We start from the raw sequence: 50,330 nt of genomic DNA, 5'->3' as shown, positions 1-50,330 counted from the left end.
GGGAATAGCCGAATATTCTGACTCGTTGTCGATGGCGAATACGTCGGCAGTGTGTGCCGGTCGGCGGCGTGCCGATACGGCGGTGTGCCGACCGTGGAAGGGTGACTCGTGCTGGTGATCAAGGCCGACCTCGTCGAGGCGATGGTGGCGCACGCCCGGGCCGACCATCCGGACGAGGCGTGCGGAATCATCGCGGGCCCGGACGGTTCGGATCGCCCGCGGCGTTTCGTCGCCATGATCAACGCCGAGCGTTCGCCGACCTTCTACCGGTTCGACTCCGGCGAGCAGTTGAAGGTCTGGCGCGCGATGGACGACGCCGACGAGACGCCGGTGGTGATCTACCACTCGCATACCGCCACCGAGGCGTATCCGAGCCGCACCGATATCTCCTATGCCTCCGAGCCCTACGCGCATTACGTGCTGATCTCCACCCGCGATCCGGAACAGCACGAGCTGCGCAGCTACCGGATCGTCGACGGGGAGGTCACCGAGGAACCGGTGCGGATCGTCGACGCCTACGACCCCGAATAGCAGTCGACCCCGAAAAGCAGTGCTCGACCGGTGCAGTTCGGCCGGTGTGTTCAACCCAGTGGCCAGTACGGTCGAAATCGAGGAGTACCCATGTCGGTAACCGTGTCCATCCCGACCATCATGCGCGGCCTCACCGGAGGCGAGAAGCGCGTGCAGGCCGACGGCTCGACACTGTCGGCGCTGATCGAGAACCTGGACGCCAACCATCCCGGACTGGCCGAGCGCCTGCTCAAGGACGGCAAGCTGAACCGTTTCGTCAACATCTACGTCGATGACGAGGATGTGCGTTTCACCGGCGGTCTCGCGGCCGAGGTGCCCGAGGGCGCTTCGGTGACCATCCTGCCCGCCGTCGCCGGAGGCTGATCACCGCCGTGGCGCGCTACGAATCGCTGATCGCGACCCTCGGCGACACCCCGCTGGTCGGGTTGCGCACGCTCTCGCCCCGATGGGACGGCGAGGATCACGTGCGGCTGTGGGCCAAACTCGAGGACCGCAATCCCACCGGCTCGATCAAGGACCGGCCCGCACTGCGGATGATCGAACAGGCCGAGACCGACGGCCTGCTCACGCCCGGCTGCACGATCCTGGAGCCGACCAGCGGAAACACCGGTATCTCGCTGGCGATGGCGGCCAAGCTCAAGGGTTACGCACTGGTTTGCGTCATGCCGGAGAACACCTCGGTCGAGCGCAGGCAGTTGCTCACCATGTTCGGCGCGCGGATCATCGATTCCCCGGCGGCGGGCGGATCGAACCAGGCTGTAGCGCTGGCCAAGGAGATCGCGGCCGAAAACCCGGACTGGGTGATGCTGTACCAATACGGCAATCCCGCCAACGCGCTCGCGCACTACGAGACGACGGGCCCGGAGATTCTCGCCGACCTACCCGAGATCACCCATTTCGTCGCGGGCCTCGGCACCACGGGAACGCTGATGGGAACCGGCCGATTCCTGCGCGAGAAGGTGCCGGAGATCGAGATCGTCGCCGCCGAACCCCGCTACGGGGAATTGGTCTACGGGCTGCGCAATATCGACGAGGGTTTCATCCCGGAGCTGTACGACGAGTCGGTGCTGACCACGCGGTTCTCCGTCGGCCCCTTCGACGCTGTCAAACGGACCCGCGAATTGGTGCTGGAAGAGGGGATATTCGCCGGAATCTCCACCGGTGCGATCCTGCACGCCGCGCTCGGCGTGGCCCGTAAGGCGGTCAAGGCGGGTACGCGGGCCGATATCGCCTTCGTGGTCGCGGACGGCGGCTGGAAATATCTGTCGACCGGCGCCTACGACGGCACCTTGGAAGAGGCCGAGGAACGTCTCGACGGTCAGCTCTGGGCCTGACCGTTCGTTCCGACACGCCCGCGCGGTCGCCGCGCGGGCGTGTTGTCGCACTACCCGGCGGGATTCGTCCCGGTCGGTACCCTCGAAGGACAGCGCAGATCCGCGCTCACGAGGAGGTATGCCATGACCGGGGGTGCGGGGCAGGGGTCGTCCTTCGACTCCGATCGGATCGCGGCACTGCGTGCCCGGTTCTCGACACCGGGCGGTACACCGCCGGTACCGGCGACGAGCCCGGCGCGGCCGCGTGGTTTCGCCGCCACGGGACAGCCGTGGTTCCGTGCCGCGGCGTTGATCTGCGGATTCGTCGTTCTGCTCTATGTCATCGAGGGCGTCGACCAGATCGGCGGCGGTGATCTGGACGCGGCCGGTATCGAGCCGCGCGAGGTCGACGGGCTGTCCGGGATCGTCTGGGCCCCGGTGCTGCACGGCGGCTGGGATCACCTGATGAGCAACACCCTGCCGCTGCTGATCATGGGTTTCCTCGTCCTGCTCTCCGGTGTCCTGCGCGGGCTCGCCGCCACCGGGATCATCTGGCTCGTCGCGGGCGTCGGCACCTGGCTGACCGGCGCGGACAACAGCGTGCACATCGGTGCGTCGTCGCTGGTCTTCGGCTGGTTGACCTATCTGATCTGTCGCGGGTGGTTCGCGGGCAACGTCCGCCACATCATGATCGGCATCGGGGTTCTCTTCGTCTACGGATCGCTATTGTGGGGCGTGCTGCCCGGGCCACCTGGAATATCTTGGCAGGGGCATCTTTTCGGGGCGATGGGTGGAGTGTTTGCGGGCTGGGTACTCTCTGGTGATGCACGCCGAAAACGTCGCGGGGATCAGTCCGGAGTCATTGCGTCGCCACGGTGAGAGTGCGGCCCGCTCAGGAATTTGGGGGATCCTTTCGTGACCGAGAATTCGTCGTGGCAGCATGAGGGAATGCGCCTTACCGTCCTCGGGTGCTCGGGCAGCGTGTCCGGCCCGGACTCCCCAGCGTCGGGGTACCTGTTGAGCGGTCCGGGCATGTCACCGGTCGTCATCGATTTCGGCCCCGGTGTTCTCGGCGCGCTCCAGCGTCACGCCGACCCGGGCGAGATCGATATCTTCCTCACCCACCTGCACGCCGATCACTGTCTGGACCTACCCGGGCTGTTGGTGTGGCGGCGCTACCATCCGACTCCGCCGGTGGGGCGGGCCATCGTGCGCGGTCCTTCGGACGCGGCGGTGCGCATCGGCAACGCGTCGGCCGAGGTCGGCGGCGAATGCGACGACTGGTCGGATGTGATCGACCATCGGGTGTGGCGCGAGGGGGAGACGATCGAATTCGGGCCGGGCCACACGGTCACGGCCCGAAGGATGTACCACCCGCCGGAATCCTACGGATTACGTTTCGTCACCGCCACGGGGCGCGTATTCGTCTACACCGGCGATACCGCGATGTGCGATGCGGTACGTGAATTGGCGCAGGGAGCCGACATTCTGATGTCGGAGGCGTCCTGGACCCACGATCCGGCCAATCGCCCGCCCGGAATTCACCTTTCGGGTACCGAGGCGGGGCGGCTCGCGGCCGAGGCGGGCGTCAAGGAATTGCTGCTGACCCATATTCCGCCGTGGACTTCGCGCGAGGACGTGATCGCCGAGGCGAAGGCGGTGTTCTCCGGTCCCGTGCACGCGGTCGCACCGGGCGAAACGTTCGATATCTGACCGGCTGCGCTCCGGTGAAATATCCGGGGGTGGCGGCGTGCCGCAGGCGCGAAAGATATCAACCAGTACGCTTACCCCCGTGTCGAGACGAGCCGATGGCAGGGCGGACGATGAGCTCCGCGAGGTACGGATCACCCGTGGATTCACCAGGCATCCAGCCGGTTCGGTGCTGGTGGAATTCGGGCAGACGCGGGTGATGTGCACCGCGAGCGTCAACGACGGCGTGCCACCGTGGCGACGCGATTCCGGACTCGGCTGGCTCACCGCCGAATACGCGATGCTGCCCGCCGCCACCCACACCCGCTCCGGCCGGGAATCGGTGAAGGGCAAGGTCGGTGGTCGCACCCAGGAGATCAGCAGACTGATCGGGCGTTCGCTGCGGGCCTGCATCGATCTGGCGGCCATCGGTGAGAACACCATCGCCATCGACTGCGACGTACTCCAGGCCGACGGCGGTACCCGCACGGCGGCCATCACCGGCGCGTATGTCGCGCTGGTCGACGCGGTCACCTATCTCGCGGCCGCGGGCCGCCTCGCCGATCCGCAGCCGATCTCGTGCGCCATCGCCGCGGTCAGCGTCGGCGTCGTCGACGGCCGGGTGCGTTTGGACCTACCGTACGAAGAGGATTCGCGCGCCGAGGTCGATATGAATGTGGTCGCCACCGATACTGGCACCCTCGTCGAGGTGCAGGGCACCGGCGAAGGCGCCACCTTCCCGCGTTCCACGCTCGACAAACTGCTCGATTCGGCACTCGCGGGCTGCGATCGACTGTTCGCCGTGCAGAAGGAAGCTCTGGCCCTGCCGTACCCCGGCGTCCTCCCCGAACCCGCCGAGACCTCGAAGAAGAAGTGAATGACCCGCGTTCTGCTCGCCAGTCGTAATGCGAAGAAGCTGAAGGAATTGCGTCGCATCCTCGAGGTCGCCGGTGTCGCCGGGATCGACATCGTCGGACTCGACGATGTGCCGCCCTACGACGAGGCTCCCGAAACCGGGGCGACCTTCGAGGAGAACGCGGTGGCCAAGGCCCGCGACGGCGCCGCCGCCACCGGATTGGCCTGTGTGGCCGACGATTCCGGTATCGAGGTGGACGCGCTCAACGGGATGCCGGGCGTGCTGTCGGCACGCTGGTCGGGTGGCCACGGCGCGGACGGGGCCAACAATGCCCTGCTGCTGGCCCAACTCGGCGATGTCCCCGACGAGCGACGCGGTGCGCGGTTCGTCTCCACCTGCGCGCTGGTCGTGCCTGGTGGCAGGGAGACCGTGGTGCGCGGCGAATGGCCGGGGTCGATCAATCGCGCTCCGGTCGGCGACGGCGGATTCGGTTACGACCCGCTGTTCGTGCCCGACGGCGCAACGGTGACCGCCGCGCAGTTGACGCCCGCCGAGAAGGACGCGATCTCCCATCGCGGCCGTGCCCTGAAACTGTTGCTGCCCGCGCTCGCGGCCTTGGCCGAGGACGCTCAGAGGGCGTAGTCGCGCTTGACCTTCTTCGCGTTGAAATGTTCGACGTAGAACGAGAGCAGCGGGATGGTGCCCGCGATGAGGGTGCCGACGGTGCGGCCGATCGGCCAGCGGACCTTGACGGCGAGGTCGGCGGTGAGCAACAGGTAGACGAAGTACACCCAGCCGTGGACCACGGCGATCCAGCTGGGGGTGTGCACGTCGAAGCCGTATTTGGCGATCATCTCGCCGGTCAGCAGCAGCAGCCAGAGGCCGGTCACCCAGGCGAGCACGCGATAGCGCAGCAGCGCGCTCGCGATCTTGGCGGTTTTCGCGCCGGTGGCGGGGGACTCGACGGCCTTGTCGAGGGTCGGGTTCGAGGCGGTGGCCTCGCCGGCCTCGCCTGCCTCGGTGGCGTTCTCGCTGGCGCTCAACCGGCGCTCCTCTCGGTGTCGCGAGCGTCGAGGCCGGCCTTACGGACCTGGACGTCGATATCGTCGGCGTGTAATTCGGCCAGGTAGCGGTTGTATTCCGCCAGTACCGGGTCGTCGGAGCGGGCGGCGGTCGGCCGGTCGGGCAGGATGCCCGCGGGAATTTCGCGCGGGGCCGCTTGTCTCGTCCGTGTCCGGGTGGGCGCGGCGTCGGCCGGTTCGTCGGCCTCGCGTTCCAGTCGGACGAATCGGAAATAGGCGAAAACCGCGAATCCGGCGAAAAGCGGCCATTGCAGCGCGTACCCGAGATTCTGTCCGGTCCCGCTGGCCGATTCGAACCGTTCCCACTGCCACCAGCCCAGCGCGAGGCAGGCGAGCGCGGCCACGATCACCAGGGTGATGAGGGCCGGGCGATTGTGTGCCGAGCGGCGGGGAGGAGCGGACACGGCTACCACGGTACCCGTCTACTACGCGGGCCGTAGGACCAGGTGGTGCGGTCGACGGCCGTCCCGCGGGCGCGCGGGACGGCGTCAGGGGTCCGCCTCAGAACTTGTAGGTGACCCCGGTCATGCGTTCGGATTCCTCCCACAGCCGCGTCCACAGCTCCCGGTTCTTGGAGAGCTTGGTCGACGGCGATGCCTCCACCGGTCCCTGGCTCTGCATCAGCCGTGTCGGACCCCAATAGGTTTCGGGGTCCGCGTCGGGGACGGTCGCGGCGAACAGGGTCGAATGCGCCGCCTTCGCCGGAGCGTGGCCGATCAGCCGGATGAATGGTTTGCTGATCCGATCGACCACGGTTTCGGTGCGGGTGAACAGGTCGGTCGCCGAGACGCCGGGATGCACACCGTAGGAGCGTTTGGCGGAACCGGCTTCGCCCAGCCTGCGCTGTAGTTCCCTGGCGAACATGAGGTTCGACAATTTCGCCTGCGCGTAGGCGAGATTGCGGTTGTAGCGACGGTTCTCGTAATTCAGGTCGTCGATCCACAATTTCGGGGTCTGCTTGTGGGCGATACTCGCCAGCGTGACGACCCGATCGCCGATGCGGTCGAGCAGCAGCCCGGTCAGCGCGAAATGGCCCAGGTGGTTGACGCCGAATTGGGTTTCGAAACCGTCCTTCGTGCGGGTGAACGGGACGTTCATCAGGCCCGCGTTGTTGATCAACACATCGAAGTCGGCGGTGTTCTCGGCGAATTCACGCACCGAACCCAGATCGGCCAGGTCGAGTGCGGCCGTGCGCACATCGCCCGGTATCGCGTCGGCGACCCGCTGGGCCTTGGCCGCGTTGCGGCAGGCCATGATGACGGTCGCCCCCTTGGCCGCCAGCACCTTGGTGGTTTCGGTGCCGAGGCCGCCGTTCGCACCGGTGATCACGAAGGTGCGCCCGGTCTGATCCGGGATCTCAGTAGGTTTCCACGCCATGGCCGCAACCTTACTCTGGAGTAAGTTCTGGGGGAAGTGGCGAAATGCCGACCGGCACGCACGATACGCCGCGAGAAGGTCGTTTCCCACCGAAACGACCTTCCCGCGCCGTCGGAATGTCAGCGGCCCGCGCCGATCGGCGCTCCGAACGCCGCCGCCAGCGTCACGCCCGCGACCTCTTCCCAGACCCGCCAGGTGTCGGCGTCCAACATCATCGACCCGACGTCAGTGGTCGAACAGCCCTGCGCCACCGGCACACCCGCGAAGCGGTCCCGCAACCACAGCAGCGCGCTCGGCGCGCCGATGGGATCGAGGGTGAGATGTTCGCTGAAGTGGTCCCGGATGTACCGCACCCGCGCGGTCGGGTCCGCGCAGTAGGTGTCGACGAGGGTGTTCACCGGGCCGACCGGGATCAGCCAATCCATATTCGCCTGGAACATGAACATCGGCATATCCGGAACCTGCTGTCCCATACGAGTTTTCGCCAGGGTCTCGACCACGCCGGGATCGCTGAAAGGATCGGCGTCGAGCATGCCGAGATTGTCGCCGAACGGGAAGAGCGCCGATTGGTAACTCGCGCACAGTTGGTCCTTGGCCGCCAGCATGAAACGGCCGAGCGGGGTCGAATGACGCTCCAGGAATTCGCGCAGCGCCGGGTATTCACGCGAGACGCCGACCACGCCCGCCATGATCAACCCGGAGGAGAGATTCCGGTTGGCCAATTTCAACGCCGCCGACAGATCCGCCGGAATGCCACCCTCCGCCGCGCCGACGATATTCAATTCCGGCGCGTAACTCCGTTTCAGTTCGGCGGTGTGGCCGGTGGCGATGGCGCCGCCGGAATAGCCCATCAGTCCGACCCTGGTGCTGTCACCCGGCAGCCCCATCGGCGCGAAATCCTGTGCGGCGCGAATGCCGTCCAGGGTGATCCGCCCGGCCAGCGGACCGGCGGCGTAGGCGGAGTCGGGGCCCTGATGGTCGGGGACGACGACCGCCCAGCCCTGGGCGAGCGCCGCCTGGACTTCGAGGAATTGCGCGGCCACCAGTATCGATCCGGTGAGAGGAGCCGGGATGGATCCCATCTGTAGCTGGTAGGAGGGCATGCAGTAGTTGCCGGTGGAGTCCTCGGCGATCTGATACGACAGCAGCGGCCGGTCGGGCATGTCGCCGCGCGGCTTGATCACCGTCGCGACGGCGGCGATCGGTTCGCCCCTGGTATCGGTCGACCGGTAGGAGAGCTGCCAGGCGTCGATATTGACCGGCAGTAGCGACAGGTTGGCCAGATTCACCTGGCGTGCCGCGATCAGCTGCCCCGGCTCCAGATCGGCGAATCTGTCGGCGGCGGGGCGGTAGAAGGCGGGATCGAAACCCGGCGGCATCGGTGGGATGGGGAAGGCGGGCGCGGGCGCGATCGCCGGGGCGTCCGGCGCTGGATCCGCCGCCGCCGAGGTGGTGAGGACGAACGGCAGACAGGCCGCGACGGCGACCGAGAGGGCCAGCAGCTTCGATGCGTGCTTTGCCAAGGGTGAACCTCTTCGTTCCGCGGGCCGAGTAACTGAGCCCGATTGGTTTCAGAATGAAGGCGAGTATGCACCGAACATGACCTCGATCACAACCACCGGCACTGCGCCGATCCCCGTCGTTCCCGATGAGAGGTGCGCGCGCCGCTGGGGATACCGTGGATGGGTGACGATCGTGGGCAGGCAGTACGGCGGACGCGCCGTCGCCGAACGGAAGGCCGAACGTCGGCTCCGCTTTCTGGAGGCGGCCACCCGGCTGTTCGCCGAGCGCGGGTACACCGACTGTTCGCTCGCCGACGTGTGCGCCGCGGCCGGATTGTCGAAGCGGCAGTTCTACGAAGAGTTCGAAACCAGGGAAGACGTGCTCGTCGCGGCCTACGACCGCATCCAGGACCAGGCCGCCGCCGCGGTCGTCGCCGGCCTGTCGGAACTCGATCCGCGCATGGACCCGCACGTCGCGATGCACGCGATCATCTCCGCCTACGTCGGTTCGATCGGCGCCGACCCGTATCGGGCCAAGGTCGCCTTCATCGAGGTCGTCGGGGTGAGCGAGCGGATGGAACAGCATCGCCGCGAACGCAGACACGCCTGGTCCGCGGTCATCGAATCGACGGTGGTGCCGATCGTCGTCCCCGGTGGACGCGTTCGCGGCGCGCCGGGTCTGGCCTCGACGGCGTTGATCGGCGCGATCAACGGACTGACGCAGGAATGGTTGCTCGCCCGGCCCCGGCCGCCGGTCGACGCGCTGGTCGAATTGCTGGTCCCGGTCGCCGTCGCCCTGGTCGAGAGCCCGGACCAGATCTAGGGCGCGCACGCCCGGAGCCGCCGGTCTGCCCTCGAGTGGCCGACCCTCGCGTGCGGTCGGTCGAACCGCTCGGATCGAACCGGGAACCGCTGGTTCGCTACCGTGTCGCTGGGCGGGATACCGGGCGGCATCCGACCATACTGGCCCAATGACCGGTGCAGTTGCTGTCGCCGAAAAACCCGCTCCGACGCCGTTGACGGGCGCGCGGAGAAATATCGTCTTCGCGACGATCGTGCTCGGCATGTTGATGGCCGCGCTGGATCAGACCATCGTCTCCACCGCGCTGCCGACGATCGTCGCCGATCTCGGCGGGGCCGGGCATATGGCCTGGGTGGTCACGTCCTACCTGCTGGCCGAGGCCGTGGCGACGGTGCTCGCGGGCAAACTCGGCGATCTCTTCGGCCGCAAACTGATCTTCCAGCTCAGCGCCGTGATCTTCATCGCGGGTTCGATGGTCGCCGGGCTGTCCAACGGCATGTTGCTGCTGATCGTCGCGCGCGCCGTGCAGGGCATCGGGGCGGGTGGTCTCATGGTGACGGCGATGGCGCTGATCGCCGACATCATCCCGCTGCGCGAACGCGGTAAATATCAGGGTGCGCTCGGCGCGGTCTTCGGCGTCACCACGGTCATCGGACCGACCTTGGGCGGACTGTTCACCGACAACGCGAGCTGGCGCTGGTGCTTCTACGTCAACGTGCCGGTGGCGGTGCTCATGATCGTGATGGCGGCGCGGACCATCCCGCGCGTGCGGGCGATGACCAAGCCGATCATCGACTACGCGGGTATCGGCCTGGTCGCACTCGGTGTCTCGGCCCTGATCCTCGGACTGGAATGGGGTGGGCAGGAGTATCCGTGGGCCTCCTGGCAGATTCTCGGTCTTTTCGTCGTCGCCGTCGTATTCCTCGCCGCCTTCGTCGCGGTGGAATTGCGGGCTGTCGAACCGATGCTGCCCATGAAATTGTTTCGCAGCAATGTGTTCACGGTCTGTTCGATCCTGAGTTTCATCGTGGGATTCGCGATGCTCGGCTCGATGACCTACCTGCCCGCGTATCTGCAATACGTGGACGGTGTCTCGGCCACCATGTCCGGACTGCGGACGCTGCCACTGGTGGCCGGGCTGCTGGTCACCTCCATCGTGTCCGGACAGGTGGTCGGCGTGACCGGGCGCTACAAGATCTTCCCGATCGTCGGCACGGCGGTCATGGCGCTCGGGTTGTATCTGATGTCGACGATGGGGCGTGGCACCAGCGTGTGGCTGGAATCGCTCTACATGCTCATCCTCGGTCTCGGGATCGGCCTGGCGATGCAGGTGCTGACCATCGTCGTGCAGAACACCGTGCCCTACGCCGACCTCGGTACGGCGACCTCGGGTGTCACCTTCTTCCGAACCCTCGGAAGTGCTTTCGGCACGGCGATTTTCGGAACTCTGTACACGAGCGAGCTGACGCCGGGTCTGTCCGACGCGCTGACCGAGGTCGGGGTGGTGCCGCCCGAGGTCGCCACGAATCCGGAGGCCCTGCGCAATCTGCCCGCCGAACAGGCCGCCCCGATCATCGACGCGTACGCCGACGCCGTCGACTTCGTCTTCCTGTGGGTCGTTCCGGTCGCGCTGCTCGGTTTCGTGATCGCGTGGTTCCTGAAGGAGGTGCCACTGCGCGACAGCGCGCGGGTCGGCGCGGGCGATGTGGGCGAGGGTTTCTCGGTGCCCAATACCTCCGACCGGGTCGCGCTGCTGGAACGTTCGGTGTCCTCGACCATGCGCCGAGCGCGCCGGTCCGGTCCCGTCATGCCGCGTATGCTGGCCGACGCGGGCAGCGGATTGAGCCGCGGCGAAGCCTGGGCGGTGGGGCAGGTGTTCCTGCACAACAAGATTCGGGGAACCGCGCGCCTGGAGACGATCGCGCTCGCCCACCGGGTACCCGACGAGGTGATCGAGCCGATCTTCCTGAAGGTGATCGGCGGCGGTCTCGTCGACGCCGAGGACGGATATCTGCGGCTGACCCCGGCGGGTCAGGCCGAGGTCGACCGGGTGGAGGCCGCGTGGCGGAGCTGGCTGAGCACCAGACTCGACACCTGGGACGATCGTGACCCCGTCGACCGGGCGCTGCTCGATCAGGCATTGCGCAATATCGCGACCAAACTCCTGAAAGAACAACTGCACGAGGAGGATACGACCAGGGTCGGCACGTAGCCGCGTTCGCTCCACTTGTGCCCATATACTCGTAGACGTATATTCGTAGACGAGTAAGGAGGGTTCGTGGCGAAGAAACGCAAGGTCGGCAATCTGCTGGCGCTCGCGGTGCTCTCGGTGAGCGTCGAAGGGCCGATGCATCGCTACGAAATCGCCTCCAAGCTGCGAGAACGCGGTAAAGACCGCGATATGGACATCAAATGGGGCTCGCTGTACACCGTCGTGCAGAACATGGAGAAGGCGGGCTTCCTCGAGGTCGTCGGCAGTGAGCGCGACGGTGCGCGGCCCGAGCGCGTGATCTATCGGATCACCGACGCCGGTCGCGCCGAAATGTCGGACTGGGCGAGGGAACTGATCTCCTCCCCGCAACCCGAACCGTCCCGCTTCACGGCCGGATTATCGGTCGTCGGCACGCTGCCGCCCGACGAGGTCGTCGATCTGCTCGGTGTCCGGATCGCCGCGCTCGAGCAGGCGATCGCGGCGGGCCGGGCCGAATTGGCGGCATTGCGCGCGGCCGCGCTACCCCGGCTTTTCGTCATCGAATCCGAATACGGCATCACGATGCTGGAGGCGGAGGCGGAGTGGGCGCGTTCCTGGCGCGCCGAACTCGTCGAAGGAACCTTCCCCGATATCGGATTCTGGCGGCACATGCACGCCGAGGGCATCGACCCCGGCGAGGTCATCGACGCGGTGGAGAGGGGGATGACACCGGAGTAGACCTCGGAGCACCGAACAGAAACCGCCCGGCGACGTCCGGGCGAAGACCGAGGCCCGGCGGGGTGCGGCAACACCGCCGCCGAGCCTGATCGAACCGTCTCGAACCGTGCCCGCGCGAAGCGCACCCGGCCACGAGGCTGGCAACCACAGGATAACCGGGTGGTGCGCGCGACGGTTCGGGGAATTCACCGAATTCAGGAGACACCCATGTCCACCACCCGTACCGCACTGGTGATCGGCGGCGGCATCGCCGGACCGGTCGCCGCGACCGCCCTGTCCAAAGCCGGTATCGAACCCCGCGTCTACGAGGCCTACCCCGGCCCGTCCGACGGCATCGGCAGCGGGCTCGCCCTGGCCCCGAACGGCCTGGCCGCGCTCGACGTCATCGACGCGGGCGATCCGGTGCGCGCCATCGCCACCCCGGTGTCGCGCATGCGCCTGTCCATGAGCGGCAAGATCCTGGTCCTGCCCGGCCTGTCCGATGTGCCGCCGTTGCAGGTGGTCGATCGCGCCGAACTGCACCGCACCCTGCACGACCACGCGCGCGCCGCGGGCGTCGCCTTCGAATACGGCAAACGACTGGTCGACGTCGACGAGGGCGCGCACGGCGTCACCGCGCGCTTCGCCGACGGCACCACCGCCACCGCCGACGTGCTGATCGGTGCGGACGGCATCCGGTCGACGGTGCGCCGACTGATCGATCCGCAGGCAAAGGGACCGGATTACACCGGCATGCTCGGCTTCGGGGCGCTGACCGAATGCGATCTCGACGTCGAGCCCGACACCATGACCTTCGCCTACGGCAAACGGGCCTACTACCTCTATTGGCGTCACGACGACCGCCGGATCGCCTGGGGGGTGAACCTGCCGCACAAGCAATATCTCTCGCTCACCGAGGCCCGTGCGATCCCGGCCGAGCACTGGCTGCGGATCATCCGCGAGACCTACGGCGAGGACACGCCCGGCGGCGAACTCGCGCGACGCACCACGGCCGAGCAGTTGGAGACGGTCGGCGCGCTGCACATCATGCCCCCGGTACGGCACTGGTACCGGGGCCGGATGGCGCTGGTCGGCGATTCGGTGCACGCGCCGTCCAACAGTTCGGGGCAGGGCGCGTCACTGGCGGTGGAGAGTGCGGTGCAGGTGGCGCGCTGCCTGCGTGACCTGCCCGAACCCGGCGCGGCCTTCGCCGCGTATGAGGCGCTGCGGCGCGCACGGGTCGAAGGTGTGGCCAAGCGGGCGGCGCGGATCAACCACAGCAAGACCCCGGGGCCGGTCACCCGCACGATGATGACCCTGCTGATGCCGTTGATGACCAGGACGGTGATGGATCCGGAGAAGACGATGGGGCACGAACAGCGCTATCGCATCGACTGGGACGCACCGGTCCGGCCGGAGCCGACACCGGTGTAGCAGGGGGTGCTTCGGGGGGTGGCGCGCGCCACCCCCCGAAGTCGTGTCAGGAGAAACCCCAGGTCGGCGCGGTTCGGAGGTGACCCCAAGGTGGGGATTCGGTAACCCTCGGAGGGGCGGGGGACAGCACTGGGGTTCCTGTCGACGGAGGTCTTTCCGGAGGAGATTAGAGGCATACCGAGAACGACACGAGAAACTCTCCTAAGGGGACACGATATGTACGCCACAGCAGCCACCGAGACCCGCACCAACGCCTTCGCGCTGGTCGAGACCATCGACCCGGCCGCCGTAGCGGTGTCCTCCGCCGATTGCGACCTCACCTACGGCGAGCTCGACGCCTGGTCGAACCGCCTGGCCCGCGTGCTCGTGGAACTGGGCGCGCGTCCCGGCACCCGGATCGCGGTGGCGGTCGACCCCGCCATCGAGGCGGCCGTCACCCGTATGGCCGTCGCCAAGACCGGCGCGACCGCGGTGGACGGGGATCTGGTCCCCTTCGGCATCGACATCGGCGTCACCACCAAGGCCCGCCGCGCCGCGCTGTCGGATTCGGTCGACTGGCTCGTGCTCGACGACCGCTCGACCCTGGTTCGCTACATGACCGGCTCGGACGCCCCCCTCACCGATGCCGACCGCATGCCGGTTCTCCAGGCGTCCTGACCCAGGAACCACCCGCTGACCGACCGGGAATCGACCGACGAAAAATCGTCTGTCGATTCCCGGCTTTCGGCCGATTATCCGGGTGCGAACGCGCCAGGACCGAGATCCCGCCACGGCAGGCCGATTATCGGATACCGCAGCGCCGCCGGGGATAGAATTCCGAGGGGACCCAATACATGCGCACGCTGGTCGAATCACCTGACCGACGGCTCGTTCCATTCCGATCGAGCAGGTTTCCCGCGGCCGACAGCGCGTATGCCCCGGCTCGGTGCTGCGCGCGTATCGCTCTGTCCACAATGACCCTCGCCTGAGTACGCAGGAATCACCCATGCCACAGCGCTCTCTTTCGCCGGTTACGTCGGACGACACGTTGCCCGCCGAAGCCTTCCCCCTGTCCGCCGCGCAGCGCGGAATCTGGTTCGCCCAGCATTTCGCCGGCCGGACCCCGATCTCCATCGCGCAATACACCGAATTCGACGGACCGATCGATCTCGAAATGCTCGCCGCGGCCTCGCGCCTGGCGGGCCGGGAATTCGGCACCGGCTATCTGCGGCTGATCGACGTGGACGGTTTCCCGTACCAGATCATCGACCCGACCCTCGACGACGATCTGGTCGTGGTGGATTTCCGTGGCGAATCCGATCCGATGGCCGCCGCGCAGGCCTGGATGCGCGCGGAATACAGCGCACCGCTGGATCTGATGCGCGACCGCCTCGCCACCATGACGATGCTGCGGGTCGGCGAACAGCACTGGCTCTGGTACCAGCGCATCCACCACATCGTGCTCGACGGTTTCGGCGCGATGACCCTGCTCCAGCGGGTCGCCGAACTGTACGAGGCGATGGCCGACGGACGCGAGCAGCCGCGGGGCAAGGCGGAGGATCTGCGCAAGATCATCGACGCCGACCTCGCCTACCGTGCCTCCGACCGGTTCCGGGCCGACGGTCAGCACTGGCGCGAGCACCTGGCGGGTATGGCCGAACCGGTGAGTCTCGCGGGCCGGGCTGCCGATGTGGACGCCCACCCGAGCCTGATGACCGGCGAACTGCCCGCGGCGACGGCCGCGCTGATGGACGCCGTGGCGAAATCGGAGAATTCCAGCGTCGCGCCGGTGGTCGTCGCCGCCTTCGGCGCCTACCTGGGTGCGATGACCGGCGCGCCGGAAGTGATGCTCAGTCTGCCGGTCTCCGGCCGGACCACCGCCTCGCTGCGTCGCTCGGGCGGCATGGTCGCCAATGTGGTGCCGCTGCGGCTGCGCCTGGACACCACCGTCACCACCGGTGCGCTGATCCGCGCCGCGCAGTCGGAGTTGACTTCGGCGCTGCGCAGGCAGCGCTATCGCCAGGAGGACATCGTCCGCGATCTCGGCTGGGCGGTGGACGAGGCCGCGTCCTTCGGGCCGACGGTCAACCTGATGATGATGGACACCAGGATCGCGCTCGGTCCGGTCACCGGGCGTATGCACGTGCTCACCTCGGGGCTCATCGAGGATCTGTTCCTCAACCTGTATCCGGGCGTCGGCGGCGAGAGCACCCATATCGACTTCCAGGCCAATCCGAATCTCTACACCGACGACGAACTGACCGCTCAGCACCGTCGCTTCCTCGCCTTCCTGCACCGTTTCCTGGTCGCCGGACCGGACGCGCCGGTGGCGACCGTTCCGGTGCTGTCGGACGAGGAATCCGCCCAACTGGTTCCCGCCCGTGGCATCGAGGATGTCCCCGCGCGCACCCTGCCGGAAATCCTCGCCGACGGCGCGGCGCTCGCGCCCGACGCGGTCGCGATCCGCGCCGGGGACCGGATGCTGACCTACCGCGAAGCGGGCGAGTACACCGACCGGTTGGCCCGGCTGCTGATCGCCTCCGGCGCGGGACCCGAACGCGCCGTGGCGATTTCGATCCCGCGTTCGACGGAGTCGGTGCTGGCCATGTGGGCGGTCGCCAAGACCGGCGCGGCCTTCGTGCCGATCGATCCCGGATACCCCGCCGACCGCATCGAGTACATGGTCGACGACAGCGGTGTGGTGGCCGGGCTGACCGTGGCCGCGGCCAGGGACGCGCTCCCGGACAAGGTGACCTGGCTGGTCCTCGACGACGATGCGACCGACAGCGCTGTCGACGAACAGGATTCGGGCGCGATCACCGACGCCGACCGGACGGCGGCCCTGCGTCTCGACCAGACCGCCTACCTCATCTACACCTCGGGATCGACCGGTCTGCCCAAGGGCGTCATGGTCTCCCATCGCGGGCTGGCGAATCTCGTCGCGAACTCCGGAGCCGGATTCGAGGTCATCGCCGATTCGGTGGTGGCCCACGCGGTCTCGCCCAGCTTCGACATCTCGGTCGAAGAGTTGCTGGTCGCGCTCGCGACCGGCGCGACCGTCGCGGTCGTTCCACCCGCGGCCTACGCGGGTGAGGAACTGGCGCGGGTCTTGCGCGACTACGGTGCCACCCACCTCAATGTGACTCCCGCCGTGGTGAATTCGCTCGATCCAGCCACCCTTCCCGAGCTGCGCACCGTCATCGTCGGTGGTGACGCCTGCCCGCCGGAACTGGTCGCGAAATGGTCGGGACGGAGGCTGCTGAACGGGTACGGGCCCACCGAGACCACCATCACGGTGACGCTGAGCGAGCCGCTGACACCCGAATCCCCGATCACCATCGGCGGTATCACCCGCGGCGTGCGCGCGGTGGTGCTCGATCCGTGGTTGCGCCCGGTCGCTCCGGGCGCGGCGGGTGAGCTGTACCTCGGCGGACCCGCCGTCGCTCGCGGCTATCACCGTCGAAACGGGCTGACCGCGAGCCGGTTCGTCGCCGATCCCTATGTGCCGGGTGAACGGCTGTACCGCACGGGCGACCTGGTGCGCTGGTGCCACCGCGACGGCAGGCTGGAACTGGAGTACGCGGGGCGTGGCGATTTCCAGGTGAAGGTGCGCGGATATCGCATCGAACTCGGCGAGATCGACGCCGCGTTGCAGAAGCAGCCGGGTGTGGACTTCGCCCTGACCCTGGGTGCGACCACCCCCGCGGGCGTCACCGCGCTGGTGGCCTACGTACTCCCGGTGCCCGGTGCGCAATTGCTGCCGGAGGCACTCAAAGCCGCTGTCGGACAAGATCTTCCGGGGTACATGGTGCCCTCGGTGGTGATGGTGCTCGATCATCTGCCGCTCACCCCGGTCGGCAAGGTCGATCGACGGGCGCTGCCCGCACCGGATTTCGGCGCGCGCGACGTCGAACACCGCGCGCCGTCGACACCGCGCGAGGAGATCCTCGCCGCGATCTTCGCCGAGGTGCTCGGACTGGATTCGGTCGGCGTCGACGAGAATTTCTTCGCACTCGGCGGCGACAGCATCATCTCCATCCAGCTGGTGTCGCGGGCGCGGGCCGCGGGAATGCAGTTCAGCGCCCGTGACGTCTTCGAACGCAAGACCGTCGCCGCGCTGGCCGCCGCCGCCACCGACGTGGCCGACAGCGCCGTCGTCGAATTGCCCGGTGGCGGTGTGGGACCGGTCGCGCTCACCCCGATCGTGCACGCCATGCTCGAACACGGCGACACCTGGCAGCGCTACAGCCAGGCCGTGCTGATCGGATTGCCCGCGGATATCGACCCGGCCCCGCTGTCCGGTGCCGTGCGTACCCTGATCGACCACCACGACCTGCTGCGCAGTACCCTGCGCCGATCCGGCGACGACTGGGAATGGGTGGTCGCCGAACCCGGTTCGGTCGACGCCGCCGACCTGATCGAGGTGGTCACCGCCGAGGGCGACCTCGAGGAGTTCACCGAACGCGCCTTGCAGCGCGCCGCCGATCGGCTCGATCCGGCGGCGGGCGTCGTCGCACGGTTCGTGCTGATCCAGCCGTCCGGCGAACGAGCGGAGGACGTCACCTCGCCGAATCCGGATGGGCGCGAGCCGGAATCCGGTTCGGGCGTGGCCGAGGGGTCGCTGCTCTGGTTGGTGCTGCACCACCTCGTCACCGACGGTGTGTCGTGGCGCGTGCTGCTCCCGGATCTGGCGACCGCCTGGTTCGGCGGCACCCTCGACCCGGTCGGGACCTCCTTCCGCCGTTGGGCGCACGCCATCGCGGAACAGACGGACTCGCGGCGCACGGAACTGCCGCTGTGGCAGCGGATCCTGCGGACCGACGACCCCGCGATCGGCCGCCGCGCCGCAGATCCCACCGTCGACGTGGTTTCCACCATGGCGCAACTGACCACCACCGTCGACGCCGAGATCGCGGACGCGGTGCTCGATATCGCCCCCGCGCGATTCCACTGCGGCGCGGACGACGTGCTGCTGGCCGCGCTGACCATGGCCGTCGGCCGCTGGCGTGACCGCACCGGCGCGCTGTTCACGCTGGAAGGACACGGCCGTGAGGAATCCGTGCTGCCGGGCGCGGATGTCGCGCGCACGGTGGGCTGGTTCACCAGCGTCTACCCGGTGGCCGTCGACCTGACCGGCATCGACCTGGACGACGCGTTCGCGGGCGGTCCGGCGGCGGGCTCCGCGATCAAGGCGGCCAAGGAACAGTTGCGCGCTGTCCCCGATCGCGGTGTCGGCTACGGCATGCTGCGCTACCTGGACCGGGAGGGGTCGGCGGCGCTGGCCGACGCGCCCGTTCCGCAGATCAGCTTCAACTACCTCGGGCGAAGCGCGGGCGGAACCGACGAGGCCTGGATGCCACGGCGTTTCGCCTCGACCCAGGACGATCGCGCGCCGCTGCCCGCGGTCGTCGACATCAACGCGATCATGGGCGCCTCCGCCCTCGAGGTCACCTGGGCCTACGCCTCGGGTGTGCTGGACGCGGACCAGGTCGCCGAACTGGCCGGGCTGTGGACCGAGGCATTGGGCGCGCTGGCCGCGCACGCGAGCGCGCCGGACGCGGGTGGCTACACCCCGTCGGATTTCGCGCTGACCACCGTGACCCAGCCTCAGATCGACGGCTGGGCGCGCACCTACCCGAATCTGGCCGAGGTGTGGCCGCTGTCGCCGCTGCAATACGGTCTGCTGTTCCACGCCTGGTACGACACCGACACCGCCGACGGCTACACCGTGCAGACCCGGCTCACCCTCGCGGGCCGTGTCGACGCGGCCCGGTTGCGCACGGCGGCACAGACTCTGGTCGACCGCCACGAGAATCTGCGCGCCGTATTCGTCGAGACCGAGGACGGACCGCGTCAGCTCGTGCTGTCCAGCGCCGAGGTGCGCTGGCAGGAAATCGATCTCACCCGCCTCGCCGATCCGGCCGAGCGGCAGCGTGAACTCGAGCGCCTGATCGCGGTCGACGCGCACAGCCGTTTCGATCTCACCCGCGCGCCGCTGCTGCGGTTCCTGCTCCTGCGCACGGGCCCCGAGACCTACACGCTGCTGATGACCAATCACCACCTGGTACTCGACGGCTGGTCGACGCCGCTGCTGGTGCGCGAACTGCTCACCGTCTACATCGCGACGGGCGCGGGCGCCGCGATCGCCGACGTGCTTCCGCCCGCACCGTCCTACCGGGAATTCCTGTCCTGGCTGGCCGAACAGGACGACGACGCCGCGGCCGGGAACGCGCTCGGCGGTTCGGACGCCGCTGTCGCCGTGTGGCGTGCGGCGCTGGCCGGAATCGACGCGCCCACCAGGGCCATCGCGACCCTGGCCGATATCCACTCGACCGAATCCGGCATGGTCTCGGTCGACCTGCCCGCCGAGTTGATCGCGCGGTTGGAAGCCACCACCCGGGCCGCGGGCGCGACGGTCAACACCGCGGTGCAGGCCGCGTGGGCACTGCTGCTCGCCATGCTCACCGGACGCGGCGATGTGGTGTTCGGCGGCACCGTCTCCGGTCGGCCGCCGCAACTGGCCGGTGTCGAGGATATGGTCGGCCTGTTCATCAACACCCTGCCGGTGCGGGTGCGCCTGGACCCGTCGGAGTCGGTGCGCGATCTGCTGGCGCGGGTGCAGACCGAGCAGGCGCGGCTGCTCGATCACCAGCACGTCGGGCTCGCGGCCATCCACCAGGCCGTCGGTCTCGCCGAATTGTTCGACACACTCACGGTTTTCGAGTCCTATCCGATCGACCGCGAGGCACTGTCGCGGTCGATGGATATCGCCGGTATGCGCATCCTCGACGTCGAGGGCACCGACGCCACCCCGTATCCGTTGAACCTCATGGTGATTCCGCTGCACGGCATGCCGGGCAGCAACGACACCCTGCGCATCACCGTGAAATTCCTGGCCGACCATCTGACGGAATCCTCGGCGCGGCGACTGCTCGACCGATTCGTGCTGCTGCTCACCCAGATCGCGGACAGGCCGGAATCGCTCGTCGCGCGACTGCACCACTGCGACCCCGACGAACGTGCCGCGCTGCTGCCGGTGCGCGGGCCCGAATCGGTACCCCAGCGCACCCTGCCCGAGGTGCTGGCCGCCGGGGCACGGATCGATCCGGACGCCGTCGCGATCGACGCGGGCGGTGACCGGATGACCTACGGCGAACTCGACGCGTGGTCGAACCGGTTCGCGCGGGTACTGCTGCGCCGGGGTATCGGCGCCGAGGTCTTCGTCGTCCTCGCGCTGACCCGTTCGGTGGAGTCGGTGGTCGCGGTGTGGGCGCTGGCCAAGACCGGCGCCGCCTTCGCGCCGCTGGACCCGAACTACCCGGTGGAGCGGATCGAGCACATCCTCACCGATTCCAAGGCCCCGATCGGCGTCACCGTCCGGGCCACCGGCGAGACGCTGCCGAGCACCATCGACTGGTTGCTGCTGGACGATCTCAACACCATCCGGCGCGTGATGACCGTGTCCGACGCCCCCATCACCGACGAGGAACGCGGCGGCGCGATCCGGATGGATCAGACCGCGTACCTGATCTACACCTCCGGCTCCACCGGTAAACCCAAAGCCGTGCTGCTCAGCCACCGCGGTATCGCGAATCTGGTGACGGCACAGCGGGAAACGCTGGATCTGGACCCCACGGCCAGCGCGTTGCAGGTCGCCTCGCCGAGTTTCGACGCGTCGGTCTTCGAACTGCTGACCGCGCACGCCGTCGGCGGGCGGCTGGTGCTGTCCCCGGCGGAGGTGTACGGCGGCTCCGAACTCGAACAGCTGTTGCGCGCCCAGCGCGTCACCCACGCGGTGATCACGCCGTCGGTGCTGGCCACCATGGATCCGACGGGGCTGCCGGATCTGCGGGTGCTCTCGGTCGCGGGCGAGGCGGCCGGTGCGGAACTGACCGCGCAGTGGTCGGTCGGGCGGCGGATGGCGAACCTGTACGGACCCACCGAATTCAGTATCTGGGCGAGCGGTCCCGGTGAGTTGAAAGCGGGCGAGCCCGTCACCATGGGCGGGCCGATCCGCGGCGCCGAACTGATGGTGCTCGACGGCTGGTTGCGTCCGGTGCCGGTCGGCGTCGAAGGCGAGCTGTACCTGGCGGGTCCGGCCATCGCCCGCGGGTACTTCAACCGTTTCGCGATGACCGCGGGCCGGTTCGTCGCCAACCCCCACGGCGCGGCCGGGGAACGGATGTATCGCACCGGCGATATGGTGCGCTGGGTCGACTGGAACGGCACCCTGGAACTGGAATACCTGGGGCGCAGCGATTTCCAGGTCAAGATCCGCGGTCTGCGTATCGAACTCGGCGAGATCGACGCCGTGCTGTCCGCCGACGACGAGGTCGAATACGCCGCGACCATCGGCACCCCCGGCCCGGCCGGGGAGACCGTCCTGGTCTCCTACGTGGTGCCGACCCAGGCCTGGCGCGCGTCCGTCGGCGCGGGCGTCGAATTCGACACCGAGCGGCTGCGGGCCCGGATAGCGGGCGCGCTGCCCGGATACATGGTGCCCGGATACCTCATCGTGCTCGACGACGTTCCGCTCACCCCGGTCGGCAAATTGGACCGCAAGGCCCTGCCTATGCCGGACTTCGAAAGTTTCCAGCGCCGCTACCTGGCACCGCGTACCCCGGTCGAACACGCCGTCGCCGAGGTATTCGCCGAGGTGCTCGACGCCGAACGGGTCAGCGTCGACCATTCCTTCTTCGAACTGGGCGGCAATTCGCTCAGCGCCACCCGGGTGATCGCCAGGATCAACGCGGCGCTCGGCTCGACGATCGCCCTGCGCGACCTGTTCGACGCGCCGACCGTCGCCCAGTTGGCGGCCCGGGTGGTCCCGGCGGGCGCGGGCGCGCGGGCCCGCTTCGGCCTCGCGCCCCGGATCCGGCCCGACCGCATCCCGCTCTCGCCCGCGCAGCAGCGGATGTGGGTGCTCAACCAGCTCGACCCCGGTTCGCCCGCCTACAACATCGCGGTCGCGCTGCGCCTGACCGGTGACCTCGACGTCGAGGCCATGAGACTGGCGCTGTCCGACGTGGTCGCCAGGCACGAGAGTCTGCGGACCATGTACCCCGCCGACGCCGACGGGCCGCGCCAGGTCGTGGTCGGCGTCGAGGTGGCGGCACCGGCTCTGCGCTCGGTGGACGCCGACGGCGCGGCCGCCCTGCGTGAGCGGATCGCGGAACTGGCCGGCGTCGGATTCGACCTCGCCACCCAGCCGCCGTTGCGGGTCGGACTGTTCCGTGTCCACGAGACCGGGGGCGACGTGTCGGGAGCCCCTGTGCACGTGGTGGTCCTGGTCGTTCACCACATCAGCGCGGACGGCACGTCGATGGCCCCGCTCGCCACCGACCTCATGACCGCCTACGCGGCCCGCGCCATGGGCGTCGAAGCCGAAATGACGGCGCTGCCGGTGCAGTACGCCGATTTCGCGCTCTGGCACCGCGAACTGCTCGGCGCGGAATCCGATCCGGAATCGCTGGCCGCGCGTCAGATCGAGCACTGGACCGAATCTCTCACGGGCGCACCGGATCTGCTGGAACTGCCCGGTGACCGCCCGCGTCCGGCGGTGCAGTCCATGCGCAGCGCGGACGTGGCGTTCACGGTGGATCCGGCGCTGCACCGAGGCATGGCCGAACTCGCCACTGCCGCCGATGTCAGCCTGTTCATGGTGATCCACGCCGCGCTCGCCGTGCTGCTCGCCCGCCTCGGCGGCACCGACGACGTGGTCGTCGGCACGGCGGTGGCCGGACGCGGCGAGGCGGCGCTCGACGGTCTGGTCGGCATGTTCGTCAACACCCTGGCCCTGCGGACGCCGGTCGATCCGAATGCCGGATTCCGCGAATTCCTCCGGGGCGTGCGGACGTCGGATCTGGATGGCTTCGCCAACGCCGACGTGCCGTTCGAACGACTGGTGCAGGTGCTGAACCCGGCCAGGTCCACGGCACACCACCCGATCTTCCAGGTGTCGCTGTCGTTGCAGAATTTCGTGGAACCGGTGCTGGAACTGCCCGGTCTGCGCATCGAGGTCGAGGATCTCGACCGCGACGCCGCGCAATTCGATCTGGCGCTGGACCTGCGCGAGCGTTTCGCGGGCACGGAGGTCGCCGGTATCGACGGCGTACTCACCTATGCCACCGATCTGTTCGACCCGGCCACCGTCGCGGCCTTCGCGCAGCGGTGGCAGCGGGTGCTCGCCGCAGTGGTCGCGGACCCGGATCTGACGATCGCCGATATCGACATCCTCGCCGCGGGCGAACGCGCCGCGCTGGTCCCGGTACGCGGCCCGCGCACCGTCGGCACCGTGCCGCTGCCCTGGCTGCTGGCGGAGTCGGCGGCCGCCTATCCCGATCGCGCGGCCCTGGTGGTCGACGGTGTCACCACCACATACCGCGAGCTCGACGCACGGTCGAACCGGTTGGCCCGGCTGCTCATCGAGGCGGGCGCGGGACCGGAGACCGTGATCGCCCTCGGACTCACCCGAGGCGCGGAACTGCTGACCGGCGTGTGGGCGGCGGCCAAGGCGGGCGCGGCATTCCTGCCCGTCGATCCGAAACATCCGCTCGACCGGATCGAGCACATGCTCGCCGATTCCGGTGCGGCACTGGGACTCACGGTCGGCGCGCACCGGCCGGGACTGCCGGATTCGGCGCGCTGGCTGGTACTCGACGACCCCGACTTCGTCGCGACCTGGTCCCGCGCCGACGCTCACACGGTGCGTTCGCGCGATCTGCGCGCCCCGATCCGCCCCGACCACGCCGCGTGGATGATCTACACCTCGGGGTCGACCGGAACACCGAAGGGCGTCACGGTCTCCCATCGCGGTCTCGCCGATCTCGTCGCGGCCCAACAGGAATCGCTGCGGGTGGACGAGAATTCCCGTGTCCTCCAGGTCGCCTCGCCGAGTTTCGACGCTTCGATCTTCGAGGCGATCATGGCCTTCGGATCGGGCGGCGCGGCGGTCGTCGCACCGCCGGAGGTCTACGGCGGTGACGCGCTCGCGGAGCTGATCGAGGCGCAGCGGGTCACCCATATGGTCATCACCCCCTCGGCGCTGGCGACGGTGGATCCGGAGCGGGTGTCGAGTGTGCGGGTGCTCGCGGTGGCCGGTGAGGCGGTCGGCGCGGAACTCGTGGAGCGCTGGGCGGTCGGGCGCACCATGGTCAACCTGTACGGTCCCACCGAATTCACCATCTGGGCAACGGGTTCGGCTCCGCTGAAGGTCGGCGAACCGGTGACCATCGGCGGCCCGATCCGCGGGGCGGCGGTGCTCGTCCTCGACGAGCGACTGCGGCCGGTCCCGGTCGGGGTGGCGGGGGAGCTGTATCTCACCGGCCCCGCACTGGCCCGCGGATATCACGCGCGGCCCGATCTCGACGCCGCCAGATTCGTCGCAGATCCGCACGGCGCGCCGGGGGAGCGGATGTACCGTACCGGCGACCTGGTGCGCTGGATTCGCGCGACGGGCACGGCGGCGGGTATGCGGCTCGAATACATCGGGCGCACCGATTTCCAGGTGAAGGTGCGCGGTCAGCGCATCGAACTCGGCGAGATCGACGCGGTGCTCGGTCGCGCCGACGGTGTGGAATTCGCGGTGACGCTCGGTGTCCGAGGTCCGGCCGGATCCACCGCGCTCGCGGCCTACGTCGTGCACGAGCCGGGAGTGGAACTCGATATCGCGGCGTTGCGCGCCTACGCCGCCGACACGCTGCCCGGGTACATGGTGCCGTCCTCGATCGTGGTCATGGACGCGATCCCGCTCAACGCGGTCGGCAAACTGGATCGAAAGGCCCTGCCGGAACCGGTGTTCGCCGCCGAGGAGACCGAATACGTCGCGCCGGGAACCCCCACCGAGGAGATCCTGGCCGAGGTGTTCGCCGCGTTGCTCGGCCGCGACAAGGTCGGCGTGCACGATTCGTTCTTCGCGCTCGGCGGCGACAGCATCCTGGCGATCCAGCTGGTGTCGCGGGCTCGCGCGCAGGGCGTCACGGTGACGCCGTTGCAGGTTTTCGAACACCGCACCGTGGCGGCCCTCGCCGCGGCGGCGGACGCGGCGGGCGAGGCCGTCACCCTCGACGAACTGCCCGGCGGCGGCGTCGGCGAGATGCCGCTGACACCGATCGTCGGCTACATGCTCGAACGCGGCGGCGACTACCGCCGTTTCGCCCAGACCGCGGTACTCGAACTGCCCGCCGGCATCCGCCACGAGCAGCTCGTCGCGACGCTCACGGCCGTGGTCGACAAGCACGACATGCTCCGTTCCCGCCTCTACCAGCGGATACGTCCGCAGGGTAACGGCGGGCCGCACGGTGACCACGTGCTCGAGGTCGCCGAACCCGGTTCGGTCGATGTCGCGGCGATGATCCGCCGGGTCGAATTCGCCGCCGACGCCGATACCGTCGATCTGCGCGAATTCGCGATCACCGAACTGGATTCGGCGATGAACCGGCTCGATCCGGCTGCCGGGCGGGTGCTGCGATTCCTGTGGCTCGATCCGGTGGGCGAGGCCGGTGACCGCACCAGGGCCGGACGCCTGATCGTCATCGCCCACCACCTGGTGGTCGACGGTGTGTCGTGGCGGATCCTGGTCCCCGACCTGATGGCGGCCTGGGCCCAGGTGTCCGCGGGCAGCACACCGGTGCTCACCGAGACCGGCACCTCCATGCGTCGCTGGTCGCACGCGCTCACCGAGGAGGCGCACCGGGAAAGCCGGGTCGCCGAACTCGACTACTGGCGCGGGGTGATCGACGGACCGGATCCGCGTTTCGGCGCCCGCGACCTGGACCCGGTGCTCGACCGGGCGGGCACCCTGAGTCAGCTCGAGGTGGAGGTGTCCGAAGAGGTCACCGCCGCGTTGCTGACCACGTTGCCCGGCCTGTTCCACGGCGGCGTGGAGGACACCTTGCTCGCCACCCTCGCTCTCGCCGTGCGCCGGTGGCGTGCGGGCAGGGACGCGGCGACCGACGACGACAGCGTTCTGATCCGACTCGAAGGCCACGGCCGTCAGCAGGAGATCGTGCCCGGCGCCGACCTCTCGCGAACCCTCGGCTGGTTCACCACCATCTACCCGGTGCGTATCGACGCCGCCGCCGCGGACGGTCCCGACCTCGGCACCGCCATCCGCGCGGCCAAGCACCGGCTGCTCGCGGTGCCGGACAAGGGCATCGGATTCGGCCTGCTGCGTTACCTCAACGCCGAAACCGCCCGGCAGCTGCCGGGCACGTTGCCCGGCCGGATCGGATTCAACTACCTGGGCCGGTACTCGACCGGCGATATCCCGGCCGGATTGGAAGGTCTCGGCTGGCTGCCCACCGACGAACTCGGCGAACTCCCGGCCGCCGAATACCCCGACGTGCCACTGCAATCGGAGATCGACGTGAACGCCGTCGTGGTCGGTGACCGCTTGACCGCCGGTTTCGGATTCTCCGCGAATCTGTTCGACCGCGACGACGTCGCCGAACTCGCCCGCCTCTGGGTGGACGCGCTCGGCGCGGCGGCGGCCTTCGCCCGCACTCCAGAGGCGCTCCGGGCGGGCGCCGAGGAGGAACTGGCCATGGCACAGGCGGCCGCCGCGACGGCGCAGCCGGGGAACGCGCTCGGACTCGACGTCCTGCTGCCGATCCGGCCCGGCGGCGACGAAGCGGCGCTGTTCTGCGTCCATCCGTCGTCCGGAATGGCCTGGACCTACCTGGGCTTCGCCGAAGCGCTGGCTCCCGGCCGTCCGGTCTACGGCCTCCAGGCCCCGGATCTGAGCGGCAAGGAACCGTCGGCGCGCAGTATCGACGAATTCGCCGACCGGTACGTGCGCGAGATCCTCGCCGTACAGCCGCAGGGGCCCTACCACCTGCTCGGCTGGTCGTTCGGCGGGCTCATCGCCCACGCCATCGCCACCCGACTGACCGAGGCCGATCACGAGGTCGGCATCGTCGCCCTGCTCGACGCCGACACCGCCGATATCGACGGCGACAGCATCGAGAAACTCACCGCGGGCGCGTTCATCAGTACCTTCGGCGCGGTCTTCGGCATCGAGGACGTGCCGGAGGAGGCCACGGCCCAGGAAGCCGCCGACCTCATCCGGGAACGAACGGGCGGAGTGGAACTGGTCGACGCCGACACCCTGGAAAGGATGGCCGGTTCCTACAACGCCTCGGCCAGGACCAGAACCGGCTACCAGCGACCGATTTTCGACGGTGACGTGCTGTATTTCAGTGCCACCGTGGACACTTCGGACATCTTCGGCCCGGAAGGCTGGCGACCGTATGTCACCGGGGAGATCACCAACTTCGACGTGGACGTCAGCCACGACGAACTGACCGCACCACACGTGCTGCCGATCATCGCGCGCGTGCTCGACGAGCATTTCACGGCGCGGAAGTCCCGCCAGACACAGGAGGCAGAGCAGTGAGCGAGACCGGAGTAGTGGTCGAAGGCATCGAGAAGTCCTTCGGGGCCGTACATGCCCTGCGCGGTGTGGATTTCGTGGCCGCGCAGGGGGAGGTGCTCGGCATCCTCGGCCCGAACGGCGCGGGCAAGACCACCACGGTGAACATCCTGTCGACGCTGATCGCCCCGGACAAGGGCCGGGCGACGGTCGCGGGTCACGACGTGGTCGCCGATCCGGCCGCCGTGCGCCGCGCCATCATGTTGACCGGGCAGTTCGCCGCCCTGGACGACATGCTCACCGGTTACGAGAATCTGGTGATGTTCGGCAGGCTCATGGGTCTGCGCAAACAGCCCGCCCGCGCCCGCGCCGACGAACTGCTGGCCGAATTCGATCTGGAGAACGCGGCGGGACGCCGGGTCGGCACCTACTCCGGCGGCATGCGCAGGCGTATCGATATCGCGTGCGGACTCGTGGTGCGCCCCGACGTGGTGTTCCTCGACGAACCGACCACCGGACTCGATCCGCGCAGCAGGCAGGGCGTGTGGGATCTGGTCGCCGGATTCCGCAAACACGGCATCACCACCCTGCTGACGACCCAGTACCTGGAAGAGGCCGACGCCCTGTGCGACCGGATCATCGTCATCGACCACGGTGTCGTCATCGCCGAGGGCACCGCCGACGAACTGAAATCCCGTACCGGCGGCAGCTATTGCGAGGTGGTGCCGCTGGATCTGAAGGATCTGCCCGCCATCGCGGCCGCGTTGGGTTCGCTACTGCCCGAGAGTAATCGGGCCGCGCTCACCCCGGAATCGGACCGCATCGCGATCCCCGCCCCCGACGGTGCGCGCACTCTCGCCGAGGCGCTGCGCCGACTCGACGCCTCCGGTGTCGAACTCGTCGACATCGCGTTGCGCCGACCCTCCCTCGACGATGTCTTCCTGAAGCTGACCGGCCATCTCGCGGAGACGAAAGAGGAAGTCGCATGACGACCGGGGCCTGGCTGGCCGACTCCCGCGCCACCCCGTTCCGCGTCCAGCAGTGGTGGGTGCTGACCTCCCGACTGGTCGTGCCCTCGGTCAAAACCGGGGAGGTACTCTCCTCGGTACTGGCGCCCGCCGCCTTCACCGCCAGCTTCTACATCCCGTTGAAGACGGTGATGATGTTCTCCGGCAACGGGTTCAGCAGTTACGCGCAGTTCATGATGCCGCTGGTGATCCTGCAAGCCGCCGCGTTCACCGCGATCGGCGCGGCCTTCCGGTCGGCCACCGACGCGGTCGCCGGACTCGACCGTCGATTCGGGTCCATGCCCATCGGGGCGCTCGTCCCGGTGGCCGCGCGCATGTCGGGCAATCTGTTCCGGCTGGTCATCGCGCTGGTGGCGGCGGTGGTGAGCGGACACGTCATCGGCTTCCGCTTCCACGAGGGCCCCTGGTACACCCTCGGCTGGGTGCTGTTCTCGCTGTTGATCGGAGTGGCGCTGACGTTGGGCGCCGACGTCATCGGCACGGTGTCGAAAAGCCCCGAGGCGACGACACAGGCGCTGGTGCTGCCGCCGCTGATCTTCGGCATGCTGTCGACCGGACTCGCGCCCGCGAGCCAATTCCCGGACTGGATCGAACCTTTCGTCCGTAACCAGCCGATATCGCAGTGGTCGATCGCGCTGCGTGCGCTGGCGGGCGATCCGAAAGGTAACGCGGGCGAGGTGAGCTGGGCGCTCATGGGTCCGCCGCTGTTGTGGGCCGTCGGAATTGTCGTCGTGTGCCTGCCACTGGCCATCCGGCTGAGCTCGAGGAAGGCGTGATGGTGTACACCGACACACGAATTCGGACCGCGACCTCCGAAACCGCACCGGCCTCGCTGCTGCGGCACACCGCGATTCAGACCCAGCGTCTGCTGTTGCGCTGGTCGCGTAATCCGGTGGCGCTGCTGGAGACCCTGATCATCCCGTGTCTGCTGCTGCTGATGCTGGATATCGTGATCGGCGGACAGATCGAGAAATTCGGCGGCACGAACGCCCTGTACGGGTCGGTGCCGATGGTCGCCATCGTCGGCGCGCTGTCCGGCGCGGTGGCCAGCGGTGTGATGCTCGGCCGTGAACGCGACGCGGGTCTGCTCGCCCGGTTCTGGGTGCTGCCGGTGCACCGCGCGTCCGGCCTGATCTCGCGCATCCTGGCCGAGGGCTGCCGCATCCTCGCGGGCACGCTGGCCGTGGTCGTCGTCGGCTATCTGCTCGGCTTCCGTTTCCAGCAGGGTCCGGCGGCGGCGCTGCTGTTCATCGTGATCCCGGTGCTGTTCGGCCTGGCGTTCGCCACCATGGTGACGGCCATCGCCGTCTTCACCGCGAAGGCGAGCCTGGTGGAGGGCATCACCATCCTCAGTTCGCTCCTGATGTTCTTCAGCACCGGATTCGTTCCGCTGCCCGCCTATCCGGAATGGATCCAGCCGCTGGTGCGCAATCAACCGATGTCGGTGGCCGTGGACGCCATGAAGGCGCTGTCGCTGGGCGGGCCGCTCGCGCGGCCGCTGATCCTGACGGTGGCGTGGTCGGTCGGCGCGATCGTGGTCTTCGCGGTACCCGCCGTCATCGGCTACCGCCGAGCCAGCCGCAGGTAGACGGGTCAGCGTCGGCGGCGGCGCAGGATCTCGGCGGTGTGTTCGTCGGCCGGGAGAAACGCCTCCAGGTGCAGTTCGGACAGGGTGATGTCCAGCGCGGTGGCGAACGAGGTCACGGTGGTGATCAACCGGAGTTCGCCCTCGTCCGACCGCAGCCGCAGCGGGACGGCGAAACCGAGATGGTCGGGCCCGGGATCGGCCTCGGGCAGATAGCTCTCCAATTCGGCGATGAAGGCGTCGAGTTCGGGGTCCGGACTGCGCAGGGCGCGGTTGCGCAGCGACTCGGTGACATGTCTGCCCCATTCCGGCAGGTTGAGCACCCGTCGTGCCAGGCCCCGCGGATGCAGCGCCAACCGCAGCACGTTGACCGGCGGCGCGAGCAGTTCGGGCGCGCTGCCCTCGGTGAGGACGTCGAAGGCCGCGTTGGCACCGACCAGAATGCCGTACGGACGCACCACGACCGCCGGATACGGCATATGACCGTCCAGGATGCGGTCGAGCGCGGCCTTGACCGGCGCCAGTTCCGGGGTCTCCAGCGTGGACTCGGGAAAGATCGGCGCGAAACCCGCCGCGAGCAGCAGACCGTTGCGTTCGCGCAGGGACAGCCCGAGTGATTCGGCCAGGCGCACCACCATGGTCCGTCCGGGGCGCGAGCGGCCCTGTTCGAGAAAACTCAGGTAGCGCTGACTGGTGTCGGCGCTGATCGCCAGATCCAGCTGACTGATCCGGCGCAGGGTTCGCCAATGTTTGAGCTGACGTGCGAAAGCGGTCGGCTCGGCCACCGCTGTCATATTGCCACCGCTGTCATATTCCAGTGATAGCCGACGGGGTGGGCCACATGCCATTCCCTCGCGGGTATGAGATTCCGCCGCGACCCGGACCTGCGTGTATTTCCCGTCATTCCCCACGGGGAATCGCGGACTCGCGCCGCGTTCGTGAAGCTCGATGCCATGAACAACGACACCCTCGCCCAGCGCTACCTGGCCCAGTGGAACGAACCCGACCCGCGACTGCGGCGCGCCCTGATCCGCGACCTGTGGGCGATCGACGGCGCACAGGTCCTCGTCGATCCACCACAGGCGATGCGCGAGGCCGCCGCCGCACTCGCCTTCCCGATCCCGCCGTTGGAAGTGCGCGGCCACGACGCGGTGGAACGCCGGGTCACCCGCGCCTACGAGATGTTCGTGGAACCCGGGCATCGGTTCGCGGCCCGCGGCTCGGTGGCTCGGCTCGCGGCGAACCTGGTCGGGTTCGGCTGGGCGATGGTCGATGCCGACGGCGCGGTGGTCGGCGGCGGCTACGACGTCATCGCGCTCGACGACGAGGGACGGATCCGGTTGGACCAGCAGTACATCGGGATCGACGCACCGGAAGTCGGCGCAGCGTGAACGCCGTTTCCTACCACCTCGATCCGAGGCGCGGACTCGACGGGCTGAATGCGAAACCGCAGGCTGTGCCGGTACCGGGCCCGGACCAGGTGGTCGTCCGCGTGCGAGCCGCCTCGCTGAACCGACGTGATCTCATGCTGATGGACGGGACCTACCCGCTGCCCGCGAGCCCCGGGGTCGTCCCGCTCTCCGACGGCGTGGGTGAGGTGATAGCGATGGGCGGCAACGTCACTCGCGCGTCGCTCGGCGACCGGGTCACCGCGTCGTATTTCGTGCGCTGGATCGACGGGCCGCAGCGGTTCGCGCACGTCGTCGAACAGTACGGCGCGAACCACGACGGCATGCTCGCGACCTACGCGGTGCTGGAACAGGATTCGGTGGTGCACGTGCCCGCCCACCTCTCCGATGCCGAGGCGGCCACCCTGACCTGCGCCGGTGTCGTCGCCTGGGCGGCACTCACCACCCCGGAGCCGGTCCGGCCGGAACAGTGCGTGCTTGTCGTCGGCACCGGACCGGTCGCGTTGTTCGCGATCCAGTACGCGCGCGCGTTCGGGGCGGGCGTCATCGCGGTCACCTCGACACCGGCGAAAGCCGAACGGCTGCGCGCGATGGGCGTCGACGAGGTGATCGTGAGCGCGGAGCATCCGGACTGGGATCAGCGGGTCCGGAGCCTGACCGGCGGTGACGGAGTCGACCGGATCGTGGATACGGTGGGCATGCCGACGCTGCCGAAATCCGTTCGGTCCGGGGCCTACAACGCCGAACTCACCCTCATCGGCGCGAGTCCCGGCCCCGCGCCCATCGAAGGTGACGGAAATCCGTTCGGCGGCGGCTACCTGTCGATCCGGCGTATCGCGGTGGGCAGTCGTACCCAGTTCGAGGCGATGAACGAGACGATGTCGAAGCACGGAATCCGTCCGGTGCTCGATCGGATCTTTCCCCTGGAGCAGGCGGTCGAGGCCTACCGCTACTACCGCGACGCGAATCCGTTCGGAAAAGTGGTCGTCGGCATGCCGTGAAAGGTGTTTTCAGGCTTCGAAGGGCACGGTATTGCCCGCCGCGTCGCGCGCACCGGCGCTTTCCTCGATCGCCGCGGCGAGTTCGGAAACGGTTTTCCACACGCGCGGTGGTTCCGCGTCGAAATTGCCGATGGTGTACCAGGCTTCGGTCTCGCGATATCGGACCAGGCCTTTGCCCGTGTCATCGACGGTGACATCGAGATCACCGGACATCGTCCCCTCTTCTTCGGTGAGGACGGCTGCCTTGACGGTGATCTCGATGATGTCGTTTATCTGAACTCTCCTCGGCTGACACAATCGGCGACTGCGGTGCGCAATGCGCCGTGCTCGGCGGGATCGACGGACAGCCCGTACTTTACTTTGACCGTGATGTAGCGCTCGAGATAGACACACCGGAAACTACCCGGCGGCAAATAGTTGGCGGCGTCCTGATCACCCTTGGAGCGATTCGCGGACGGGTCGGACGCCTCCAGGTTGATGGCGTCGTTGGCGATGCGGCGCCGGGTGTCCTCGTCGAGTTTGTTCGCGCCCGAACGCCACGCCTCGGCCAGCGCGACGATATGTTCGGCGTCGACCTTGGCCGGGTCGGTCATGAACTTGTATTCCTTGAGTTTCCCGGTTTTCGAGTCGAGAAACCCGTACGCGTCGCGCCAGCCGCCGTCCTTGCCGACTTTCAGGTCGCAGGTTTTGGGATCGAGGGTCACGGTGCCGACGGCATCGCGCAACATCATCACCTCGCGGCTGGTGCAACGGCTGTATTGCGCGAATTCGTCGCCGAATCCGTGTTCGGGCTTGTTGGTATCCCAGTGCGGGAATTCCTCTCGGCTGTAGCCCGACATCGATCCTTCCGGCGCTTCGGCCAGTTTCTCCACCAGCTCGCCGATGTCTTTACCCGATATCGACGCGGTCGGCGCCGGGCCGGGGGCTCCGCCGTCGATAGAGGTCGACTCGTCGACGGCGGTACAGGCGCTGGCGACCGCGGCGGCCAGGCAGATCGGTGCGCAGACGGCGAAAGCCTTACGCGCCGTGCGGGAACTAAACCACTTCACAAGAACACTCCATCGAACAGGACTGCAACCATGCGCTCACGTCTCGCTGCGTCGAAAAAGCGGTGCGTCGAGCTACCCGGGTACGAGCATACGGAAAGCTAACGCTACGTATGAGGTTGCGCACAATCGCCGATGGATCGATTGTGCGGCAACGTGACCGGTATCGAAACCCCTCCGAACGCGGACCGCCCCCGGGTGGGCGTGCCGGCGCCGACCTCGGGGGCGGTGGATCACGAACGAACTCGACCGGCGCGAGCGCGCGGGCGGTTGTCCAGGCCGTTCCGCGACACACCACACCACGGGGCTGATGAGGGGTAGGTCCCGAGGTGAAGTAACGCACCGGGGAGATCTCGTCCGTGAAGTTCTGGTATCTACGTATTTGGATAGTAGATATGTATCCGGCTCATGGCAAATATGTTACCGACCAGCATTGCTTTGGTTAACACTTGCTTCTCGGATGGATATCTACGTGGTTGCTACGGAAATAGCCGCGTCGACGGGGGTTTCGGCCCGCCTGTCGGTCGGCGGGCGGGGTGTATCGGACCGCACGGTCGGTGGTGAGCGTCACAGGAGAGTTCGGTCAGCGCGCGGCAAAGGTGTCCTGGCGACCCGCCGGACCGGTGATTGCGCTATTCACGGCAGGCTCTTGTCACCAGATCGGCCCAAACCTGCGGATTCGTCGACCAGAAGTGGTGCGCGACCCCTGGCAATTCCTCGAACCTGCCGTGTGGGACCAAGGTGGCCAACTGCCGCAGCGGCCATGACGGACGGATATCCGCTCGCGCGGCGACCAAGGTCATGGGGACGGTCGAGTCGGCCAGTCGACGGAACAGGTCGGGTTCGTGGATCCACCGGATGAATGATGCGTTCAGCGCGGCGTGAACGTCCGGCTCCCAGTCGATCTCGATCGCGGCCTCCAGATGTTTGCTGGACTCGTAGGCCCGGGACCAGGTGCGATCCTTGTGCAGGCCGTGTCCGGCGACACCGACAACGGCCCGTACCCGGTTCGGATGATCGAGGGCGTATCGCACGGCCAGATCCGAGCCCCATGAATGTCCGAGCACAACCCAGTTGTCGATGTTTCCCGCTCGCCGGATCGCTTCGAGATCGGCGACGGCGCGTTCGAGGTCATGCGGTCCGCCGCCCGATCGCCCCACGCCCCTCGGCTCCGGGTGCCAAGCCCGCATGCCGCGCGGCGCCAACTCGTCGTGCTCGAGGTAATGGACACAGCCCGGTCCACCGGACAGCACGACGACATCCGGGCCCGCGCCCGTGACACCGACATGCAGCGGGATCCCGTCGTCGGCTACCACTGTCTTCGATCGCATGCGCCGTTCCTGCTCCCGGAGTTCTCGACTGTCCGATTCCGCGGCGTACCAGGGTATTTCCTGTCCCGTATCTTTCGTCGCGCGCCCTGCCTGTCCTTGCGCGTCGGCAACGGTGTGCCGTGCGAGGGTGTGCCGTGCGAGCCGGGTTCCGTCGCGATCGGGGTGTGAGCAAGGATCCGGCGCGTGCGGATCAGTGCTCGACCTCGATATTCCGGTCGAGCACCTCGAGGGCGAAGGTGACCGTTGCTTCGGGGGACAGTGTCGTGCCGTGTGCTCGGGCGACGGCGTAGCGCGCGTCGCCGAGGTCGGCGCGCAGGGTGTCGACGGTGTCGGCCTCGGCGGCGGCATCGGCTCCGAAACCGTTGGCGGCGTGGGTGTTCAAGGCTCCGGACAGGATGGTCGCGGCTTCGGCGTCGATGTCGGCCAGCAGCAGGAGCAGGTTGCGCAGTGTCGTCCACTGGTGGTGCCACACCTGCATGCGACGCCAGCCGCGAACGGCCGCACGGAATTCGGCCAGGGCCGCCGTGGTCGCTCCGGCCCTGGTGTGCAGGGCGGCAAGGCCGACATGCGCGACATTGGTGACGAAAACGCTCGCGACGGGCGCGGCTCGGGCGACGGCCTCGTGGTAGCGGGTGAGCGCGCGATCGGGAGCGTCGCCGGCCAGCGCCTCGGCCTCGCTGTAGAGCGCCCACGCGATCTGACTCGGATTGTCCGCTGCCCGCGCGACCGTCAGGTTCTCGGCGGCCAGTGTGCGACCGCCCGCCGGATCACCGGAGTAGGTGCGCGCCAAACTCGCGAAAAGCAATGCCTCGCTCACATACCAGCGGTCCCCGCGCGCTCGGGCGAGGACCAGCAGCGCCGTGGTCGCGGCAGCGCATTCCGCCCACTGCCCCCGATACAGCGCGACCGCCGCCGCGACCTTGAGCAGGGGCATGCGACGCGCGTCGTCCGGATCGGGTAACGCGTCCAGCGCCGGTTCGCACAGGCGCAGGGCGCGTTCGTGTTCGCCGCGGAAGGTCAGCGCCTCGGCGACCGCCCCGCACACCGACGCGTAACGGGGATGCGCGGCGGCGTCGGGCAGGGTCAGCGCGGTCTCGCTCCACGCGACCACTTCGTCCGGGAATCGATACAGCACCGACAGCGCCAGCCCGGCCGAAAGGCGCAGGGTGAGATCGGTATCGCCCCGACGCACCGCGTGCCGGTGCGCCGCGCGCAGGTTGTCGAGGTCGGCTTGGACGGTCGCGATCCACCGGGCTTCCTCCGGCCCGCGCAGACCGCGCCCCGCTTCCTCGGCCAGCGCCGCACACCACGCGGCGTGCGCGTCGCGCAGGGTGTCGGCCTCGCCGCGCCGCTCCACGAGATCGCGACCGTAATCGCGCAACGTCTCCAGCATCGAGTAGCGGACGGCTCCCGCCGTCGGCCCCGCGGTGACCAGGGAGTTGTCCACCAACGCGGTGAGCACGTCGAGCAGTGCAGGTTCCCCGCACACCCGTTCGGCGGCGGCGAGACCGAAACCGCCCGCGAACACCGAGAGTCGGGCGAACAGTCGCTGTTCGGCGGGACTGAGCAGGGCATAGGACCAGTCGATCACCGCGCGCAGGGTGCTGTGTCTCGGTTCCGCAGTACGGGGGCCCGTGAGCAGGTCGGCGGGTGAGACCGGCTGTGCGGCGTAGTCGGCGGAAAGTGACCGTGCCGCGGGGCCGATGGGGGAGACGAGGCGTGCGGCGAGGTCGGCGGGGTTGAGTGAGCGCAACCGCGCCGCCGCCAACTCCAGGGCCAGCGGCAGTCCGTCGACACGGCGGCACACCTCGGCGATATGCGCGAGATTCGCGGCGTCCACCTCGAGATCCGGCCGCACGGCCCGCGCCCGTGCCGTGAACAGCCGCACCGCGGGTGACGCCGCCGCGTCACCCGTTCCGAGCGGGACCGGAAGCGGCGCGGTCGGATGCAGGTGCTCGCCGGGGACGCCGAGCGCGGCGCGACTGGTCGCGAGAACCGTCACCGCCGGACAGCGACGAAGGATGCGGGTCACCAGCTCGGCCGCGTCGGCCAGCACGTGCTCGCAATTGTCGACCACGAGCAGGATCTCGCGGGAAGCGAGGAAGGCGATCAGCGATTCCGTCGCATCCGCACCTGGCTGCCTGCGCGCCCCCGAAGCGGTCGCGACGGCGAGGGCGACCGCGCCGCCGTCGGTGACCGGCGCGAGTTCACACCACGCGACGGTGCCGTCCACGGCATGGGCGACATGCTGGGCCAAGGTCGTCTTACCGACACCACCGGGTCCGACGAGAGTCAGCACGCGGTGCGTGCCGAGTGCGGCCGCCACGGCGGCGAGATCGTCCTCGCGGCCCACCAGGCCGCCGATCGGCACGGGCACGGGGTGCGCGATGCTCCGTGGGGGCGCAGGGGTACTGACAGCCGGGGTCGGCGCGGGCCGCGCGGCGGACAGTGAGGTCGGCGTCGGGGGAACCCGCGCTTCCAGCTCCGGATCCTGGCGCAGCACAGCGGTTTCCAGCGCGCGCAGCGCCGGTGACGGCGCGACGCCGAGTTCGGCGTCCAACCGGGTGCGCACGGTGCGCAACACCGTCAGCGCGTCGGCCTGCCTGCCGACCCGGTACAGCGCGCGCACCAGCTGCGACGCCGCACGTTCGCGGAGCGGATTGGCGCGCGCGTGCGCGTCGAGCGCGGCGACCGATTCGGCGTGCGCGCCGTGCGCGAGACCGATCTCGAAACGTTCCTCGATCGCGTCCAGTCGTGACGCGTCCAGCCGCTGCGCCTCCGGGCGGGCGAATTCGGTGTCGGCGAATTCGGCGTAGGCGGGGCCTCGCCATTGCGCGAGCGCCTCGTCCAGCAGGGCGGCGGCGCGTTCGGGATCACGGTGTGCGGCGTTCACCAGTCGGTCGAACCGGGCGGCGTCGAACCGGTCGGCGGCGTCGAGGCGCAGCAGGTAGCCGGGCGGCCGGGTGACCAGGCGTTCGACGCCGTCGGCGTGCAGTACGCCGCGTAGCCGGGCGAGATAGCTGTGCAGTGTGCGGGTCGCGGTCTCGGGCGGTCGCTCGTCCCACAGCGCCGATATCAGCCGGTCGACGGAGACGACGGTGTCCGCGTGCACCAGCAGTGCGGTCAGCACCCGCCGCTGCGACGGGCTGCCGATCCACATTTCGCCGTCGGCGTCGCGCACGCGCAACGCTCCGAGCACCCCGAACTCCATCCGGCCCGTCCACCTCACCGTCCTCGGCCGCAACCGTGCTGCATCCGCGCTGCAACAGCGCCGTTCCATCCTCGCATCGTCCCCCAACGAACAGGAGGTACGAGGACGATGACTTCCACCCTCGATCCCATCACCGGCGCCACCGCGCCCGACCCCGCCGAGATCGAAGCCTTCGCGGCGCGCGCCGTCGGCGACGCGGCGACCTGGATGGTCACCACCATGACCATGCTCGGCGACCGGCTCGGACTGTGGCGCGCCATGGCCGATTCCCGCCCGGTCACCGCCGCCGAACTGGCCGCCGCGACCGGCACCGACGAACGGTACGTGCGTGAATGGCTGTCGTCGATGACGGCGCACGGCTACCTCGCCCACAGCCCCGAGACCGCGCGCTTCACCCTGCCCCCGGCCCACGTCCCGGTGCTCGCGGTAGAGAGTCCCGCCCACATCGGCGGTCTGCACCAGGCGCTGTTCGGCCTCACCGGCATTCTCGGTGCGGTGCTCGACTCGTTCCGCTACGGCGGGGGCGTGCCGATGTCGGCCTACCCGACGGATTGGTGGCAGGGCCTGGAGCGATTCAGCGCGGGCTGGTTCGACTATCTGCTGCCACAGGTCTGGTTGCCCGCGCTGCCCGATCTCCACGAGACGCTGCGTCGCGGCGCCGACGTCGCCGATGTCGGCTGCGGTCGGGGCCGGGCGCTGATCCGCCTGGCCGAGCAGTTCCCCGAAGGCCGCTACGTCGGCTTCGACGTGCACCCCGAATCCATCGACGCGGCCCGTGCGGCGGCGCTGGCCGCCGGTGTCGGCGACCGGGTGCGATTCGAATGCCGCGACGTCTCGGGTGAACTGCCCGGTGACTACGACGTGATCACCACCTTCGACGTCATCCACGACGCCGCCGACCCGCTCGGCATGCTCCGCGCCATCCGCGCCGCACTGCGCCCCGACGGCCGCTACCTGTGCCTGGACATCAACGCGAGCCACCGCCTCGAGGACAACGCGGGCCCGGTCGCCGCCTACTTCTACGGCGTGAGCGTGCTGTTCTGCATGACCACCTCGCTCGCCGACGGCGGCGCGGGCCTCGGCACCTGCGGTTTCCCCGAACACACCGCGCGCGAGATGTGCGCGCGGGCCGGATTCGGCACGGTCCGCCGGGTCGAGATGGAGAACCCCTTCAACATCCTGTACGAGATCACCGTCTGAGTGATGACCGTCTGAGTGATGACCGTCTGAGTGATGACCGTCTGAGTGATGACCGTCTGAGTGATGACCGTCTGAGTGATGACCGTCTGAGTGATCACTGCCTGAGTGATCACTTTCTGAGCGCCGACTCGCGGTGACGTCGCTGTCCGTTTGCAGCGCGTCACCGCTGCTCCTCGAACCACCGCAGGACCGGGGGCCGACATCGTGATGTCGGCCCCCGGTCCACGAAAGGCACTGTTTCCCATGACCGTTCACCCACTGCCCGGCACCGGCCCCGTCCTGGGGATCTGGGCGCACCCCGATGACGAGGTCTACCTGTCCGGCGGTCTGATGGCCGCCGCCCGGGATTCGGGCCGCCGCGTCGTCTGCGTCACCGCGACGAGGGGCGAGCACGGCACCTCCGATCCCGTGCGCTGGCCGCCCGCGCGATTGGCACGGGTCCGCACCGCCGAACTGCGCGCCAGCCTGGCCGCACTCGGCGTCACCGAACACCACCACCTCGATTTACCCGACGGCGGTTGCGCCGCAGCGCCTTTCGACGCGGTGGTGGCACGCCTCACCGCGATCGCCGCCGAGGTGCGCCCCGAGGTCGTGCTCACCTTCGGCCCCGACGGCTTCACCGGCCACCCCGACCATCGCATCGTCTCCGCCTGGGCGGGCGCGACCCGTGACCTGGCCGCCCCGCACGCCCGACTGCTGCACGCCAGGGGCACCGCCGATTTCTTCGACAGCTGGCGCGACCTCTACGCCCGCCTCGCCATGTTCGACGGCGACGACCTACCCGCCCGCGCCCGACCCGACGAACTCGCCGTGGAACTACACCTCGACGACGCCGCCGCCGACCGAAAACTGGTCGCCCTCCGCGCCCAGGCGACCCAAACCGCCGACCTGCTCGCCATGCTCGGCGAGGCCACCATGCGCGAATGGGCCTGCCGGGTCGAAACTTTCGTCGACGCCGTCCCGGTCCACGACTACATCGCCGGTTGCTGACCCACCCCGGATTCAGAACGGATCGGAATCACTTCCCGCCCACCAGGTTCCGATCTCGTCGTCCTCGTAGTACTCGGCGGGAGATCGGTAGCCCTCCGGCAGCGCGAATGTCCTGGAATCGGTACAGCGCCGCGATCCGGTCCCGTACGCGCCGATCGTCGGCGGGAAAGTGCTTGTCCAGTAATCGGATCGATCCTTCGATCAGATCCTCGATCATATGGTCCGACATCGGTACTCCTGTCCGGGCTCGTGCGTGGAACTACCCGAGACGGTGCTCTTCGACGGGCGCGCTGAGGCTGATCCCGTTCAGATCCAGGTACATCAGGCGTTCGGTGACCGACAGCGTGACGGTGTTGCGCCGTTCGATCGCGGCGGCCGCGGCGTCGACGAAGGCGCGGTCGAAACTGTAGAGGGGGATCTCCTCGGCCCGGTGGATGCGTTTGCCCGCGAACTGGGCCAGCACCTTGGCGGGGTCGCGATGGGTGTACACGGCGGCCCGTCCGGCGAGTTTGCTGCCGCGATGCACGCGTTCGGCGTCCGGTGCGCCCACCTCGATCCACGCGGTGATGCGGCCGGTGAGATCGCGCACCAGGACGGCGGGTTCGTCGGTCGAGGAGACGCCGCCCTCGCTGAATGTGATGCCCTCCTCGTATTCGAGGCAGTAGGCGAGCAGTCGCGTCAGCATGAATTCGGCGGTCTCGGACGGGTGGCGCGCCAGACGCAACGACAGATCCTCGTAGACGCCACGGTCCACGTCGGCCACCTGAACGGTGAAATTGTGCACTGTCGCGTTGAGAGCCATGGGAACAGCAGCTTAGATGACCGCCGCGCGACGGCTTCGCACCCGGCGTGCCGAAGGCCGCGAGACGACTGTGACGCAGCACTCATCGTCGACCTCGACGCGGCGGTGAACCGGAGCCGGTCCGGGCTCGTGGAATGGGGTGAGAAGGCGCGGGAATGCCACGCCGAAAAGCACCGGAGGGTGAAAGATGTTTTCTGCCAAGCGGATCACGCGTTCCATGGTTCCCGTCGCGGCATCGGCCGTCGTCCTCGTCGGACTGCTCAGCGGTTGCGGTAGCGACGAGGGATCGCAGGCCGTGCCCGCCGCGCCCGCCGCGACAGCGAGCACGCAGGCCACCGCCGCCGCGTCCGAACCGGTCGCGGGCCAGGCGCCGACGGTGGCGAAGACCCAGGGCTGGCTGAAGATCTACGCGGGCACCGCCCCGGCGGGTACCAGCGCGGTCCAACTGAACATCGTCGACAACCCGGCCGTCGGGAAGTACGTCTCGGACGGCGCGGGCCGCTCGCTGTACCGGTTCGACAAGGACACCGCGCAGCCGTCGGTGTCCAATTGCTCCGGCCAGTGCGCGGTGACGTGGCCGCCGCTGACCGTGAACCGGGATCAGGTGCTGTTCGCGGCGGGCGTCGATCCCCAGCAGGTCGGATTCATCGAGCGGGCCGACGGCACCTGCCAGATCACCGTCGGCGGCTGGCCGGTGTACTACTTCTCCAAGGACGTCAAGCCCGGCGATCTGCTCGGACAGGGTGTCGGCGGAACGTGGTTCGCGGTCGCGCCGAACGGCGCCAAGGCCGCGAAGTAGTCGCGTCAGCGGTCTGTCAGTCGACCACGGTGATCGCCTGCCGGGGACATTGTCGGACCGCGTCGCGCACCGGCGCCTCGATCTGTTCGGTCACGTCGGTGCGGGCGACGCTGAGCTGGTCATCGTCCCCGAGTTGGAAGACCTCGGGGACGATGCCCATGCAGACGCCGTTGCTCTCGCACAGTCCGAAATCCACTTCGATTCTCATGACAGCACCCGCACCGGCAGCCGGGACCACCCGGCGACATTCTGCATGGTGACCCGTTCGCAGCGGTCCCAGTCGATGTCGTAGCGCGGCATGAAATCGAGAAGATGGTCGAGCGCGATCGTCGTCTCCAAACGCGCGAGGGCCGCGCCGAGGCAACTGTGGATTCCGTAGCCGAGTCCCAGATTCTGCGATTGGGTGCGGTCGCGATCGATGTCGAAGGTGTCGGCGTCGGTGAACGCGTCCGGGTCGCGGTTGGCGGAAGCGCCGATGAGGAATACCGGTTTGCCCTCGGGGATGGTGACCTCGTGCACCCGTACCGCTTTGCGGGTGCAGCGCACGTTGTATTGCACCGGCCCTTCGTAGCGCAGGATCTCTTCGACCGCCGCCGGAATCTTGCCTCGATCGTCGAGGAGTTCGCGCCATTGATCCGGATGACGGGCGAAGGTCGCGATCGCGTTGCCCAGTAGTTTGGTGACCGTCTCGGCCCCTGCCCCGCCCAGAAGGGTGGCGAACGCGGCGATCTCGAGATCGTCGAGACTGGTCATCTCGCCGTTGTCGCGTTCGATCTCGGCGGCGATCAGGGTGCTGATCATGTCGTCGCGTGGGTCGGCACGCCGTTCCTGGACGAGGTTGTAATAGTAGATCGCGGTGTCGGCGGCGGCCTGCGCACCGGCTTCGGTCGACTCCATCTGCCCCGGTTCGCGATGCAGGGTCTCATCGATCCACAGGCGCACCTGCTGGCGGAATTCCTCGGGCACGCCCGCCATCCGGGTGATGACCTCCACCGGGAACAGTGCCGAGAAATCCTGGATCAGGTCGAATTCGACCGGGTCGACCCGGTCGAGGTATTTGCGCACCAGTTCGACGACGGTGTCGCGCTGGGTCTGGATCGCGCGCGGGGTGAATGCCCGGCTGAGCAGATTGCGCATATGCCGGTGATCCGGCGGATCCATGAAGATGATCGACCGGTGCGGGGGCACGCCGGATTTGATCTGGGCCAGATCGACACCGCGCGCCGAGGAATAGGTCTGGTGGTCCTTGAAGGCCGCCGCGACATCCTCGTGCCGGGTCAGCGCGTAGAAGTCGTATTCGGCGTTGTAATAGACGGGTGCGTCCTGGCGCATCCGGCGGTAGATCTCGTACGGATTCGCGTAGAACTCCTCGGAGAACGGATCGAATTGCACGGCGGATTTCGTCATGACGTGGTGCACCTCTTCGTTCTCTGCCCACCGAGCGCGGCGGGAGTCGGTGCTCCGTGGATCCGCACCCGGCCGACCATCGGCGCGCGAGGGCGCTCGCCCGCAGAATCGAGTGGTCGGCATGGCTGCTCATCCGCCGCGCGAGGGCGGTCGCGGCTACCCCTCGGCGCCGTAACCCCATCGCCCGGAGGCGGTTTCGTCACTCAAGATACCGTCCCTCCTACGGGAAACGGGACGGTATGCGAAAACTTCTTCGCCGCGGGCACGTTGGTGCCGGAATGCGGTGGCGGGCAGGTCCGCGTCGGGTCCGGCTGAGGGCAGGGAGCGGGCCGCAACAACGATCCGTCGATCAGCGCGCGAACCGTGCGCGTCGCGACCACCGCCCAGAGCGTGACCAGCGCCGCGTACATGAGTACCGCGGCGCCCGCGAACAGGTACGCGCCGGTGTGGTGGTACAGCACGGCGCTGCCGGTCACGCAGGTGCCGAGCGGGAAGGTGAAACCCCACCAGGTCAGGCTGAACGTCAGTTCGCCCGCGCGGGCCGTCCGCAGGGTGACGGCGGCGGCCAGTGCCAGCCACAGCATCGCGAAACCCCAGGTGATGAGACCGAAGACGACCGAGAACACGGACAGCCCTTGGGCGTAGGGGGCGGGCAGGGCGAGCGGTGCGGCATCGGCGAGCAGTCCGGCGGCGGTCACCGACTGGCCGAGCGGACCGAGAACCAGCCACAGGGTGGGCGTCATGGCACCGCGCGGTGCGCCGTGACGCAGCAGGTGCGACCAGATCACGGAGATGGTGAGCACGGCCGCGATCAGGCTCAGCCCGAACATCGCCAGGCAGCCGAGGAGCATCGTCAGACGCCACTGTCCCTCGGGGGTATGCGGGACGAGCAGTGCGCCGAGCGCGGCCGACACCATCGGCGCGACCACCGGCATCAGCCAGCCACCGAAGGCCACGGCGGGTTCGACGCGCGGACGGGTGATCATCCGGTAGGGAATGGCGAAGGCGGTCACCAAGCCGAGGACGGTACCCGCCGTCCACAGCACCCAGTCCACGGCCACGGCGGCGGGCACGCCGATCACGTCGCCGCCGAGTAGCAGGGTGCCCGCGCCGACGGTCACCAGCGCCATCGGGGGAGCGCCGAAGAAATGCGACATCACCGGATGATCGAGATGCGCCCGCGCGGTCTCCGGAAACCGCAGCCGCTGCGCGATCCACGCCACCGTCAGCGCCACCAGCACCGCCGCGGCCAGCGCCCACATCGCGGTCGCCGCGGCCCGCAGACCGGGGAACCGCAGCGGCAGAGAGACGGCGGCCGTGGCCACGATCGAGGTGCCCATCACGACGGCGAACCAGTTCGGACCGAGTTCGCGCAATCGGGCGCCGGTGCGCACGCCGGAGTGAAGCCGGGGGTGCGCGGGCGCCGGTCGCTGTGGTGCCTCGAACATCACGGTGGCGGTCATGGCTCCAGCCTCGCTCCCGCCCGGCGCGGGGCGTAGACACCGTGCGCCTATGAATACATAGACTGGTTCTATGCCCCTGTCACCGCGCGTGCCCGATCTGGCCGCACTCGACCTGCTGGTCTCGGTGCTGGAACTGGGCAGTATCGGGCGCGCCGCCCAGGCACACGGCATCAGCCAGCCTTCCGCGTCCTCGCGGATCCGCTATCTGGAGAAACTGGTCGGAATGCCGGTGCTGGAACGGACCACGCTCGGATCGCGACCGACCCCGGCCGGTGCGCTGATCATCGAATGGGCGCGCACCGTGGTGGACGCCGCCCGGCAACTCGACGCCGGGATCGACACCCTGCGCGCGCAACGGCATTCCAGGCTGCGGGTCGCCGCGAGCCAGACCGTCGCCGAATACCTGTTCCCGGCCTGGTTGATGCAGCTGCGGAAGGCGGCGCCGGAGACCACCATCGCGCTCGAGTCGGGTAATTCGGTCGAAGTCGCGCGTGCGGTACTGGAACGAAGGGCAGGAATCGGATTCGTCGAGAGCCCGGGGCGGTTCCGCGGACTGGAGAGCCATCCGGTGGCGCGTGACCGGCTGGTCGTGGTGGTCTCGCCCGAGCACGAGTGGGCCGCACGCGACCGCATCGGGGCGGAGGAACTCGCCGACACCCCGCTGATCCATCGGGAGCCGGGTTCGGGCACCCGCACCTGGTTCGAGCACGCCGTCGCCCGCGATCTGCCCGGCAGGCGACCGGATGTCGCGCTGGAACTGTCCTCGACGACCGCCATCAAATCGGCGGTGGCCGCGGGGGCCGGTCCCGCCGTGCTCAGTTCGCTCGCGGTCGCCGCCGAGATCGCCGCGGGCACCCTGGTGTCACCCACGATCACCGGACTCGACCTCGAGCGCACCCTGCGCGCCGTCTGGCCGACGGGGGAGCGCCTGCGCGGTGCCGCCCGTGACCTCTACGCCATCGCCCACCGTGCCTGAGCGCTCGCCCGGCGGACCGGGACACGACGGCGGATCGACCGACCGCCTCGTCGTGGTGGACGCCGCCAACGTCGTCGGCTCGCGCCCCGACGGGTGGTGGCGCGATCGGGCGGGCGCCGCGCGACGGCTCCTGGAGCGCCTGAGCGACTTCGCGGCGCGGACGCGACCGCCCGTGGAACTGGTGGTGGTGCTCGAAGGCGCGGCGAAGGCGGCTGGCGCAACGGAATTCGACGGCGTGCGGGTGGCGCGTGCCGAAGGTTCCGGTGACGACACGATCGTGGCGGTGGTCGCCGCCGCCGTGCCCGGCCGTGGACGCGAGATCCTGGTCGTCACCGCCGATCGCGAGTTGCGGCGTCGGGTCGAAGCACTCGGGGCCGAAACCGCCGGACCCCGTTGGCTGCTGGATCGGCTCGATCCGTAACCGCGCGGCACGCAACGGAACTCACAGTCGGTGCGGGGTGACTGTGAGATCAGTCCTCGGGTTCGGGCTCGTCCTTGGGCTGGGCAGTCGGCGGAATTCCGGTGTCCAGGAAGCGGATCAGGCTGTCGATGCGGTCGGTGTGCTCGACGCAGCGTTCCAGGTAACTGCCGAGCAGGGCCAACTCGATCGTGAGATCGGTTGATCGGTCCGGGTCGGATTCGGTGAGCGCCGTGTGCAACCTGGTCCGCAAGTCGTCGATGGAGCCGTCGGTGGGCGGCGCGACCTCGGTGTGGTGGCCGGTCGCGACGGCCTCACCGGATACCGCGGTGCGGTGTGCGGCAAGACGTCCCATCGCGGCGAGGATGTCGAGCACGCCCTGCGGTCCGACGTGTCCGGGGTGGCTGCGGTAGATCCGGTCGGCGACCCGGTTGGTGAGCGAGCCGATGCGTGACAGTTCGCTCGCGATCTGGATGGCGGTCACCACGTGACGAAGGTCACGGGCGACGGGAGCCTGTAGCGCGAGCAGAACCACCGTTCGCGCCTCGCACGCGCCGTACATCTTCTGCAATTGCTCGTCGAGAGCGAAAACCTCGTAGGTGGCCTGGAGATCGGCGTCGACGAGGGCGTCGATCACGCGCTCTACGGCGTCGTGGGCGACTCGGCACATCAGCGTCAGATCGTTGGTCAACGCGATGAGCTCGTGGGTGAACTGGGTCCGCACGCGCAAATTGTCTCCTATCGCCGCCTCGAGAAGTAGACGAATCCTCGCCGGGTTGTCGGGGCCATCTGAACCCGCAGGCCGACAACGCGATATTGGGGCAGGATGGGCCAGGTGAAACGCGATGTCTCTGCTCATCTGGAGGTCGCGATCTCCGCACCTACCACTCTCGAATTCCAGATCGCGGTGGCGGGACAGCCGGGAATCGAGGTTTCGGAATCACTGGTCTTCGAATTGGACGGTGTCGCGGTGACCCCCGTCGAGATCGCGGGTCCGCACGGCACCAGGATCCACCGCTTCGCCGCCGGACCTGGCACTCTGCGCGCGGACTACCGGGCGACGATCCTCGGCACGGCGCCGCCGCAGCAACCGTCGGACTACGACCGCGCGCTGTATCTGCGGCCGAGTCGCTACGCCGAATCGGATCGGCTGCACGCCTTCGCCGCATCGGAATTCGACGACACCGCGACCGAGTCGGAGCGCGCGACCGCGATAGCGGCCTGGGTCGCCAAGCGGTTGCGCTATGCCTCCGGAAGCAGCGATCACACCGACGGCGCGGTGGAGACCTTGCTCTCCGGCGCGGGGGTGTGCCGTGATTTCACTCACCTGACGGTCGCGCTGCTGCGGGCGGTGAAGGTGCCCGCCCGTCTGGTCGCGGTCTACGCGCCGGGCCTGTTCCCCATGGATTTCCACGCGGTGGCCGAAGCCTGCGTCGACGGCGTCTGGCATGTCCTCGACGCCACCGGCCTCGCCCCGCGCACCACCTTCGTGCGGATCGCCACCGGGCGTGACGCCTCCGACGCCGCGTTCCTCGACAACCACGGCGGCGAGATCTACGTCAGCAATATGTGGGTGAACGCCTTCGTCGAGGGCTACCTGCCGATCGACGACCACGTCACACCGGTGACATTGCAATGAGAATCACGGTGGGGTGAGCGACGGGAATCGAACCCGCGACCTCCTGGACCACAACCAGGCGCTCTGACCGACTGAGCTACGCCCACCATCCCGGGCGGTGACCCCCCCGTTCGATCTCGACGTTATCGTCCACGACGCGGCCCGCGCGACCCATTTTCGGACGGCCGACCCGGTGTTACCGTCGAGGCGTGCCCTCCAGGAACGATGTGCAGCACCGCCTGATCACGACTTTCCAACGCCGGGTCGGCAATCCGATCCTGCGCAGACTCCCGGGACAGCAACTGCTGGAGACCGTCGGGCGGGTCAGCGGTGAACCTCGGATCATCCCGATAGGTGGGCGTCGCGTCGGGAACGAATTCTGGTTCGTCTCCGAATTCGGCTCGCGATCCCAGTACGTCCGGAACATCACGGCGAACAACCGGGTTCGGGTCCGCCTGCGCGGTCACTGGCATTCCGGCACGGCGCATCTGCTGCCCGACGACGATCCGATCGCGCGCTTGCGCGAACTGCCGAGAGGGAACAGCGCGGCCGTGCGCGCGGTCGGCACCGATCTCCTCACACTGCGGGTCGACCTGGACGACTGATCGTCCGGCTCGGATACCCGGCCGTGGTATGTCCGAAATTAGCTGGGACGATAGAGGCATGATCCGTGCGTTGATTACCCGCTGGACCGTGTTCGTCCCACTACTCGCCGTCGTCGCGCTACTTCTCACCTGGGGCCGGAATCTGCCCGGTTTCGGGGTGGTCGTCGTGGCGTCGGCCCTGGTCGGGGCGGTGCTCGCGGCGGTGTATCACGCGGAGGTCGTCGCCCAGCGGGTCGGTGAGCCGTTCGGATCCCTCGTACTCGCGGTCGCGGTGACGGTGATCGAGGTCGCGCTGATCGTCACCCTCATGATCTCCGGCGGCGAGAAGAGCGCCACCCTGGCCCGTGACACCGTGTTCGCCGCCGTCATGATCACCTGCAACGGCATCTTCGGACTCTCCCTGCTGGTCGGCGCGCTGCGCAGACGGGTGGCGGAGTTCAACGCGGAGGGCACCGGCGCGGCGCTGGCGACGGTGGCGACCCTGGCCACGCTGAGTCTCGTGCTGCCGACGTTCACCTCGAGTAAGCCCGGCCCGGAATTCTCGCCGGCGCAGCTGGCTTTCGCCGCGGTCGCCTCGCTGTTGCTGTACGGGCTGTTCGTCATGGTCCAGACGGTGCGTCATCGCGACGACTTCCTGCCGGTCGAAGGGCGCGGCGTCGTCACCGAGGACGAACTGCACGGCGCACGCCCCACGGTGCGGACCACACTGCTCAGCCTGGGGATACTGCTGGTCGCCCTGATCTGCGTGGTCGGGTTGGCCAAGGTGGTCTCGCCCGCCATCGAATCCGGCGTCGCCTCGGCGGGCCTGCCGCACGCGGCCGTCGGCGTGGTGATCGCGCTGCTCGTGCTGTTGCCGGAGACGCTCGCCGCGGTCCGGTCGGCACGTCGTGACCAGGTGCAGATCAGCCTGAATCTGGCGCTCGGCTCGGCGATGGCCAGTATCGGACTGACCATTCCGGCACTCGCGGTGGCGACCATCTGGCTGGACGGGCCGCTGGTGCTCGGACTCGGGGCGACGCAGATGGTTCTGCTCGCGATCACCGTCGTCGTCGGCGTGCTCACGGTGGTGCCGGGACGGGCGACGCTGCTCCAGGGTGGGGTGCATCTCGCCCTGTTCTCGGCCTTCGTCTTCCTGGCCGCGAGCCCGTAAGAATTGATAGCTAACTATTAGCTTCAAGGCTGGACGATCGTTCGCGAATGGTGATGTTCGGGGTGCTCGGGTTCGGGTAGCCTCCGAGAAAGATCAACTCTCGTCACAGATTTCCCCGCTCGAGCAGTGAAGGCGGTACGCGATGGTGGAACCCGGTGGCGGGCCCGCATCCGGCGGCGGTGCGCCCGAGAACGGCACCAGGGTCCTCGCCATCACGGCCGGTTTGGCCGCAGTGCTCGCCTTCGTGGTTGCTATCGGATTGCTGATCCGATCGAATCAGGATCCGGAGGATGTTCCGACCCCGTCGACGACCCTCACCTCGCTGGCCGAGACCGTCACGGTGCGCACCACCGCGTCGCCGACGATGACCCGTCCGTCGGCGACCGGTATCTCGTCGTTGCCGACCCAGCCCGCGCATCGGGTCGGCGACGACTGTTCGGTCGACGG

Annotated in this window: 41 protein-coding genes, 1 tRNA gene and 2 pseudogenes; 27 read left to right on the top strand and 17 right to left on the bottom strand. The window is 68.5% G+C overall.

Annotation, left to right across the window (positions count from 1 at the left end; all coding sequences use genetic code 11):
* The first annotated feature begins 108 nt into the window (after window positions 1–108).
* From JZ792_RS24315 to rdgB, 7 genes are all read left to right on the top strand, one after another.
* Entirely contained in the window at window positions 109–531 is a 423-nt protein-coding gene (locus JZ792_RS24315; RefSeq protein WP_216913715.1) for a M67 family metallopeptidase, read from the top strand.
* 90 nt (window positions 532–621) lie between these two features.
* Window positions 622–894, top strand: coding sequence for a MoaD/ThiS family protein (locus JZ792_RS24310; RefSeq protein WP_216913713.1), 273 nt, complete (start codon window positions 622–624; stop codon window positions 892–894).
* An 8-nt stretch (window positions 895–902) separates the two neighbouring features.
* The gene (locus JZ792_RS24305) at window positions 903–1,865 is read left to right on the top strand and encodes a PLP-dependent cysteine synthase family protein (protein WP_216913711.1); all 963 of its coding nucleotides are present in this window, start codon (window positions 903–905) and stop codon (window positions 1,863–1,865) included.
* A gap of 123 nt (window positions 1,866–1,988) precedes the next feature.
* Window positions 1,989–2,723, top strand: coding sequence for a rhomboid family intramembrane serine protease (locus JZ792_RS24300; RefSeq protein ID WP_216913709.1), 735 nt, complete (start codon window positions 1,989–1,991; stop codon window positions 2,721–2,723).
* A 69-nt stretch (window positions 2,724–2,792) separates the two neighbouring features.
* Window positions 2,793–3,557: a cyclic nucleotide-degrading phosphodiesterase gene (locus JZ792_RS24295; RefSeq protein WP_216913707.1), complete on the top strand. Its 765-nt coding sequence runs from the start codon at window positions 2,793–2,795 to the stop codon at window positions 3,555–3,557.
* Window positions 3,558–3,636: 79 nt separating this feature from the next.
* The gene (rph, locus tag JZ792_RS24290) at window positions 3,637–4,410 is read left to right on the top strand and encodes a ribonuclease PH (RefSeq protein WP_216913705.1); all 774 of its coding nucleotides are present in this window, start codon (window positions 3,637–3,639) and stop codon (window positions 4,408–4,410) included.
* Window positions 4,411–5,031 (top strand): RdgB/HAM1 family non-canonical purine NTP pyrophosphatase, encoded by a 621-nt coding sequence (gene rdgB, locus JZ792_RS24285; protein ID WP_216913703.1) that lies wholly within the window; start codon window positions 4,411–4,413, stop codon window positions 5,029–5,031.
* Here rdgB and JZ792_RS24280 read toward each other — a convergent pair.
* The 4 genes from JZ792_RS24280 to JZ792_RS24265 form a co-directional block, all read right to left on the bottom strand.
* Window positions 5,019–5,318: a DUF3817 domain-containing protein gene (locus JZ792_RS24280; protein WP_308165430.1), complete on the bottom strand. Its 300-nt coding sequence runs from the start codon at window positions 5,316–5,318 to the stop codon at window positions 5,019–5,021. The two genes, rdgB and JZ792_RS24280, sit on opposite strands and share 13 nt — an antisense overlap.
* A gap of 110 nt (window positions 5,319–5,428) precedes the next feature.
* A complete protein-coding gene (locus tag JZ792_RS24275; protein WP_308165429.1) occupies window positions 5,429–5,875 on the bottom strand; it encodes a transcriptional regulator in 447 nt (148 codons plus the stop codon).
* 97 nt (window positions 5,876–5,972) lie between these two features.
* The gene (locus tag JZ792_RS24270) at window positions 5,973–6,848 is read right to left on the bottom strand and encodes an oxidoreductase (protein WP_216913697.1); all 876 of its coding nucleotides are present in this window, start codon (window positions 6,846–6,848) and stop codon (window positions 5,973–5,975) included.
* A 119-nt stretch (window positions 6,849–6,967) separates the two neighbouring features.
* Window positions 6,968–8,350 carry a lipase family protein gene (locus JZ792_RS24265; RefSeq protein ID WP_438804370.1) on the bottom strand — a complete coding sequence of 461 codons (1,383 nt, stop codon included), beginning with the start codon at window positions 8,348–8,350 and terminating at the stop codon, window positions 6,968–6,970.
* Window positions 8,351–8,534: 184 nt separating this feature from the next.
* Here JZ792_RS24265 and JZ792_RS24260 point away from each other — a divergent pair, with 184 nt between their 5' ends.
* The 9 genes from JZ792_RS24260 (at window position 8,535) to JZ792_RS24220 (ending at window position 30,460) form a co-directional block, all read left to right on the top strand.
* The gene (locus JZ792_RS24260; RefSeq protein WP_308165428.1) at window positions 8,535–9,173 is read left to right on the top strand and encodes a TetR/AcrR family transcriptional regulator; all 639 of its coding nucleotides are present in this window, start codon (window positions 8,535–8,537) and stop codon (window positions 9,171–9,173) included.
* A 148-nt stretch (window positions 9,174–9,321) separates the two neighbouring features.
* Complete coding sequence (locus tag JZ792_RS24255; RefSeq protein ID WP_216913693.1) at window positions 9,322–11,364, top strand: MDR family MFS transporter; 2,043 nt, start codon at window positions 9,322–9,324, stop codon at window positions 11,362–11,364.
* 66 nt (window positions 11,365–11,430) lie between these two features.
* Entirely contained in the window at window positions 11,431–12,081 is a 651-nt protein-coding gene (locus tag JZ792_RS24250) for a PadR family transcriptional regulator (RefSeq protein ID WP_216913691.1), read from the top strand.
* Between the two features lie 207 nt (window positions 12,082–12,288).
* Entirely contained in the window at window positions 12,289–13,494 is a 1,206-nt protein-coding gene (locus JZ792_RS24245) for an FAD-dependent oxidoreductase (protein ID WP_216913688.1), read from the top strand.
* A gap of 216 nt (window positions 13,495–13,710) precedes the next feature.
* On the top strand, window positions 13,711–14,151 hold the full coding sequence (locus JZ792_RS24240; RefSeq protein ID WP_216913686.1) for an AMP-binding protein: 441 nt from the start codon (window positions 13,711–13,713) through the stop codon (window positions 14,149–14,151).
* Between the two features lie 328 nt (window positions 14,152–14,479).
* Complete coding sequence (locus JZ792_RS24235) at window positions 14,480–27,868, top strand: non-ribosomal peptide synthetase (protein WP_216913684.1); 13,389 nt, start codon at window positions 14,480–14,482, stop codon at window positions 27,866–27,868.
* Window positions 27,865–28,833: an ATP-binding cassette domain-containing protein gene (locus JZ792_RS24230; protein WP_216913682.1), complete on the top strand. Its 969-nt coding sequence runs from the start codon at window positions 27,865–27,867 to the stop codon at window positions 28,831–28,833. The genes JZ792_RS24235 and JZ792_RS24230 overlap by 4 nt, the downstream gene beginning before the upstream one ends.
* On the top strand, window positions 28,830–29,648 hold the full coding sequence (locus JZ792_RS24225; RefSeq protein WP_216913674.1) for an ABC transporter permease: 819 nt from the start codon (window positions 28,830–28,832) through the stop codon (window positions 29,646–29,648). The genes JZ792_RS24230 and JZ792_RS24225 overlap by 4 nt, the downstream gene beginning before the upstream one ends.
* Window positions 29,648–30,460 carry an ABC transporter permease gene (locus JZ792_RS24220; RefSeq protein ID WP_216913672.1) on the top strand — a complete coding sequence of 271 codons (813 nt, stop codon included), beginning with the start codon at window positions 29,648–29,650 and terminating at the stop codon, window positions 30,458–30,460. Before JZ792_RS24225 ends, JZ792_RS24220 begins: the two co-directional genes overlap by 1 nt.
* Before the next feature lie 5 nt (window positions 30,461–30,465).
* On the opposite strand, the gene JZ792_RS24215 is transcribed toward JZ792_RS24220, so the two are convergent.
* The gene (locus JZ792_RS24215; RefSeq protein ID WP_216913670.1) at window positions 30,466–31,251 is read right to left on the bottom strand and encodes a helix-turn-helix domain-containing protein; all 786 of its coding nucleotides are present in this window, start codon (window positions 31,249–31,251) and stop codon (window positions 30,466–30,468) included.
* A gap of 159 nt (window positions 31,252–31,410) precedes the next feature.
* Here JZ792_RS24215 and JZ792_RS24210 point away from each other — a divergent pair, with 159 nt between their 5' ends.
* Window positions 31,411–31,848 carry a hypothetical protein gene (locus tag JZ792_RS24210; RefSeq protein WP_216913668.1) on the top strand — a complete coding sequence of 146 codons (438 nt, stop codon included), beginning with the start codon at window positions 31,411–31,413 and terminating at the stop codon, window positions 31,846–31,848.
* Entirely contained in the window at window positions 31,845–32,867 is a 1,023-nt protein-coding gene (locus JZ792_RS24205; protein WP_308165427.1) for a zinc-dependent alcohol dehydrogenase family protein, read from the top strand. The genes JZ792_RS24210 and JZ792_RS24205 overlap by 4 nt, the downstream gene beginning before the upstream one ends.
* A gap of 9 nt (window positions 32,868–32,876) precedes the next feature.
* On the opposite strand, the gene JZ792_RS24200 is transcribed toward JZ792_RS24205, so the two are convergent.
* The 4 genes from JZ792_RS24200 to JZ792_RS24185 form a co-directional block, all read right to left on the bottom strand.
* A complete protein-coding gene (locus JZ792_RS24200; RefSeq protein WP_109523466.1) occupies window positions 32,877–33,080 on the bottom strand; it encodes a hypothetical protein in 204 nt (67 codons plus the stop codon).
* Window positions 33,081–33,136: 56 nt separating this feature from the next.
* Window positions 33,137–33,916, bottom strand: coding sequence for an HNH endonuclease family protein (locus JZ792_RS24195; RefSeq protein WP_308165426.1), 780 nt, complete (start codon window positions 33,914–33,916; stop codon window positions 33,137–33,139).
* Window positions 33,917–34,545: 629 nt separating this feature from the next.
* Window positions 34,546–35,244 carry an alpha/beta fold hydrolase gene (locus JZ792_RS24190; RefSeq protein ID WP_216913667.1) on the bottom strand — a complete coding sequence of 233 codons (699 nt, stop codon included), beginning with the start codon at window positions 35,242–35,244 and terminating at the stop codon, window positions 34,546–34,548.
* Window positions 35,245–35,434: 190 nt separating this feature from the next.
* Complete coding sequence (locus JZ792_RS24185) at window positions 35,435–38,455, bottom strand: AfsR/SARP family transcriptional regulator (protein WP_216913665.1); 3,021 nt, start codon at window positions 38,453–38,455, stop codon at window positions 35,435–35,437.
* 108 nt (window positions 38,456–38,563) lie between these two features.
* Between JZ792_RS24185 and JZ792_RS24180 the strand changes: the two genes are divergently transcribed.
* Window positions 38,564–39,655, top strand: coding sequence for a class I SAM-dependent methyltransferase (locus JZ792_RS24180; RefSeq protein ID WP_216913662.1), 1,092 nt, complete (start codon window positions 38,564–38,566; stop codon window positions 39,653–39,655).
* Here JZ792_RS24180 and JZ792_RS43245 read toward each other — a convergent pair.
* Window positions 39,645–39,701, bottom strand: a pseudogene (locus JZ792_RS43245) (hypothetical protein); the annotation flags it as partial. The gene JZ792_RS24180 and the pseudogene JZ792_RS43245 overlap by 11 nt on opposite strands.
* Window positions 39,702–39,898: 197 nt before the next feature.
* On the opposite strand from JZ792_RS43245, the gene JZ792_RS24170 reads away from it, so the two are divergent.
* Complete coding sequence (locus tag JZ792_RS24170; protein ID WP_216913660.1) at window positions 39,899–40,645, top strand: PIG-L deacetylase family protein; 747 nt, start codon at window positions 39,899–39,901, stop codon at window positions 40,643–40,645.
* A 28-nt stretch (window positions 40,646–40,673) separates the two neighbouring features.
* On the opposite strand, the gene JZ792_RS24165 is transcribed toward JZ792_RS24170, so the two are convergent.
* Both JZ792_RS24165 and JZ792_RS24160 read right to left on the bottom strand, forming a co-directional pair.
* The gene (locus tag JZ792_RS24165) at window positions 40,674–40,874 is read right to left on the bottom strand and encodes a hypothetical protein (RefSeq protein ID WP_216913658.1); all 201 of its coding nucleotides are present in this window, start codon (window positions 40,872–40,874) and stop codon (window positions 40,674–40,676) included.
* Window positions 40,875–40,904: 30 nt separating this feature from the next.
* Window positions 40,905–41,447, bottom strand: a complete 543-nt coding sequence (locus tag JZ792_RS24160; RefSeq protein ID WP_216913656.1) for a YaeQ family protein — start codon at window positions 41,445–41,447, stop codon at window positions 40,905–40,907.
* A gap of 187 nt (window positions 41,448–41,634) precedes the next feature.
* Here JZ792_RS24160 and JZ792_RS24155 point away from each other — a divergent pair, with 187 nt between their 5' ends.
* Entirely contained in the window at window positions 41,635–42,246 is a 612-nt protein-coding gene (locus JZ792_RS24155; RefSeq protein ID WP_216913654.1) for a hypothetical protein, read from the top strand.
* Between the two features lie 16 nt (window positions 42,247–42,262).
* Here JZ792_RS24155 and JZ792_RS24150 read toward each other — a convergent pair whose 3' ends face one another.
* From JZ792_RS24150 to JZ792_RS24140, 3 genes are all read right to left on the bottom strand, one after another.
* Window positions 42,263–42,454: a ferredoxin gene (locus tag JZ792_RS24150; RefSeq protein WP_216913651.1), complete on the bottom strand. Its 192-nt coding sequence runs from the start codon at window positions 42,452–42,454 to the stop codon at window positions 42,263–42,265.
* Window positions 42,451–43,653 (bottom strand): cytochrome P450, encoded by a 1,203-nt coding sequence (locus tag JZ792_RS24145; RefSeq protein ID WP_216913649.1) that lies wholly within the window; start codon window positions 43,651–43,653, stop codon window positions 42,451–42,453. Before JZ792_RS24145 ends, JZ792_RS24150 begins: the two co-directional genes overlap by 4 nt.
* A 203-nt stretch (window positions 43,654–43,856) precedes the next feature.
* Window positions 43,857–45,116 carry a TDT family transporter gene (locus tag JZ792_RS24140; RefSeq protein ID WP_254190261.1) on the bottom strand — a complete coding sequence of 420 codons (1,260 nt, stop codon included), beginning with the start codon at window positions 45,114–45,116 and terminating at the stop codon, window positions 43,857–43,859.
* A gap of 70 nt (window positions 45,117–45,186) precedes the next feature.
* Between JZ792_RS24140 and JZ792_RS24135 the strand changes: the two genes are divergently transcribed.
* On the top strand, window positions 45,187–46,092 hold the full coding sequence (locus JZ792_RS24135; protein WP_216913647.1) for a LysR family transcriptional regulator: 906 nt from the start codon (window positions 45,187–45,189) through the stop codon (window positions 46,090–46,092).
* Window positions 46,085–46,513 carry a PIN domain-containing protein gene (locus tag JZ792_RS24130; protein WP_216913645.1) on the top strand — a complete coding sequence of 143 codons (429 nt, stop codon included), beginning with the start codon at window positions 46,085–46,087 and terminating at the stop codon, window positions 46,511–46,513. The genes JZ792_RS24135 and JZ792_RS24130 overlap by 8 nt, the downstream gene beginning before the upstream one ends.
* 49 nt (window positions 46,514–46,562) lie before the next feature.
* Here JZ792_RS24130 and JZ792_RS24125 read toward each other — a convergent pair whose 3' ends face one another.
* A complete protein-coding gene (locus tag JZ792_RS24125) occupies window positions 46,563–47,234 on the bottom strand; it encodes a phosphate signaling complex PhoU family protein (protein ID WP_308165425.1) in 672 nt (223 codons plus the stop codon).
* A 111-nt stretch (window positions 47,235–47,345) separates the two neighbouring features.
* Between JZ792_RS24125 and JZ792_RS24120 the strand changes: the two genes are divergently transcribed.
* Window positions 47,346–48,149 carry a transglutaminase-like domain-containing protein gene (locus JZ792_RS24120; RefSeq protein ID WP_216913643.1) on the top strand — a complete coding sequence of 268 codons (804 nt, stop codon included), beginning with the start codon at window positions 47,346–47,348 and terminating at the stop codon, window positions 48,147–48,149.
* A 9-nt stretch (window positions 48,150–48,158) separates the two neighbouring features.
* Here JZ792_RS24120 and JZ792_RS24115 read toward each other — a convergent pair.
* Window positions 48,159–48,235, bottom strand: a tRNA-His gene (locus JZ792_RS24115).
* 102 nt (window positions 48,236–48,337) lie between these two features.
* Between JZ792_RS24115 and JZ792_RS24110 the strand changes: the two genes are divergently transcribed.
* The 3 genes and pseudogenes from JZ792_RS24110 to JZ792_RS24100 form a co-directional block, all read left to right on the top strand.
* Window positions 48,338–48,733, top strand: coding sequence for a nitroreductase/quinone reductase family protein (locus JZ792_RS24110; protein WP_216913641.1), 396 nt, complete (start codon window positions 48,338–48,340; stop codon window positions 48,731–48,733).
* A 58-nt stretch (window positions 48,734–48,791) separates the two neighbouring features.
* Complete coding sequence (locus JZ792_RS24105) at window positions 48,792–49,883, top strand: calcium:cation antiporter (RefSeq protein WP_216913639.1); 1,092 nt, start codon at window positions 48,792–48,794, stop codon at window positions 49,881–49,883.
* 142 nt (window positions 49,884–50,025) lie between these two features.
* Window positions 50,026–50,330: pseudogene (locus JZ792_RS24100) on the top strand (hypothetical protein); the annotation flags it as partial.

The sequence above is a fragment of the Nocardia noduli genome (assembly GCF_019038455.1).
Lineage (GTDB): Bacteria > Actinomycetota > Actinomycetes > Mycobacteriales > Mycobacteriaceae > Nocardia > Nocardia noduli.
Note: the sequence above shows the minus strand (reverse complement) of the source record. Positions and strands in the feature narration are given on the sequence as shown.

What these genes read in the sequence shown, in the direction of transcription:
- JZ792_RS24310 (WP_216913713.1), top strand. Translation starts at nt 622, where the DNA reads ATGTCGGTAACCGTGTCCATCCCGACCATCATGCGCGGCCTCACCGGA.
- JZ792_RS24300 (WP_216913709.1), top strand. Translation starts at nt 1,989, where the DNA reads ATGACCGGGGGTGCGGGGCAGGGGTCGTCCTTCGACTCCGATCGGATC.
- JZ792_RS24295 (WP_216913707.1), top strand. Translation starts at nt 2,793, where the DNA reads ATGCGCCTTACCGTCCTCGGGTGCTCGGGCAGCGTGTCCGGCCCGGAC.
- rdgB (WP_216913703.1), top strand. Translation starts at nt 4,411, where the DNA reads ATGACCCGCGTTCTGCTCGCCAGTCGTAATGCGAAGAAGCTGAAGGAA.
- JZ792_RS24270 (WP_216913697.1), bottom strand. Translation starts at nt 6,848, where the DNA reads ATGGCGTGGAAACCTACTGAGATCCCGGATCAGACCGGGCGCACCTTC.
- JZ792_RS24255 (WP_216913693.1), top strand. Translation starts at nt 9,322, where the DNA reads ATGACCGGTGCAGTTGCTGTCGCCGAAAAACCCGCTCCGACGCCGTTG.
- JZ792_RS24245 (WP_216913688.1), top strand. Translation starts at nt 12,289, where the DNA reads ATGTCCACCACCCGTACCGCACTGGTGATCGGCGGCGGCATCGCCGGA.
- JZ792_RS24240 (WP_216913686.1), top strand. Translation starts at nt 13,711, where the DNA reads ATGTACGCCACAGCAGCCACCGAGACCCGCACCAACGCCTTCGCGCTG.
- JZ792_RS24235 (WP_216913684.1), top strand. Translation starts at nt 14,480, where the DNA reads ATGCCACAGCGCTCTCTTTCGCCGGTTACGTCGGACGACACGTTGCCC.
- JZ792_RS24225 (WP_216913674.1), top strand. Translation starts at nt 28,830, where the DNA reads ATGACGACCGGGGCCTGGCTGGCCGACTCCCGCGCCACCCCGTTCCGC.
- JZ792_RS24220 (WP_216913672.1), top strand. Translation starts at nt 29,648, where the DNA reads ATGGTGTACACCGACACACGAATTCGGACCGCGACCTCCGAAACCGCA.
- JZ792_RS24215 (WP_216913670.1), bottom strand. Translation starts at nt 31,251, where the DNA reads ATGACAGCGGTGGCCGAGCCGACCGCTTTCGCACGTCAGCTCAAACAT.
- JZ792_RS24210 (WP_216913668.1), top strand. Translation starts at nt 31,411, where the DNA reads ATGAACAACGACACCCTCGCCCAGCGCTACCTGGCCCAGTGGAACGAA.
- JZ792_RS24200 (WP_109523466.1), bottom strand. Translation starts at nt 33,080, where the DNA reads ATGTCCGGTGATCTCGATGTCACCGTCGATGACACGGGCAAAGGCCTG.
- JZ792_RS24190 (WP_216913667.1), bottom strand. Translation starts at nt 35,244, where the DNA reads ATGCGATCGAAGACAGTGGTAGCCGACGACGGGATCCCGCTGCATGTC.
- JZ792_RS24185 (WP_216913665.1), bottom strand. Translation starts at nt 38,455, where the DNA reads ATGGAGTTCGGGGTGCTCGGAGCGTTGCGCGTGCGCGACGCCGACGGC.
- JZ792_RS24180 (WP_216913662.1), top strand. Translation starts at nt 38,564, where the DNA reads ATGACTTCCACCCTCGATCCCATCACCGGCGCCACCGCGCCCGACCCC.
- JZ792_RS24170 (WP_216913660.1), top strand. Translation starts at nt 39,899, where the DNA reads ATGACCGTTCACCCACTGCCCGGCACCGGCCCCGTCCTGGGGATCTGG.
- JZ792_RS24165 (WP_216913658.1), bottom strand. Translation starts at nt 40,874, where the DNA reads ATGTCGGACCATATGATCGAGGATCTGATCGAAGGATCGATCCGATTA.
- JZ792_RS24160 (WP_216913656.1), bottom strand. Translation starts at nt 41,447, where the DNA reads ATGGCTCTCAACGCGACAGTGCACAATTTCACCGTTCAGGTGGCCGAC.
- JZ792_RS24155 (WP_216913654.1), top strand. Translation starts at nt 41,635, where the DNA reads ATGTTTTCTGCCAAGCGGATCACGCGTTCCATGGTTCCCGTCGCGGCA.
- JZ792_RS24150 (WP_216913651.1), bottom strand. Translation starts at nt 42,454, where the DNA reads ATGAGAATCGAAGTGGATTTCGGACTGTGCGAGAGCAACGGCGTCTGC.
- JZ792_RS24145 (WP_216913649.1), bottom strand. Translation starts at nt 43,653, where the DNA reads ATGACGAAATCCGCCGTGCAATTCGATCCGTTCTCCGAGGAGTTCTAC.
- JZ792_RS24140 (WP_254190261.1), bottom strand. Translation starts at nt 45,116, where the DNA reads ATGACCGCCACCGTGATGTTCGAGGCACCACAGCGACCGGCGCCCGCG.
- JZ792_RS24135 (WP_216913647.1), top strand. Translation starts at nt 45,187, where the DNA reads ATGCCCCTGTCACCGCGCGTGCCCGATCTGGCCGCACTCGACCTGCTG.
- JZ792_RS24105 (WP_216913639.1), top strand. Translation starts at nt 48,792, where the DNA reads ATGATCCGTGCGTTGATTACCCGCTGGACCGTGTTCGTCCCACTACTC.